Genomic DNA, 55711 nt, shown 5'->3' with positions numbered 1-55711 from the left:
GTGGAACATCAGCCACGTGCTGCGGGCAGGCCACCGGGTCCGCTTGCACATCACCTCGAGTGACTTTCCCCGCTGGGACCGCAATGCCGGCACCGGCGCCCCAACCGGAACCGACACGGCCACCCACCCTGCGGACCAGACTGTGCTGCACGACCGCGCGCACCCGTCACACGTTTTGCTCCCCGTCATCCCGCGATGACCAACCAATGACGAATGGAGAAAGCATGAATTCAGATCCCAGATCACTGTCTTTCGAACCCTTAAGCCCACTCGCGTTCCTCGACCGCTCGGCAGCAGTCCATGGGTCCCGCATCGCGGTGGTCGATGGCGATCGCCGCTGGACCTATGCCGAGTTTCGTGACCGGTGCCGCCGGCTGGCGGGCGCGCTCGCCCCGCTGGCCGAGGGACGCCCGGTCGCGATCCTCGCCTCCAATACACACGTCATGCTCGAAGCGGCCTATGGCGTGCCGTGGGCGGGTGCCCCACTGGTGACGATCAACACCCGCCTGTCCACAGACGAGGTCATCTACATCCTCGAGCACTCCGAAAGCGCGGTGCTGTTGCACGATCCGCAGTTCGACGAATTGGTCACCACCGTGGTCGACCGCATGGCACAACCACCCCGGATCGTGCGGGCGGGGCCCGGCGACGGTGGTTCTTACGAGAACCTGCTCGCCGAAGCGACACCGATGGGCATCGCACCAGCCGACGAATGCTCGCTCCTATCCATCAACTACACCTCCGGGACGACCGGACGCCCCAAAGGCGTCATGTACCACCATCGCGGCGCCTACCTTCAGGCGCTGGCCATGGTCGCCCACACCGGCTTGACGGCGTCCTCGGCCTACCTGTGGACGCTTCCGATGTTTCACTGCAACGGCTGGTGCTTCCCATGGGCGGTGACCGCTGCGGGCGCAAAGCACGTCTGCTTGCCCAAGGTTGACGCCGCGCAGGCCTGGCGACTCATCGGAGAAGATGCCGTGACACACCTGTGCGGCGCCCCCGCGGTGTTGTCCATGCTTGTGCACGCGCCTGAGGCGCCCGACCGTCACGCGGGTAGTGACGTCATCCGGTTCGTGATCGGCGGAGCGCCCGCGAGCCCATCCCTACTGGCAGCCGCAGACAACCTGGGCATCGACGTCACCCAGGTCTACGGACTTACCGAAAGCTACGGGCCGGCCATGCTCTGCGACTGGCATCCAGAGTGGAGCAAACTGACTGCTGAGGACCGATCCCGGCTTCGAGCCCGGCAGGGCGTCGCGAACTTTGTCGGGCTGACAGCCCGGGTGGTAGGGCCCGACGGGCGAGACGTCCCGGCGGATGGCGCGACAATTGGCGAGATCCTGCTACGCGGGAACAATCTGATGCTGGGCTACCTCAAGGATGAAGCGGCCACCATCGCCGCCGCGCCGGACGGGTGGTTCCGTTCCGGCGACCTCGGAGTTCTGCACCACGACGGCTACCTTGAGCTGCGCGACCGGAGCAAGGACGTGATCATCTCTGGTGGCGAGAACATCACGTCAATCGAGGTGGAACAGGCCATCGCGAGTCACCCCGCCGTTCTGGAAGTCGCGGTGGTGGGAGCCCCTGATGATCGCTGGGGCGAAGTGCCGGTGGCGTTCATCGCCCTGCGCCCAGCCGCAAGGGCCAGTGAGCAGGACATCATCGACCACGTCAGGTCGCGGCTCGCGCGGTTTAAGGTGCCCAAGCGAGTGGTGTTCGGAGAACTACCGCGGACGTCCACAGGGAAGATCCAGAAATACGTCCTACGTGAGCGCGAGTGGGCCGGACGTGCCCGCCGGATCGCTTGACACCCCGTCCCTGACGGCAGCCATTTTAATCCGTATCTCTCGCAGTTCGAGCAGTCCAGCGCCGCTGCGCTGACTGGTTCCGCGAGTCACCTTGCCTGACCCGTGCTTTCTTTCAGATCGCGCGGCTCGCGAGCCTGCGCGCCGACACCTTGCGCGCTCACCGATAGGGCCCGACTCGCCCAGCGGCGGGCAAAGCGGCGCACCAGCACGTCGTCGCACGGCAAGGCATAGGGCAGCGCCTGCAAGACGGCCACAGCACGAGCGCGGTCGACTGCGGCCTTGATGCTCGACCCGTTGGGAAGCGGCGCGGCAGCGGGCCTGTGCTGATGACTCGATTTCATCATTTCACAACCAACCAAGGAAACTTCCATGTCACGCAAACTCGAAGGGAAGATCGCAATCGTTACCGGTGGATCCACGGGAATCGGGCTCGCCACCGCCAAGCGGTTCGCTAACGAAGGAGCGCATGTCATTGTCACCGGCCTTCGACAGGCCGAACTCGACGCCGCGGTGTCCGAGATCGGTAACGCCACCGGCATCCGGGTCGACTCATCGAACATGGCCGAACTGGACACGCTGTTTGATTGGGTGAAATCGGAAAAGGGCCGAATCGACGTGCTGTTCGTCAACGCCGGGGTCGGCTCGAAGCTGCCGCTCAGTAAGATTACTGAGGAACACTATGACGACACCTTTGGCATTAACGTCAAGGGCGTACTGTTTACGGTACAGAAGGCGCTGCCCTTGCTGGCGGACGGCGCATCAGTCATCTTGAATGGATCCACCGCTGCCAGCGGCGGCACCGAGGCATTCAGTGTCTATGCCGCCTCAAAGGCCGCCGTACGCTCATTCGCCCGCAATTGGATTCTCGATCTGAAGGGCCGCGGCATCCGGGTCAACACGCTCAGCCCCGGACCCACCAAGACGCCAGGACTCTTGGGCCTGGCCGGCCCCGACGCCCCACGGCAGCAGGAAATGCTCGATGCCCTGGCCTCGCGGATCCCAATGGGCCGCGTCGGCGATCCGGACGAAATTGCCAAGGCGGCTGTCTTTCTTGCCTCCGACGATTCGAGCTTCGTCAACGGCAGCGAATTGTTCGTCGACGGCGGCAAAGCCCAGATCTGAGTCCGCGGCTGCGCACACATCGAAACGCACTTCATCGCCTCATTTAACCTGAACAACACAACCGAGGAAACACTCATGCCAATATTTCACGCCCACATTCCGGCTCAAAAGTTCTCTAGCGAAGAGAAGCGGGCTCTGGCGGATGCCTTAAATCTCGCTCTTCATGAAGCCATGAATACGCCTATGGATGACCGTTTCGTCATCATCAGTGAGCACAAGGACGATGAATTCTTCATCCATCCGACTTTTCCTGACATGAAGAGATCCGACAAGCGCATGAGCGTAACGGTGACGTTCGGTACGAGCAGGACGGTGGAGCAGAAACGCAAGCTCGCGGAGTTGGTCACCCGATACGCAGTAGAAAAGGTTGGCGTCAGCCAGGACGATGTCACCCTGATGATGTATGCCATTCCCTTGGAGAACATGAGCTTCGGCGGCGGAAAGCTGGTCTCTGACATGGATCTCTCTATGCCTTGGGTAAACAAGTAAGAAGGACGAAGCTGCCCTGTTCTTTGGATCGGGGCAGCAAAAATGACTTGAAACGGACGTCCCGCTCGTTTCTCATGTGTGGGGCTCATGAGCGGAAAAGGATTCAGGCCCCGTTCGCGACGGAGCAGCTCAAGGGCGACGATCTGTGCGATGTCACGCGCGTCGATTATCGTGAGCCCCTTGTCGCGGTCTGGCATCGAACACACGTCGTAGCCGGTACTCGGCGCTATTTAATGCCAGCAGCGGTCATTACGCCCTTCTGTTCATTATCGCGACATGACCCTGATTGAAATCAAAATCATGTAATCAATGTTGGCAACGCGCAACGATCTCGGCATATGCATTTGCAGCCACACCTATTTTTCAAACCTATTGTCACGCCGCAGTATTTGAAGCTCACACTTACTTAACAGAAGGAATTCACATGCCTCATCCATTCCCCGATTTTCGCCTTACTGGCCAGGTCACCGTCGTTACTGGTGGCGGTAGCGGTATCGGCCGGGCCCTGGCACACACGTTTGCCGGCGCAGGTGCCAGGGTCGTTGTGCTAGATACAAATGGCGCGGCGGCAGAACAGGTGGCCAACGAGATAGGCTCGATGGCACAACATGCGGTTGCGGACGTGTCCAATGAGGACGCGATCGAAAGCGTCATGAAAGACGTCGCCCGCCAACACGGTCGAATCGACGTGCTATTCAACAACGCAGGTGTCAATCGGCGCAACACCTCGTTTGATTTGACGAGCGCGGATTGGAATGCGGTTGTAGCGGTAAACATGACCGGCATGTTCCTTTGCGCCAGGGCCGCCGCGCGGCACATGCGCGACGGCGGCGGCGGGCGAATCGTCAACACTGCATCGATACTCGGTATTTCCGGCGGTTGGTATCCCAATATTGTCTACCAGGCTACCAAGGGCGCCGTGGTCAACATGACCCGTTCGTGGGCTGTCGAATGGGCGCCCTATAACATCCGCGTCAACGCTGTAGCGCCGAGCATTATTCGCACTCCAATGACCGATGCGCTCACAAGTCAACCGGATGTGGTTGCGAAATTCGAAGCGCTGACACCGCTAGGAAGACTGTGCGAACCTGCGGACATGACCGGGCCAGTGTTGTTTCTTGCTACTGCCGCATCAAGCATGGTTACCGGCCATATCCTTCCCGTCGATGGCGGCGTGTTGGCGCAATAATTTAACCCGTACTCGGCGCGATTCGCGCTGCACTCACATAATAAAATACGGAGACAACTATGTCGGAGAATCAAAAAATTAATGTCCGTTCGTTCATCGATGAGCGGCCGGTTGGACGCTACCAAATTTTTATTATTATCTTGGTTTTTCTGGTCGTTGCATTTGATGGCATGGATGTCGCGATCATGGGTTTCGCTGCGCCGGAAATCATTCGGACCTGGGGCATTACAAAGCCGCAAATGGGCTCGATTTTGGGGGCAGTTTTTTTCGGCGTAACAGTCGGCGCCCTCATTGCAGGCCCCATCGGCGACCGCTACGGTCGCAAGCTCATTCTGACGGCGAGCGTGTTCTGGTTCGGCGTGCTGACCTTGTTTGCCTCTCAGGCGGCAGACGTCTATACACTGCTCACGCTGCGGATCTTGACCGGCCTCGGCCTCGGCGCGGCATTGCCGAACGCTGTTACGCTGATTTCCGAGTATGCGCCAATGAGAAAACGCTCGCTGATCGTCACGATCGTCTACAGCGGCTTTACTGGCGGGGGTGCCGTTGCCGGCCTGGTTGCGGCATGGCTACTTCCGGCATTTGGATGGCGAGTCATGATCGCAATCGGGGGGCTGCTCCCGATCGCATTGGCCCTCGTCCTAGCCATGTGGCTGCCTGAATCGGTCGCGTTTCTCACGCTGAAAGGAAAACGCCTTGCGGCCATCCCTAAAATTCTCCGCAAAATCGACAAAGGCTCCAGCGTCCTCTCGGATGCCACGTTTTGGATTCCGACGCCCGTTGATCAATCAAAGGGATCTGTCGCCATCTTGTTCACAAAAGCCTATGCCATGGGGACTTTTTTGTTGTGCCTGGCGTATTTCATGGGCGTGTGCGCCACGTACGTCATGGTCAACTGGCTGCCAGTCATTGCCAAGGAGGCCGGCTTCACCCTCGGGCAGGGCGTGGTCATTACGTCCCTGATCACGCTCGGCGGTCCGGTCGGATCGATCTGTATCGGTGCGATCATGGATCGGGTACGTCCGCACTGGGTACTGGTACCGACGTTTCTGATCGCTGGCGCATTCCTCGCCTCCCTCAGCGTCGCACCAAAAAATTTTGGCACCTTGTGCATATTAATGTTTGCCTTGGGGTGCTTCTTCCACGGATCAATGACTGGCTTGCAGGCGCTCTCGGCCACGTCATTCCCAACTGCGGCCCGCTCGACAGGGATCAGCTGGATGCATGGCTTCGGCCGCTTGGGCGCTATTGCCAGCGGCTTTATCGGCGCAACCATGATGAGCTGGGGATGGGGACTCGGACAGATTTTCCTGGCGCTGGCGGTGCCGATGGTCGTCGCAGCCTGCGCCGTCGCCCTTTTGGGCATGCGCAATGAGCGCACGCGTATTGAGCGTATTGAAATAGGTAACTCACAGGCACTCAGTTTGCGAAGCTGACCCAGCCACCGGAGCATTGGCGCTGCGGTGGGCGAACGCCACAGCGCCAGCATTGCAGGTCGCCTCCAGGGGTAATAGCTGAGGCTGCGGGCCCGGCAGCTCAGCCCAGAAGTGCTGAAAATTTGCAGGCAATGCAGGCTCAATTGGACGCCTTTATGACCGTGGCGAACTTTCCACATAGCGGACACCGGTAGCTTTGCACTACATGATGTATGTCAGGACGCAAAGATTAGTACTAATTAGTGATTGCCTTCTCGTCGTCGGCCCGGAGTTCGTCCAATGCCGAGCTCGCCGGCCGCGGAGCACCGAGATGCAGGTGACGTAGTTCGTCCATAAGGGCACTCCAAAGTGAAGGGCCGCCCCTTTCCAGCAGCTCCGCGCGTAAAGACGCTTCCTTGCTCGCTTGCGTATGCCGAAGGCCCCAGGCAGCCATATGTGCAAGCAGAGGTACAAGCTGTATGGCCGCTTCCGTAAGGCTATAGATTCCTTTCTGCTGATGAGTCGGATCCGGAGATCGTGTCAGCAGGCCAGACGCGGTCAAGTGCTTCAGTCGGCTTGCGAGGATGTTCGACGCGATGCCTTCCTCGTTTCGTTCCAGCAGGGCGCCATAGCTGCGCCGGTTCGCGAACATGACATCGCGGATAACGATCAGGCTCCAGCGGTCGCCAATCTGCTCAAGCGTCAAGTTGATCGGGCAGCCCGATCGTCCTGTTTGTTGCACAGCCAATCCCCCTCAAATTTCTACTTGCATTATGCAATTGGTCAGAATATTATTCAACCACTTGCACTGTGCAATTGGTTCAAGGTCTTGCCGCATCGACGGAGGAATCGAACACGCATGCGGCTTTCATCACGGGTCACGGCGGCAATTCGGTAGTGCGGGTGGCCGGGAAGGTGGCAGCAACGACAAGGCGCGATGAGTTGGCGTTTCGCTAAAGATCATTACGTACATACGTATCCCACTACACACGCTGGTTAGGAAAACACTATGAAATTCTCCCCCCTCATTTCGCGTACCGTGCTCGCGGTATCGTTAGCATTCGCCAGCACCTTCGTTGCTGTAGCCCCGGCCGAAGCTGCAGCGCCGATGCAGCACAAGCAGGTTCCGGGCTTCTATCGCACGATGATTGGCGAATATGAGGTCACCGCGCTGCATGACGGCAGCGCCGGCATTGACTCCAGCCTCCTGCATGGCGATCCGGCCCTCATCCAGTCCCTCCTGGCGCGCTCCTTTCAAAACGATCCCAAGAATGTCTCGGCCACCGTCCAAGGCTACCTCGTCAATACAGGTTCCAAGCTCGTTCTCATCGATACGGGTGCAGGTGGCCACTGGGGTCCAATCGCGCTGGGCAAGCTCGTGCAAAACTTGAAAGCCTCCGGCTACAAGCCGGAGCAAGTTGACCTGGTGCTGCTGACCCATCTTCACGCCGATCATGTTGGCGGAATCTACAAGGAAGGGAAACGTGTCTTCCCGAACGCGACCGTGATGATGAAGAAGGCCGACTCCGACTTCTGGCTGTCGAAGGAAATCATGGCCAAGGCCCCGGAAGACGCAAAGATCTTCTTCAAGGTGGCACAGGATGCAGCCGCGCCTTACATCGCTGCCGGCAAATGGAAGCCGTACGAAGGCATGGACGAAATCGTCTCCGGCATCGCACCGTATGCCATTCCCGGCCATACGCCCGGTCACACCGGCTACATGATTTCCTCAAAGGGTCAGTCGTTGCTGGTCTGGGGTGACACCGCTCACGTCCTCGCCGTCCAGATGCCGCACCCGGAAATCGGCATCGCCTTCGACTCGGACGGCGCGACGGCCATCAAAACCCGTGAAGACCTTCTGGTGAAACTCGCCGCGGACAAGACGATGATTGCCGCAGCCCACATGCCGTTCCCCGGCCTCGGCCGTATTCGAAAGGCCGACACCGGCACTGGCTACGACTGGGTACCCGCAACTTTCCTCAACCTAAAGTGAGGTGAACCATGGCCTACGATTCCTCTTCCGCCCGCAAGCTCCGCGAAGCGATGTTCGCCTTCAACATTGCGCATCCCGTAAGCACGATCGAGACGCTCCGCGTCGGCATGGAGGCAATTTCACAAGCAAACCCGCCGGCGGCTGACCTAACCGTCGAGCCGACCCAACTCGGTGGCATAGCCGCGGTGGCGATTACGGCTCCCGATGCGTCCAAAGACCGTGTCATTTTCCATTTCCACGGTGGCGGCTGGGTGGCTGGCTCTCCTGCCTCGCATCTGGGCATGCTCGGAGAGTTGTCTCGAGCGGCTAAGTCCCAGGTTATCGTCCTGGACCACTCCTGGGCGCCCGAGCACCCATTCCCTGCTTCCTACGACGAGTCCATCCGCGGCTACGAAGCAGTGCGTGCGCTTGGCAAGCCGTTTGCCGTGACCGGAGATTCCAGTGGCGGCGGCATGGCTCTCAACGTCCTTGCCTACGCATCCTCGAAGGGCCACAAGGACGCACGAGCAGCGCTACTCATTAGCCCATGGGCAGACTTAACGCTGACGCTGCCCTCGCTAACGCAGTTGGCCGACCGCGACCCAATGGTCAACGCGAGCGCGATGCGGGCGATGGTCGAGGCTTACGCTGGCAACCACGATTTGAAGGATCCGCGCATCTCACCGATGTTCGCCGACATGCGCGGCTTTCCTCCACTGCTCATCCATGTCGGAAGCGACGAAGTACTTCTCGACGACGCCCTTGAAATTGACCGGAAGGTGCGCGCGGCCGGCGGCAAGTCGTACCTCGAGGTCTGGCCGGAGATGCTGCACGTCTGGCACATTCAGACATCCTCATTGCCTCAGGCCCACGACGCGCTGCAGAGAGCCGGCGAGTTTCTCATTGGGCACCTCGAGAAGTAGCACGCACGCCCTCAACGAAGACTTAGACACCAGATTGGAGATGCAATGACTACTGACACCAAGACACCGGCAACGGCATGGATGGAAATCGTCAAGAAGAAAGGAACCAGCGAATTCGCGGCGTCGTTCACCGCTGACGCCAGCCTTCAGACCTCTGCCCTCAGCAAGGCTGTGGTCGGCCCGACACTCATCGGGGCGTTCTTTGCCGCGACGAGCACGATGTACGAACACTTCGTGTTCACTGCGGAGACGGTTGACGGTGCGAAGACTTACCTTGAGTGGAATGCACTCCACGGTGGCAAGCCGATCGCTGGCGCCACCATCATCACTCGGAATGAGTCTGGCCTCATCGACAACATCAAGCTTTTCCAGAGCCCGTTTCCCGTCGTTCGTGAATTCTCTTCAGGCCTCAAGGAGCGGCTCGCGGGAACGCTCGGTCAGGACTTCTTTAGCTAACCCTGAACAACACAACCGAGGAAACACTCATGCCAATGTTTCACGCCCACATTCCGGCTCAACGATTCTCTAGCGAACAGAAGCGGGCTCTGGCGGATGCCCTAAATCTCGCTCTTCATGAAGCCATGGATACCCCGATGGATGACCGTTTCGTCATCATCAGTGAGCACAAGGACGATGAATTCTTCATCCATCCGACTTTCCCTAACGTGGAAAGATCCGACAAGCGCATGATCGTAACGGTGACGACCGGTACGAGCAGGACGGTGGAGCAGAAACGCAAGCTCGCGGAGTTGGTCACCCGATACGCAGTAGAAAAGGTTGGCGTCAGCCAGGACGATATCACCCTGATGATGTATGCCATTCCCTTGGAGAGCATGAGCTTCGGCGGCGGAAAGCTGGTCTCTGACATCGACCTTTCTATGCCTTGGGTAAACAAGTAAGAAAGACGAAGCTGCCCTGTTCTTTGGAAACGGGGCAGCGAAATTGACTTGAAACGGATGCCTCGTTCGTTTCTCAGGCGTGGGGCTCATGCGGCTCCGATCCGAAACCATTCTCTGGACGGGTATCGGGATGAATACAGCCACCACTCCGGCCCTGGTGCTGCGGACGGGCACCGAGCCGGAGGCGTTGGAGGCTGCATTCCTTGCGCCCGTCCCAAAAGAGGTAAAGCTATGACCGACTGGCATTTCTACGAGCCGGCGCAGGGGCATTCCCTGCGTCACGATCCGCTCAACGCCATCGTCGCTCCGCGCCCGATCGGCTGGATCAGCACAGTCTCTAACGACGGCGTGCGCAACCTTGCGCCCTACAGCTTCTTCAACCTGTTCAGCTACAAGCCGCCGATCGTCGGCTTTTGCTCGCTTGGTGCGAAGGACTCGCTTGCCAACGCGCGTGACACCGGCGAGTTCGTATGGAATCTGGCGACGCGAGAGCTCGCCGAGGCGATGAACGCCTCCGCGGCGATGGTGCCAGCGCACGTCGATGAGTTCGAGTTGGCCAAGCTGGAGACGCTGCGCTCTGCCAAGGTGCGGCCATCGCGCGTTGCAGCTAGCCCGGTGCAGTTCGAGTGCGCGGTCACCCAGATCGTGCAGCTTGAGGCGCAGGGCGGCGCGGCGCTCCCGGCGTGGCTGGTGTTGGGCGAAGCAGTAGCGATCCACATTGACCGGCAGCTGATCAAGGACGGCGTGTATCAGACCGCGCAGGCGCGCCCGATCCTGCGCGGCGGTGGGCCGGCCGACTACTTCGAAATCGGCGCGGGGCAGCTCTTCACGCTTGAGCGACCGGGTGATTGACTTGGCGTCGAGCGACCGGAGCAAAAGGGTGGAAGGTAGCTTTCGCTACGCATGGGGGTTCCTTATGGGGCTTCTTCTATGCATACGACACAGGCTACGCCTGTCGGCACCAATGGAAGGTTCAAAGATCCATGGCCATACCAGGTCCCAGCCAGCTCGCCTTCACCCGCGATGCCAGCCATGGCGACCGCCATTTTCTCGAGTGGGAGGCAACGGCATTCGAGGACACGGTCCTGCGCGGCGTCACGATCCTCACCAAGAATGACGACGGCAAGATCGTGCACGCAGCGATTCATCACCGGCCGCTCGATGGCGTCCGGAAATTTTCCGCGGAACTCGGTCGCCGCCTGCAAGGCAAGGTCGATGCCAGTCACTTTTACGGCGCCGCCTGACATCTTTCTACAAGGAGAACTCCCATGTTTCAACGTACCGATATCGCATTCGAAGCCGAGGGCGGCGTCACGCTGCGCGGCTGGCTCTATGTGCCCACCGGTGGCACCGGCCCCTATCCCGCCATCACCATGGCGCATGGCTATGCCGGCGTGAAGGAGCACGGCCTGGAGCGATTCGCCGAGAAATTCGCCTCCAACGGCTTTGTCGTCCTCCTGCACGATCACCGCAACTTCGGCGCCAGCGACGGCACGCCGCGCCAGGATATCGACCCATGGCGTCAGATCGCCGATTGGCGGCGCGCGATCAGCTTCCTCGAACACCAGGACGTCGTCGACGCGAAGCGCATCGGCTTGTGGGGCACGAGCTATTCCGGTGGCCACGCGCTCGTGCTCGGCGCAACCGAACGCCGCTTGCGCGCGGTCGTCGCGCAGGTGCCGACGATCAGCGGCTTCGAGCAAGGACTGCGCCGCATTCCGCCCGACGCCGTCGCCGCCGTCGAGGATGCCTTCGCGGCGGACGAGCGCGCGCAAGCACGCGGCGCGCCGCCGCGAAGGCAGACGATCGTCAGCGCCGATCCGGCCATCCCTGCTTCGTACCGCGCCAAGGATGCCATCGAGTTCTATCTGCAGCCCGTGCCCGACGGCGCCTGGGAGAACAGCGTCACGGTGCGCTCGACGCGCGCCGCGCGCATGTACGAACCGGGCACGTGGATTGCACGCGTGTCTCCCACGCCGCTGCTGATGATCGTCGCGCTGCAGGACACGATCACGCTGACCGATCTCGAGCTGGCCGCCTACGAGCGCGCCCTTGAGCCGAAGCGCCTCGTGACGATCCCCGGCGGCCACTTCGATCCGTACATCACCAGATTCGATCAATCCAGTGCCGCCGCGCTGGACTGGTTCAAGGAACACCTCGCGTAACCTCAACTTGCGACAATACAGGAGCCCGACATGTCTCATCTCACCCATACCATCGAGCATGGCATTGCCACGATCATTCTCGATCGCTCGCCGCAAAACCGCATCGGCGACCAGATGGTTGACGAACTGGCCACAGCAATCAACGCGATCGAACGCAGTGACGCGCGCGTCGTGCTGGTGCGCGCCGAAGGCGAGAACTTCAGCTTTGGCGGCGACATCATGCCCTGGCCCGACGACACCCCCCGCCAGTTGCGTGCGCGCTTCGAGGGTTACATGGACGTCTTCAATTGCTTCGAACGCCTACCCTTGCCTGTCATCGCGGTGGTGCACGGCTTGTGCGCCGGCGGTGGTTTCGAACTGGCGTTGCGCGCCGATGTAATCTTTGCCGCCGAAAGCGCAATGTTCTGCCATCCGGAACAGTCGCTTGCCATCGTGACCCTGCTGGGTGGCATCTACCGCGTCGCCGAACGCGCAGGACTCGCACGTGCCATGGAATGGGCGCTGACTTCCGAGCGCGTCCCCGCCGCGACGATGGAGCGCTTCGGCGTGATCAACCGCGTCGTCGCCGATGCCGAGCTGCTTGCAGAGGCGCATGCCTTCGCCGCGAAGTTCGTGCACGGCCCGACACGCGCCCACGCCGCCCACAAGGCCTTGCTGCGCGCCTGGGCCAACGGCGGTGTCCAGGCGGCCGACGATGTGATGTTCAACATTGCCATGCCCTTGTTCGAGACAGAAGACGTGAAGGACGGGCTTGCTTCGGCCATCAAGGCCCTGAAGGCAGGCACGCCGCGCCCGGTGCTCGAATTCAAGGGCCGTTGATCCGCCACGCCAGCCCTGTCAAGGAGCGGAACATGCACGAATTGCTGGCGCGGGTGGTCGAGGCGCATAGGGGATTGGCGCGCTGGAAGCGGCATGAAACGCTCAGCGCCACTATCGTGACGGGTGACTTCCGAAACTCGTGCCGGTCGCATCCTGGGTGCTCCTTAACGTAGGCTAAACAACGTCGCCGGTACTCCGCAGCATGTTGCGGCGGGCTCAGCATGTGCGTGCCTATGCTTTCTCGGGTTGCAGGAGAATCGAGCGTGCAATCAACCGCACTGAAACGTGACCATTCGTTCGAGAGGTGCCTCGCGCGAAAAGCCGCGCAAGGCACCTCAACGCGACGGTGAACGTCCGCTTTTCGAGTAGCGAGCGGCAGCTAAGGGCTCGGACCGGGCGTAGCGATCAACGAGCCGAATTTCCGCTTCTGTTTAGGTTTGTTTGATGCCTGCCCGTGTCTAGGCGCATGAGGGCAGGCGTTGAACAAACCTCAAGGGAGGAAACCGCGGAGCCCAGCGATGTCGTGATGCGGGCTATGGCGATTGATGGGGTCGGGCGGTCAGTAGCGCCTGGGCTTATGGAGTAAGCCGGGCGTCGATCGGCGCCCGTCATGGGGGGAAGGTCCGGACAGGTCGGGACCGTCAGGGCGCCGTGCGCATGCAACGTGGTCGCGCGAGACGGCGAGCGCGACTTCCGCTTGCGGCTCCGGATTCCGGAGAGCCGTCGGGCGGGTCGATGACGGAGGGCGCGCGGGCTCATGGCATAACCCACGGTGTTGGCGGTCCGCGGATGCAGACACTGCGAGGGATGGCCTCGACGATGAGCATCGGTGCGCCACAGCCGGCAAAGGAAGGAGGGGACGTATAGCGAGATCGGTGTCGTCAGGGGGAGCGGTGACTGTCGGCACGACGTTCAACAGCTCGCGTGCCTTGACCAGATTCGTGCGGCGCACGGGGTTGGCAAGGAGACCGTAGTGGCGGATGCGATGGAAGCCGCCAGGCAGCACGTGCAACAGGAAGGTATCCCTTTGATTTCGATGCAATTTACCGGGATAGTTGCCCCAAGCATTCATGCGGGTTTCCGGGCGGCGCTCACAAGAAATTCCCGTAAGATCAATAACTTGCTGACTGGGTCATTCCCTGCATCCTCTGATGTATCGATCGCGACACGGGCATGGCGGCAGGGGAGGGATGGTAAGCCTCCAAGAAGCCTAATCGCGGCCGACGGACGGACCGACGCCGAGCCGGGGATGTAGGTCGTGATCCGTAAGTCTTTGCCACCGTTCTATGAGCCGCTTTCAAAGCAGAACGGTTATGCCGTGCGCCACTGCGAAGGTGAGTCGGGCTGGAACGCCGAGGTGGGCATGAGCCGATGCGCATAGCGCTCGATGGGAAACTCAAAAGTGCCCCGCAGATTGATCCCCTCGAGATGGGTGGGACCGATATGCCGAAGGTCATCAGATCGAGTCGTCTCGCTGCTGATCCTCTCGAGGATGTCCCAGCTGCGTTGCATGTGCATCGTATTCCAAGCCATGACTGAATTGGATAGCAAGGTCAAGGCCGATGACATTGCCGCCAGCGACGCGTCATGGCGCGCCAACTCGATCGGTATCTTGCCGGAATGGATCGCCCGCTGGAGAATGTGCACCGCTTCACCGCGGTTCAGCGCATGCTGCATCTCATGGCGAAATGCGGTATTCGTGAAATAGTCGATCAGGAAGATCGTACGAAACAACCGTCCGAGATGCATGCCAGCCTCATAGACGAGCTGTCCACGCGCCGCCACTCCAAAGCGCGTGAGTGCCTGGACTGCAGTGCATTGCCCGCTTTGCACGGATGCTGCAATTCGCACCAGCTCGTCCCAGGCGCACTCAATGAGGCTTAGTCGAACATCTGCATCCGTGACAGCAGCCAGTTCGCTGGGCACATCATGATGTCTGGGAACATGCAGACGTCTGTCGCGCAGGTGGGACAGTCGCGGACAGAGATCGAAGCCCAACAGCCGTGACAGACTCATTGCGAAATCTGTAAAGCCGTGCGTATCCACTGCAAGTTGCGCTACGTCTTCCGAACCGCCTTGTCGGATCACGCCCTCGATCGCTGCACCGGCTTGGCGCTCATTGAGCAAAATTGGCTGGTCATAGAAGATGCCCCACCGATCGCGAACGTGAGTGTACATGCCGATTGATGCAGTCCGCCGGCGCGGGTCGGCCCGCGCTTTCCAGACTGAGCGTGTCGTTTCCAACGACATCATGTCTGACGAGGCCAGATCGGAGCGCCCCCAATGCTGGGCAATAGGGTGCTGATGCATGAAGGTGAGCACGGCTTCAGCCGCGTGGCGCAGCTTCCGTTCGTCCGCAACGCGATGCATCATCTGCCGGATCGCGGGAGGCGACAACTCCGGCACCATTCGGGAGAGATCGGCAGCTGACATCGATGTGCCGTGCGCGAGTATCGCTGCGTAGACCAATAGCAATTCGCTACGGGAATGAGGCTCTCTTCCCAGCAAGAGCCAACTAAAGTGCGTGGCGCTGTCGATCTCGAGCAGGATCTCAGGCAACTGACCGCCTGGGCGCCTCTCGAACAGTGCGCCGCGCAATGTCTCCACATTCGCGGGCATGGCGCTCGCGACCAAGGGGTCGATGTGGATCGCATCGTCAATCTTGAGTTTCCCACACACCACAGCGTCCCGCAGCTTGGCGAGGCTTTCGTCCAGATGCGCGATCACAGGCTTCAGAAATGCCTGAGCATCCTGTGGCAGCTTAAGATGGCCATAGAAGTGGTTGCGTTTGGCCTTCCATTCGTTGGCGCTGATCAAGAGGGTCGCTTGGCTTCGGAAGGCAAAGCTGTGCTCAAGGAAGACTGAGCCATTCCGCAATCCCACCCGCAGGGCGAAAAGCGTGCCCCACTCGAATGCGGCCAGGGCCCGCTGTCGGTCCTCTCCGTCCAGGGCGGGTTGCCAGGCGCGGCCAAGTCGAATCGTGATTGGGTTGGGAAGATGATCGGACCTCCGCGTGTAGATTTCCTGGAGTACTGCCAACGCTTCAATCACCGGGTGTGCTGACAGGGCGGAGAATGGCAGCAGAACCAACCTGCCAAGCAACGCTCGAGCTTGGCGGTGTCGCGACAGGAGTTGCGCGCGAATTAGGCTGGCACGGCTGCGCGCACGCCGGCTGAGCGCCGCGTCGGCCAGCGCCGACAACTGCTGGCAGAGTGCTTCACGGGTTAGCATCTCATCCGCGGCCAGCGCTTTGACCGCGGTCGCGAACTCTCGCATCTGGGTGCCAGGGTCCGGTCGGCCAGCCTCAATCAGGCGCCGAACGTCGTTGACGGATTTCTGAATCCAGTGTCGCAACATGGTCGCCAGATGATCCGTGGCGGCACATAAAGCGTAACGCAGAAAGCAAGCGGCTTCCAATCGGCGGGGTTGCTGCGCGACTCGTTTGCTCACTGAAGGCGGCCGATTGGCGCAGCGCCGGGCATAGTAGCGTATCAGCGCTTCGTTACACGCCGCTGGCCAGCTTCGGTGGATGCCCATCTTGTAAAGGAGTTCGACCTTGTCGAACAATTCCCCGATCTGGTGGGTCGAGGTTCGCAACGGGACGGCCCAAAGCCATTGCTGCAGGCTCGTGTGATCGCCATGCGGGCGCGCAAGTGATATGCCCCACGTGTCCACGGAGGCGCCGTAGGCGCGCACCAGAGCGACGGCAAGCGCCGCCTCGGCCGTGGCGACGGCCTGGCTGATCAGTCTTTTTAGTGCGCGATCACGGGGTATCAGTATCCGATGTTCATACAGCCAGCGCTTCAGCTCGTGAAACAGCTCGGTGCGGCTCGGCTGTCCCGTCAAACGTTCCTTGAGCCAGCGCGTGACATAGCGGCGCTGGTGCTCAGCCATCGGACTGAAGCCGAGGACTTGGTAAGCCAGCATCTGGTGATTTGACAATGTATCGGTGCGCCCATCGTAGAGTGCGTTGAGCGTGCCCATATCCGGTGGCGTCACACCAACCTGGACACCGACATGCGCTCAGAGAAATCTGGGCACTTGCTTGCAGGCATCAAGCGTGCGTCCCGTCATGCGGATAAAGCCGATGTGTACGGCAACGGCCAAGCGATACAGGGGACTACGCCTAGTACCGCTGCACAGAGGTTATGACAGTTTGGCTGGGTTGTAGGACAGGCAAGCAGTTGTGCTCAACGAGCAGTTCGATGGTGCGAGCGATGCCTGCTTGGCGGCGGATCAAGCCATTGCGTTCGAGGTTGAGCACCATCTGATGGACGGAAGGAGCCGTGACGGCGAAGAAGCGCTGCATGTCGCGCTCGGCCGGAGAGCGGCCGTTTATCAAGCTGTAGGCCCATATGAAGGCGAGATACTGACCTTGCTTGTCGGTGAAGCTCGGGCAGGCTGAGCGCTCGCCAGACAATGGAAGCGATTTCTGATTCATTCGGAACCCCCGCAGTCGAAGGAGGCCCCCCAGAAGGAGGCCATCCGAATGAATTTACGCTATCGAGTCGAGCTCGACCAATCCGAGCGTGAGGCGCTCGCTGCCATGCTAAGCGGCGGCAAGCATGCGGCACGCAAGCTCAAGCGAGCGCAAATCCTGCTTGCAGCGCACGCTGGCCAGGATGACGCGAGCATCGCAGCCACCGTGGCGGTTGGCGAATCCACGGTGTACCGCACCAAGCGCCGCTTCGTGGAGACGGGTCTGGAAGCGGCGCTGAACGAACAGGCTCGACCCGGGGCGCAGCGCAAGCTCAGCGGCAAGGAAGAGGCCCTGCTGATTGCCACCGCCTGCACCAACCCGCCACCGGGACGTGCGCGCTGGACGCTGGAATTGCTCGCCGACACGCTCGTCAAACTGACCGAGCATGAAGAGCTATCGCGCGAGACGGTACGCCGGCGCCTGGCCGAGAACGATCTGAAGCCCTGGCGCAAGAACATGTGGTGCATTCCCAAGATCGACGCGGAGTACGTTGCACGCATGGAAGACGTGCTCGACCTGTATGCCGAAACCCCGGGCCCGCAACACCCGGTGGTGTGCTTCGATGAAAGCCCGACCCAGCTCATCGGCGAGGTACGCCAACCGATTCCGGCCGAGCCGGGTAAGCCTTTGCGCTACGACTGCGAATACAAGCGCAACGGCACCGCTAATCTGTTCGTCTTCCTCGATGCGCACCGTAGCTGGCGCAAGGTGAAAGTCACCGAACGGAGAACGGCAGATGACTTCGCCCAGTGCATGCGCGACCTGGTCGATATCCACTACCCCCAGGCACCGCGCATCCGGGTCGTGCTGGACAATCTGTCGACCCACACGCCGGCTGCCCTCTACCAAGCCCTGCCACCAGCAGAGGCACGCCGCATCCTGCAGCGGATCGAATTCCACTACACCCCCAAGCACGCCAGTTGGCTCAACATGGTCGAGATCGAAATCGGCGTGCTGCGAAGCCAGTGCCTGGATCGCCGCATCGACTGCCGCGATCGGCTGATCACCGAGGTCGCGGCTTGGGAGCAACTGCGAAACGCCAGCGGCGCTCGCATCAACTGGATGTTCTCTACCGAAACGGCACGGGAGAAATTGGCCAAAGCCTACCCAGTACCGACCTCTGACAAACCGTCATAACCTCTGTGCAGTGGTACTAGCATCAATCAGTGCCCGCTCCTTGGGGGAGTAGGTGAAGAACGTGGCAAGCTCGAACTCGCTGAGTTCCTGTGGGATCTGTCGCATCCCCAGGTAGGCCAACCGCCAGTGATCCATCGCGCTTCTCCCAAGCGTGAGACGGACTGCGGAGGGTAGCGGCAATGAGAGGTGGCCGCAACATTCAGCACGACAATATGCCGCTTACGACACCCCAAAAAAATTGAAAGGGGTAGACAGCAACCTATTGATTTACTGGCGTTTTTTCTACGTGGCGGCCCGGAAACCCGCATGGCTACTTGGGGTGGCTAGCCCGGTAAATTGCAGCGAAAACAAAGGGAGACCATCTAGCGCGCATCGAGGCCTGCAATTCGAGGTGGTTCCGTTTGATACCGAGGACGCTCGGCACGCCGGAGAGATTCGCGCGCAGCTGGCGGCGGCCGGTGCGCCGATTGGCCCCTATGACGTCCTGATCGCGGGGCAGGCGAGGCGCGCAACCTGGTTCTCGTGACGCACAATGTGCGGGAGTTCGCCCGCGTGGCGCAACTGACGGTCGAGGATTGGCATGCTGGCGGCCACTGAAAGTGGCGTGCTTGCCGCGAACCAGCATCGCTTTGACCGGCTTCGCAACCCTTATGTTGTTGGTCTATGTTGCCGGCAATTCGCGTTTTGTAGGTCGCAGCCAGACGCTCTGTGGGGCTTGACCGGGACTCGACTACCGGGCTGACGCTGGAGCAACTGGAAGCGGCGAGGCGCCCCGATCGCGAACTGGACGAGGTTTCCCGTCAAGCATCCTTTCGCCACTTGCTGTTGGGGCGCTACGGACGGTCTGCATTCACTCTCACAGAGAGTCGATTGGAGGTATAATTGCATGCAATATTGCATATTAACTTCAATACTAAAGCAAAACCGTGGCAACTGCAGAACTAGAGGGCATCGACATTCCCGCCCAGATCGCGCAGGAAATTCGCAAACTGATCAATCGCGGGCAGTTACCGCCAGGCCTGCAATTGCGGCAATCGGATTTGGCCGATCGCTTTGGCATCAGCCGCGTGCCCGTGCGCGAAGCGTTGAAGCTCCTGGCGGCCGAGAGCATCATCGAACACGATCCCAACCGCGGTTTTTTCGTCGCGCCGCTTTCGACCGACGAGGCACGCCAGCTTTACCGGCTGCGGCACTTGCTGGAAGCAGAGTTGCTGTCTACCGTCGAGTGGCCGACGCCTGCTCAGCTCAAGCAGCTCAAGGGGATGCTAGCCGAACTGGACGAATTGCTTGCGGCCGGCGAGCGAGGCGAGTGGATCGAGCACCATCGCGCGTTCCATGACGCCGTGTTCGATCTGTCGCCGAACAAGGTGCTCAAGCGCGAGGCGCTGCGCCTGATGCGACTGACCGACCGCTATCGCGCGCTGGCCGCCGACATCACGCGGCGCGACCAGCATTTGAAGGCAAACGTGGAGCAGAAGCTCGTGAAGGCGCTGAGCACCAAAAACCGGGAAATGCTGCTGGATGCCTTCGAGGAAGGCCGGCAAATGGTGGCGGAAGGCCTGATGCAGATCCTGGCGGCGCGCGGCGTGTGAGGCTCGGCGCCCGAGCGCTCTGCCTTCGACGTCAGAAGCGGTGCATCATGCCGACCTGGGCCACCGACTGGATCTTCCCGTTGGCGAGAATATTGCCGATCTCCGCGGCGTAGGCGCCATTGGTACGCTGATAGACCCCGACCAGATAGACTGCGGTACGCTTCGAGAAGGTGTACGTCAACTGCAGCGCGCCCTGATGGATCATCACGTTCTTCAGTTGCGCATTGCCATTCTCGTAGGTGTATGCACCTCCGAGGAACAGGTCCGGCGTTAGCTCGTAGCCCACGCCCGCAGCAAGTGCGTAGATCCTGGCGCCGGTGAAGGTGTTGCGCGCCTGGCTGTACATGCCTGACAGGTCGAAGCCGTAGACTTTGGTGCGAGCACCGGCGAGCAAGTTGGCGATGCCACTGCGCCCACCTTGTACCGCGCCGTAGTTCTGCTCCGTATAGACCACCGCCGCGCGCGTTTCGCCCTTGTGATAGCCGATTGCCGCACTCTTGCCCGAGCTGTTCGGGAAGTCTCCTGTCACTTCGCCGAAGCTGTACATCAGCCCCGCGGAGAACCCCGCGATCTCGTCGCTGGTCAGCTTGATCGCGTTGGACATCCGCTTGCCGCCGGCACGATCCCAATTGATCGCCGACATGCCTGTCGGCACGCCATTGGTGACGATCGGCGCATACGGCGACCCGGAAATGGCGGCGCCGATCTGCGCCGGCCCCTTGAGTCCAAGCAGGTCCGCCCCGAAACTGCCCGTGCGGAAGTTCAACATGCCACCGGCGATGCCGGTGGCAGGGTCGATGCCTCCGATCAGGAAATAGTCAAACGCGAAGTCGTTCTGCTGGCCGAGTCGGAAGCCGCCGATGCCGACTTTGCGCAAGCCAACCCAAGCCGAGTTCTCGAACAGCGCCCCACGCGATTGCGGATCGAGCGATCCCGTACTGAGGGCGATCATAGAGTCCAGGCTGAACGACGCCAGCAGCCTCGCGCCGAGATCCTCGGTGCCGCGGAAGTAGAACTTCGAGGGATAGATGGCCGAATCCTGCATGCGGACCTGGGAATGTCCGCCGTTGTCGCGATACAGCGCAACCCCTTCGTCGAGCAGGCCGCCAATGGTGACGCTGCCCTGCGCGTGCGTCGATATCGTGGCGGCTGTTAATGCGATGCCTAATATCAGATGGCGACATGCCATTGCCAGCGTGTTCCTCCGAAACGCCATACGGTGTCTCCGTAGTTGAAATTTTTGTTAGAGCGCCGCCCGGCAGGGATGCGGGCGGGGTGGTGTCTCGGCCGGTGGGTGTCAGCCGGCCGGCTCGGAATCCCATGAAGGAACCCACAGCAAGTGCCGCGCCGCAGCAGCGTCGGTCGACGAGAACTCGCCGTAGCTGCCATGCGCGTACAGCAGCGGCCGGGTGCGGTCGATGCGCGGCGTTGCGGCTTCTATGGCGCCGAACAGGATGCCGTGCGTGCCGACATCCACGGCGCTCGCCACACGGCAGTCGAAGCTGACCAGCGCGTCTTGTAACACCGGTGCGCCGGTGCTCGACCGGCCCCACACGCTGTCAGCAAATTTCTGTTCCGCCGGCATCGGGCTCGCAAAACGATCCGCCAGATGACGACTTTCCAGCGCCAGCACATTCACCGCGAAGATGCGCGACGCCTGGATAGCGTGGAAAGAGGCGCTGTTGCGGTTGATGCAGACAAGCAGCGTGGGGGGATCGGCTGATACCGAGCAGACGGCCGTGGCCGTCAGCCCCGCCCGCGAGCCGTCGACCGACAGCGTGGTAATCAGGCAGACGTGCCCCGCGAGGCACCGCATGGCGGTCTTGAACTGGATGGCGTCGATGCTCATGGCGAATTCTCCGGCGTGCGGGTGGGGAGCTATGCAATCGTGCCGGCGGTGAGATGCCGGGCGAAGTGCAGCACGGTCCGGCCGTGCGCTTGCATGGCGGCGAGCGGCTGGTAGCTGGCGCGTTCCCAGCAGTTGAAGCCGTGGCTCGCGCCCGGGTAGACGAAGAACCTTCCCGAGTCCCGCTCGGCAAACGCGGCCTTGACGCGCTCGACCGCCGCGAGCGGGATCATGGGGTCGGTTTCGCCATAGTGGAACAGTATCGGGCAACGCACGGTCGCCGCTTTCTGCAACTGGTCCTGAATGCCGCCGCCGTAGTAGCAGGCCGCAGCGTCCACCAGTCCCGCTGCGGCTGCCAGATAGGCCAGCCGGCCGCCGATGCAGAAGCCAAGCGCGCCGACGCCGCCCGTCACTTCGGGGCGTTCGCGCAGGATGCGCACGGAGCCGTCGAGGTCTCCGACGATCTCGGCCATGTCGGCGTGGATGAGCATGTCTCGTGCACGGGCCGCCTCGTCGCCCACGTAGGCGAAAGATTCGCGCGGTGCCTGGCGCCAGAAGACGTCCGGCGCCAGCACGACAAAGCCAAGCTGCGCGTATTGCTCGGCCACGGCCCGGATATGGCGATTGACGCCAAAGATTTCCTGGAAGAGGACCAGCCCCGGGCCGGTGCCCGCCGGGGGAAGGGCGAGATAGCCCTCGTATGCGCGGCCGTCGGGTGCCGGAATGCTGATCCAACGGGTTTCGTCAATGCGTTCGTTCATGTCGTTCGATCTCCCCGCTCAGTTCCACCCGAAGATGTCGAGGGTGGTCTCGCCGGCTCGCAGTCGCCGGCATTGGTCGGCCTCGACGGCTTCGCGCGCGAGGCCGGCGTCCACCACCTTGCCGGCGCGGTCGCGCGGAATGCAGACCACGCCGTCGCCGTCGCCGACGATCAGGTCGCCGGCATGCACCGTGACATTGCCGAACACGGTCGGCGCATTGATCCATCCGCGCGCACCGAAGTCCTTGCCGGTGCCGCGAATGCACAGGCCGCGCGCGAACACCGGGAAGCCGATCTCCTCCAGCAGCACGCCGTCGCGCACGCAGCCGTCGATGACGAGGCCGGCGAGCCCGCGCACCTGGCTGGCGGTGGACATCACTTCGCCCCAGTAGCCGTGCTCGAAGGCGTCGCTGACCGACACCACGAGCACGTCGCCCGGCTGCGCGGCATAGATGGCGCGGTGCAGCCACAGGTTGTCGCCGCCCGGCGCGTGCACCGTGACGGCGGGGCCGCACAGCCGGAAGCCGGGCGCCACCGGCTTGATGGCGGAGGGCAGGGCACCGATCTTGCCGCCGGCCTCATGCAGGGTGGCCGTCGGGATGGCGTGGGCGGCGTCGATGATCTCCGGGGCGGTACGCGCGAAGTCCAGTTGCGTGGTCTCGCGCGGATCGATGCGGTCGATGGGCAGGCTCATGCTTTGGCTCCTTCGGCGCGCGTCTGCAGTTGGTGGTAGCGGAACTGCTTGCGCGCTTCATCCAGGCGCATGCCGCCGGCGACTGCCGCGCGAATAGCGTTCTCGGCGCTCTCGATCTCTTCCGCCACGGCGAGGATGCGTTCCTCGTGCTCGCGCGGGATCGACACCAGCCCGTCTGCATCGCCGCGCAGGATGTCACCGGGCGCTACGCGCACGTCGCCGATGCTCACCGGCACGTTGGTGGCTTCCACCTGCACGCGGTCCTTGCCGGTGCGCATCCAGTTGTCGCGCGAGAACACGGGGTAGCCGAGCGACAGGCACAGGTGCACGTCGCGATTGATGCCGTCGATCACGGTACCGGCAATGCCGCGGCGGTGAGCGATCTCGGTCATGATGTCGCCCCAGACCGTGGCATCAGTGCGGCCGCCGTTGTCCAGCACGATGACGTGGCCGGGCGGCACGTCGTCGATGAAGTCGCCGACGGTGCCCGGCGGGCTCGCGGCCGGGCCGTAGAGAATGGTGAAGGCACGGCCGGCCATGCGAAAGCCGGCATCGCGCGGCTTGATGGCGCGGCACTGGCCGACGATGCCGAGGCGGTCCATGGCGTCGCTAAGCGTCGCGGTGTCGAGCTTGCCGGCGCGGGTGACGTTACGGTCTTCGAGGTGTTCTGACATGGCTTATTCCTTCAGCATGAATTCGTAGTTGCCGCCCATAACCTGACTCATCGGCGTACCGGCCAGCACGGCCTTGGCCATGCGGGCCTCGCGGGCGACGATGCCTTCCGCGGCTTCCAGCACGCGCACGATGTCGGCCGCGGCGATGAAGATGACCGCGCTGCGATCGGCCAGCACGTAGTCGCCGGCGTCGACGTCCACGTCCCATACCCGGATCGGCACGTTGGTGCCTTTCTCGACGATGCGGCCGCGCGCGGTGCGGGCGGTGAGCGCGGCGGCGAAGACGGGGAAGTCCATCGCGCGTGCCTCATCGATGTCGCGCACAGGACCGTCGGCCACCACGCCCGCGATGCCTTTCACCTTCGCGCCAAGCGACAGCAGGCCGCCCCAGCTTCCGGCCTCAACGCCGGTACGCTGCTCGACCACGATCACGTCGTCCGGGCCGCCGGCCTCGATGGCGGTGGTGCCCAGGTGGCGGGGCTCGCCGGGAGGCGGCGCGCCCGTCCCGAGCTTCACGGTAATCACGCGGCCGGCGATGCGGCCTTCACCGGCCTCCTGACGCACGCCACTCACCACGCCCGGCAGGCCAAGCTTGTCTAGCGTGTCGGACACCGCGCAACAATCCAGCCGGCGCAGGCGGCGCACATATTCCTGGGGGGTGCTCATCGGATGACTTCCTTGTTGTTGTCGGGCCGCCAGCAGGCGAACCCCATGGCATTGCCCGTGCCCGCTTCGCTGCGGTAGCAGGGCACATAGTCAATCACTTCCATCCCGAAGCCGAGTTCGTCCATCGCGCCGGCCACGGGGATCCAGTTCTTGACCTCGGAGGTGCCGGCCTGGAATATCGCCTCGCCCAGGCCTTCCACCGGCGCGAAGTCATGCGCGCGCATGCTGTCGAGGATCAGTTGATCAACGCTCTCGTCGATGACAAAGTGCGTCAAGCCGCCCGAGGCGATGATCGCCACGCGCGCGTCGCTGTCCCACGACTGGATGGCGCGTGCCAGCGAACGTCCGAATGCATGGCAGCGGCCGGCGGTCGGCTGGTTGGGCGGATAGAACGTGTTGATCAGCACCGGCACGGTGGGGATCACCTGGTCCTTCATCAACTGCCGGAACACGAAGCCGAAGGCGTGCGGCGTCTCGGTGGCGGACAGATGCTTCAGGGCCGTGACGTCGAAGCCGTCGGCCACGGCGCCTTCGATCAGGTGGCGACCGAGTGCCGGCACGCCGGCGTAGGTGGCTTCCGGCGGCATGTAGCCGGGCATGGCGTGCGCCACGCCGGGCGGCAGCCGCGACAGCTTCTCGTCGCTGATCATGTTGTTGACGATGGTTTCGCCCCACATCACGCTGAACGCGGGCACCAGCATGTCGTCGAAGATCTCCATCTGATCGTTGCCGACGATCACGGCGACGTCGGGGCGGGCTTCGACCAGGACCTGTGCCATGCGGTCGATGGCCCGCATGCAGCGCGCATGCCGGGCTTCCCATACTTCCGGCGTGATTTGCGCGGCCAGGTTCTCGGATGCACGATGCCGGACCAGTTCGTCGAACGTCCAGGTACTGCCCTGGTAGTGATGCACGCTGCGGCGGTCATCGGGCAGGCGCGAGCCCCATGTATGCGGCGGCGTGACCAGCATGGGGCCGTGCGAGGTGCCCATGCCGAGTACGATTTGTGCCATCGTTGGTCTCCTACGTGGGTCTTCGCCCGCTTAGCGGTACGCAGCCAGGTCGAGATTGAAGAGCTTCTGCGCGTTGCCGTAGAAGATCATGTCCTTGTCTTCCGGCGACAGCCAGTCGAAGCCCTGGATGAAGGGCTTGATGTCGTCGAAGGTGCGGCCGGTGGCTGGGTTGACCTGCGACCCCACGCCGGGGCACTCGGCGCCGAACAGGCAGCGATCCGCGCCGACGGTCTTGATCAGCAGGCGCAGCGACTCCTCCGAATACAGCACGGTGTCGTAGTACAGGTTGCGCATGCCGGCGAGGAAGTCGCGGCCCGCGCGCGCGGCGCCGGACTGGAAGCGGCCGATCTGATAGGGAATCGAGCCGCCGCCGTGCGAGACCAGGATCTTCAGCGAAGGGAAGTCCTTGAACACGTCGGAGTTCACGAGGCCGAACACCGCGATGGTCTCTTCATTGATGAAGTGGACCGTGTACGGTGAGCGCGCGGAATGCGAGCCGGTGGCGTGGATGTGTGCGGGGATGTCGAGCTCACACAGTTTTTCGTAAAGCGGGTACCAGTAGCGGTCGCCCAGCGGCGGCGCTTCGGAGCCGTTGTTCTCGAACGGGTCCGGATTGAGCAGTACGCCGCGGAAGCCCAACTCCTTCACGCAGCGCTCCAGTTCCGGCAGCACCACTTCGATGGGATCGCCGGCCACCTGCGGCAGGCCGCCGACACCGATGAATCGCTTGGGCAGCAGCTTCACCGTGCGCGCAATGATGTTGTTGGTTTCCTCGGTGAACCAGTGCACCAGCTTGCCCGGCTTGGTGCTGTGCATCATCTGGAAAGGGCGCGGCGACAGCAACTGGACGGTGGTGCCGGCGCGGTCGAGCAGGTCGATGTGTCCGGCTGGACCCATTTCCTTGCGGTTGGCGTAGTGCAGGATCTCTTCGTCCGTCACTTCGGGCATCTTGCGCCCATGCTCGCCGCGGTGAGACAGGATGTGAGCCTTGTAAACCCAGAGTTCGGCGGGGGGGCTGACGTGGCCGTGGCAGTCAATGATCATGGATGTCTCCGGTTTGGATGGGATGACTTACAGGTCGAGGACCAGCCGCTCGCCCTTGCAGCCCGAGCAGCAGATCATCATGGTGTTGTTGGCCGCCTTCTCCGGGTCGGAGAGGATGGCGTCGCGGTGGTCGGGAATGCCGGACAGCACGCGCGTTTCGCAGGCGCCGCACACGCCTTCTTCACAGGAGTGCGCCACTTCGACGCCGGCCTCCTTGAGCACCTGCAGGATGGTCTTGCCGCCGGGCACCTGGAGCGACTTGCCGCTGCGGCTCAACTCCACCGTGTAGCCGCCGTCCAGAGCGGCCTCCTGCTTCGCGGTGAAGTACTCGACATGGATCTGTGCCGGCGGCAGTTGCACCGTGGCCGCCTCGAACGCCGCGAGCATCGGGCCCGGGCCGCAGCAATAGAAGTGCGCATCGGCCGGTTGCGTGGCGACCAGCGCCGTGATGTCGAGTACGCCACCCGCTTCCGTATCGATGTGCAGGTGAAGGTTCTCGTAGCTCCCCAGTTCTTCCAGGAAGGCGACGTCGACGCGGTCGCGGCAGGAATACACCAGCGTCATCGAGCGGCCAAGCGCCTTCAGGCGCCTTGCCATGCACAGGATCGGCGTGATGCCGATGCCGCCGCCGATCAGCACGGAATGGGTGGCTTCCTCGTTCAGCGGGAAATTGTTGCGCGGCGGCTCGACCTTGATCACCGCGCCGGGGCGCAACTGCTCGTGCATGAAGCTGGAACCGCCCCGGCTCTTCGGGTCGCGCTTCACGCCCACCTGGTAGCGCCTCGGTTCCCGGCCGCCTTCGAGCAGCGAGTACTGACGCACCAGGCCATTGGGCAGGTGCAGGCCGATATGGGAACCCGGCTCGGAGGGCGGGAGCGTGGCGCCGACCGGGGACGCAAAGGCATAGAGCAGCGTGTCGCGGGCCAGGAATTGAATCGACTCCAGGCGCAGCTCCAGCAGGGCGCCCGTGGAGGGGGGCAGGTCGTTCATGTGTGTCTCCAGTGACGACATTCAGGGATGTGGCGGGGCGTGTGCCTGCCGGCGCTTGGCGTCCGAGGCGGGCGGGGTGGCAGTAGAGCCGGTATCCGGTCGCTTCGTCGTTGACGTGAAATTCTTTTTTGCATATTATTTCGACTAACAAGAAAAAAGTCAAAGCCTCTCGATGAGAGGACTTTCCCGGCATCGGCACAACGGGTCACATCACTGGCGGAAACAGGCGACGGCATCGTGCAGCGCAGCAGCACGGTCCGCGTCACATGGAATGGAGAACAAATTGATCGCAGTCCTCTCTTGCAACGGCGGCACGGTCACACATGGCAGCGGCCCCGCCACCCAGCTCTTCGTCGCCACCTTGCGTGGCATGCATGTATTCGAGCGCGCGGGGCAGGGCGCCCCATGGAAGCGGACCCGCTCGGCCTTGGAAGATCGCCACGTGAGCGCCTTGCTGTACGAACCGCAGTCGGGGCTGCTGTTCGCCGGGGCGCACGGCAAGGGCGGCATGTGGGTCAGCCGCGACCAAGGCCTCACCTGGGAGCCGCGCGGCAACGGCCTGAAGAGCGAGCATGTCTACACGCTGGCGGCGCAGTCGCGTGACGGACGCGTGGTGCTGTACCTCGGCACCGAGCCTTCGGCGCTGTACCGCAGCGACGATCTGGGCGAGAGCTGGGTGGAAATCACGGCCATGCTTTCCGTGCCGGATCAGGACAAGTGGACGTTCCCGCCGCCGCCGCATGTGGCGCACGTCAAGAACGTGGCTTTCCACCCGGCGCAACCGGAAACGCTGTACGTTTGCATCGAGCAGGGCGCGCTGCTGAAGACGACGGACGATGGCGCCACCTGGAGCGAGCCGCGCAGCTATGAATCGGAGCAGGACAAGTTCTATCACGACAACCATCGCGTACTGATCCGCCAGTCGAACCCGGACCAGCTCTTCATGTGCGGCGGCGAAGGCCTGCACTATAGCGCCGACGCCGGGGCGACTTGGACCCACCTGATGACGCGCTCGGACCGCATCGGCTATCCCGACGCCATGTTCATCGACCCGCGCGACGAGAACGTGCTGTACCTCGGCGGCCCTGGCAACGCGCCGCGCGAGTGGGGTGCCAAGCGCAGCGCCGACGCCACGGTGCTGCGCAGCCGCGATGGCGGCCTCACGTGGGAAGAGATCCGCAACGGCCTGCCGGCCGAAGTCATCGGCAACATCGAAGGCATGGGCCTCTATCACTGGGGCGACCAGGTCATGCTGCTGGCCGGTACCGCGACCGGCGAGGCTTACGCCAGCGAAGACGGCGGCGAGCATTGGCAGACCATCGCCGACGACCTGCCGCCGATCTCGAAGGGCAGTCACTACCGCTGGTTCCTGCAGGTGGACGAGCGAGAGAAGGTGGAGGACCGCATGCGCACTGGCACCTGACGGCCGCCCCCGGCTGAACCATTCAGAAACGACGAGCCTTGCCTCGCCGCGGCGTCACCGGCGCGCGGTGCGGCGGCATGCGTCCTCACACAGGAGACAAGACGTGAGCACATTCCCCCTGGAAGTTTCCCCCGGCAGCGTGTCCGTGCTGCCTAGCCACGACGCCGCCGTGGCGGCAGCGCGCGCGCTGCATGATCGCATCCGCTCGCGCGCCGACCGGACCGAAGGCGAGCGCATCGTATCCACGGAGACCATCCAGGACCTGATGGACGCCGGCCTATTCGGCGTGATCACGCCGAAGATGTTCGGCGGCTCGGAGCTCGGCTTCGCGACGCTGGTCGACGTGACCGCCGAGATCGCTTCGGCGTGCGGCTCGACCGGCTGGGTGTACGGCGTCCTCGCCGGCCATAGTTGGATGCTGAACCTGTTCCCGCTGGAAGCGCAGCGTGAAGTGATGAGCGCCGAGCGCGTGCTGACCGCCACCGTCTTCCGCCTCGGCGGCACCGTGACGGAAGTCGAGGGCGGCTACCGGCTGGTCAACGGCGACGGCCGCTTCTGCTCGGGCATCGACCACGTGCAATGGGTCATCGTCGGCAATGCGGTGCAGCGCGAGGGCCAGCCGCCGGAGCCGCGCTTCTTCGTGGTGCCGCGCGAAGACATCGAGATCGTCGACGACTGGTTCACCGCAGGCATGCGAGGCACTGGCAGCCGCTCCATCCGCATCGCCGAGACCTTCATTCCTGCGCATCGCTCGGTGTCCGTGAAGGACATGATGTCGGGCATGGCCGACGAAACCGGCTCGGTGCGCGCGCCGATCTACCGGATGCCGTTCCAGAACGTGACGCCGTTCTCGCTGGTGGGTGCACCGTTGGGCATGGCGCGTGCCGCGGTGCGGTCGTTTTCGGAAGGGTTGGCGGCGCGCCTTGCCACGTTCAGCAGCGAGCAGGCGGCCGAGCAGTCCGCGACGTTCTCTCGGGTGGCGGAATCGGTGGCCGAGATCGACGCGGCGCTGGCCGTCGTGCGCGAGGATGCGCGCCGGGTGGACAACGCGGAAGATCCGCGCTCGATCAGTGATCTCGACTGGGCACGCATTCCGCGCGACTGGGCCTATGCCGCGCAGAAGGCGCGCTACGCAGTGAACGCGCTGTTCGAGGCCGCCGGCGGCTCCGGCATCTACAACAGCTCCGAACTGCAGCGGATCTGGCGGGACGTGAACTCGGCCGCCCAGCACTTCGCCTTTACCTGGGACAGCGCCATGACCAGCTACGGCCGTGCGGTCATCGGCCTGCAGCCTTCGAAGTTTGGCCCCAAGGGCCGGTAACGGCGCGCAGAGTGGAGAGCCCCATGCATGCCGACGACCTGACTTCCATCGACGACTACTCGGCGGCCACGCTGTCGTTGCTCTGCGAGCGAATGGCGGTTTCCCGCGAGGTAGAGCACATGATCTACCGGGAATCCGAACTGGACGAAGTCTGGCGCCTGCTCGACGCCGACGTCGCCCATGCCGCGCGCGACGGCCGCAGCGCGCAGCAGTTGCAGCGCCTGGAGGCCATGCGCTCCCTGGTGATCGAAGCACACGACCTGGTCGGTAACGACGGAGACACCGTTGCCGCCCGGGAACGCCTCAGCCGTGCCATCGCGCTTCTGGACTGAAACGACTGAAGCCGGCGCACAGCGATATTTCCCCACAAAGACGATACACAGATTTAAGGATAGGAGGACCTATGCTCACTCGCGAAGACAACAATGTGCTGACCCAGGTTGGCCGCGGCACCCCGACGGGCGACCTGATCCGGCGCTTCTGGATTCCCGCGCTGCTGGCGTCGGAGATCGCCGAGCCCGGCGGCAAGCCGGTGCGTGTGCGGCTGCTTGGCGAAGACCTCGTGGCGTTCCGCGATACCGACGGCAAGGTGGGCCTGCTCGACGAGCAATGCCCGCACCGCCGCGCGTCGCTGGCGCTGGGCGACAACTCCGACGGCGGCCTGCGCTGCCTCTACCACGGCTGGAAGTTCGCCACCGACGGCACCTGCCTGGATACGCCGACCGAGCCGTCCGGCTCCGCCTTCTGCTCGCGCATTCGCGCGCAGGCCTACCCCACCCGCGAAGCGGGCGGTGTGATCTGGACCTACATGGGCCCCGCCGGCGAGCAGCCGCAGTTCCCGGAATTCGAGTGGCTGTCGTACCCCGCCGCCAACGCCGTGCCGTTCAAGGTGCTGGAGGACTGCAACTACGCGCAGGCGGTCGAAGGCACCATCGACTCGGCGCATGCCGGCGTGCTGCATCGCGAGCAGCCGTGGAGCGCGCCCGCGAAGTACGACCATGAGCGCGACCTGCAGCCGAAGATTGAGGTCGAATACACCAAGTACGGCCTGCGCTACGCCGGCGTGCGCAACTTCCGCGAGGAAGGCAAGCTACACGCGCGCGTGACCGAAGTGGTGCTGCCGTTCTTCACGCTGATCCCGCCCGACGGCTTCGGCGTGCGCAAGAACCGCCGCATGGCCAACGCCTTCGTGCCGCGCGACGACGAGTCGACCTGGCATATCCAGTGGTTCTTCGACGATAGCCAGCCGGTGGATATCGCGTACCGGATCGAGGAAGGCGGCCACTGGGTCGACGAGAATTTCCGCAAGGTGCTCAATATCGACAACTGGTACCAGCAGGACCGCGAGCTGATGAAGACTGGGTCGATGTCGGGCATCAAGGGCATCCTGACGCAGGACCACGCGGTCAGCGAAACGCAGGGCCGCATCCTCGACCGCACCAAGGAGCACCTCGGCACGTCCGACGTCGCGGTGGTGGCCTGGCGCCGGCAGATGATTCGCACCGCGCGCGCGCTGGCCGAGCGGGGCGAGGTGCCGAGCGTGCTGACCGCGCCGATCCCGTTCCCGCAGATCCGCGCGGCCACGGTGATCTTCAGCAACGAGCGCACCTGGAAGCAGGAAGTCCCGCTCAATCCCGACGTGGCCCTGACGGCCTGACGCGGCGATGCTGATCGACAGCCACGCGCACGTCTCGCCGGTGTGGTACGAGCCGGTGGAAACGCTGCTCGGCCAGATGGCGCGCCACGGCGTGGCGCGCGCGGTGCTGACGCAGATGATCGGGCAGGTGGACAACCGCTACCAGGCAGACTGCGTCCGCGCGCACCCCGGCCGGTTCGCCAGCGTGGTGTGGATCGACCCAGCCGCGCCGGACGCCCCGCAAGTGCTCGCGAGGCTGGCGGACGAAGGCGCCGCCGGCGTGCGCCTGCGTCCCAATGCCCGCTCACCCGGCGACGATCCGCTGGCAATCTGGAAGGCCGCGGAAGCTTGCGGCCTGGCGGTCAGTTGCGTCGGCAATGCCGAGGCATTTACCGCGCCCGCCTTTGCTGATCTGCTGCAAGCGGTGCCGAGGCTGACCGTTGTACTCGAGCACCTGGGCGATACCAGCAAGCCGATGGAGACCGAGGCGGACGGCGAACTGCGCTACACCGTGTTGCGGCTGGCCCGCTTTGACAATGTGAGTCTCAAGGTGCCGGGCCTAGGCGAACTGATGCCGCGTGCCGCCACCGCGCTGCGCGCCGGGCCCACATTCGGCGCCGCCGCGGCCGCGTTGCTTGAGGCCGCCATCGCCGCGTTCGGCGCCCCGCGCCTGATGTGGGGCAGCGATTTCCCGGTGGTGAGCAGTCGCGAGGGGTATGGCAACGCGCTGGCGCTGGTCCGCGAATGCCTGCTCGACCATCCCGCCGCGGTTCGTGATGCCGTCCTAGGCGGCACCGCGCGCCGCGTGTTCTGGAAGGAAACCTGACATGACTAGGAAAGTACTGGCGGCCGTCAAGACCGATGTCGAGACGACCGAGTTGAGGGAGTTCGAGTACCCGCAGGTGCAGCCGGACTCCGGCATCCTCAAGGTAGAGGCGAGCGGGGTGGGCGGCAGCGACCCGGAGACGTACCGCAAGCCCGGCCATGCCCCCGTCATCATGGGGCACGAGAATGTCGGCACCATCGTCGAGCTGGGCCCGATCGCGCAGCAGCGCTGGGGCGTGAAAGCAGGAGACCGGGTGGCGCTGCATGAGTATCTGCCGTGCTGGCACTGCGAATGGTGCATGAAGGGCGACTTCCGCCTGTGCATGGAGGTGGACTTTTTCAATGTGAAGGACCGGCTCAATACGCTGCGTTTCGGCATGTCCACCTGCACCATCGCCCCGCACCTGTGGGGCGGTTACGCGCAGTACATGCACCTGCCCCTGAATACCGTGATGCACGTGATACCGCCGGACATGCCGGCTGCCCACGCCACGCTGGCGGTGCCGTTCGGCAACGGGGTGCAGTGGGCCTGCAACGACGGCGGCGCCGGGCCCGGCAAGACGGTACTGGTGTTTGGTCCCGGACAGCAGGGGCTGGGCTGCGTGCTCGCGGCGAAGGCCGCGGGGTCCCTGACGGTGATCCTGGCCGGCATGACGCGCGACCGCAGCCGGCTCGATCTGTCGCTGCGGCTGGGCGCCGACCATGCCATCGACGTGCAGAACCAGGATCTCCATGCGGAGGTGATGCGCCTGACGAAGGGACGAGGCGTCGACGTGGTGGTCGATACCACCGGCGATCCGACTGGCGAGGTGGCGCAGTTGGCTGTCGGACTGGCAGCCAAGGGCGCATATCTTAGCCTCAATGGCCTGGAACAAAGCGTGCCAATCGGGGAGATCAAAAAGCGCTACTTGACCGTACGCGCCCCGCGCGGACGCAGCTACGCGGCTGTGGAACTCGCCCTGCGCTACATCGCCTCGGGCAGGTATCCGCTCGACGAGGTGTGTTCGCACACCTTCGGGCTGGCGCAGACCCACGAGGCAATCCTGGCTACGGCCGGGAAGGGCGTGGAGGGCGCTATCCACGTGACCGTGGACCCATGGAAATGAGCGGTCTCGTGTACCTACTGGCGAGGCCGAACCAACAGCATTTAGAGGAGATATAGCCGATGATAGACAGTCATGCACACCTGATTTCCGCCGACGTGGAACGGTATCCGCCGTCGCCGCTGAGCGGCGAGCTGGAACCCGGCGCGCTGGACAATCCCGTGACGGTGGAGCGCCTGCTCGCGCTGATGGACGAGCAGGGCATCGAACGTGCGCTGGCCGTCCAGCGCGCGCATATCTACGGCTTCAACAATGCCTATGTGTGCGATGCCGCGGCGCGCTACCCGGAACGCTTGCGCGCGCTGGGAATGGTGGACGCGCTCGATCCCGACATCCGCAAGCAGGTGAGGCACTGGGTCGGCGAGCGGGGCGCAGTCGGCATCCGTCTGACCGAGCCGTTCAAAGGCGCCGACCCGTCATGGTTTGCTTCGCCCGAGGCAATGGCGGCATGGGAGGCCGTGTCGGAGCTGGGCGGATCAGTGCGCCTGCACTTCTACCGCTGGAACCGCGAGGTATGCCTGAAGGCGCTGAAGCCGGTGCTTGCGAGATTTCCCCAGACCAGCGTGGTACTGGATCACTTCTCCAATATCGCCGGTGAGAGCGGCGCGCCGGATCACGGGGTCGACGCACCCCTGCTGGAGATGGTTGAACATCCCAATGTGTATCTGCTTTACTCCATGATCAACTTGGGTAAGCTCGCCGCGGCGCAGATGTCGGCGTCGCCAATGGTCGAGCGCGTGGTGCGTGAGTTCGGAGCGGATCGCGTGATGTGGGGGTCGGACGTCGCGCAATCGAAGGGCAGCTACGCGCAGATGGTCGCCCTGGCGAAGGAGTCGGTGTCGCTGCTCTCGGCGGCCGACCAGGGCAAGGTGCTGCACGACACCGCGCGCGCGGTGTACTGGGGAGGCCGCTGAAGTGGGCCGGCGCGAGGTGTTTGCCCCGCCCACGGCGCCAGCCCCTCGTGCGACGGCCCCCGACATCCCTTCGCGGCTCGCGGCCGAAATCCGCGAGCTGATCAACGAAGGCAAACTGTCGCCCGGACAGCAATTGCGGCAGCAGGACCTGGCCCGGCGCTTCGGCATCAGTCGCGTGCCTGTCAGGGAAACGCTCAGCCTGCTCGTGGCCGAGGCGGCTGTCCGGCATGACCCCAATCGCGGATTCCATGTCGCGCCGCTGTCCAGTTGCGAGGCACGCCAGCTCTATCGCATCCGCCACCTGCTCGAAACCGAGCTATTGTCGACGGTACGATGGCCGGATGTCCAAGAACTTGCCGACCTGCGCGCCAGGCTGGCCTTGCTCGACCACTATCTCACAGGGGGTGCCCGCGCTGCCTGGGTGCGCGCGCACCGCGCGTTCCATGGGGCCATCTTCGCCTTGTCGCCGAATTCTGTGCTCAGGCGCGAAGTGATGCGCTTGATGCGGCAGACGGACCGCTACCGGGCGCTGGCTTCGCCAGATATCGCGGGCTATCGCTTTCCGGCTGACCCGGAGCACCACCTCGTCGAGACGCTGGCCGCGCAAGACCGCGCCGCGCTGCTGCAAGCCTACGGACGCGATCGCAGTGCGGTGGAGGAGCGCCTGCTGGCGTCGCTGACCGCGAGAGGTCTCTGAAGTCACGTTTTCGCGCCGCAGGTCTCCCGTCCGCCGCCGCACGGACGGGGCCCGCGCTCGCCCGGACTCCAGCGTTGCGCGGCGGGAAACGGGGTTTACCCCGTGACCCCAAAGAAAAGATTGATGGCGGCGAATTCGCTGTATAAGATTCGCAATACTAAATTGAATATTATTTCGGCTGACGGGAGCGGGGAGCCGCATCCTCTCAGGACGAAAGCACCTTCAGACGCAGCGGCCTATGTCGCCGCTGGCAAGAGTTGTAGCCACCCTGCCAGCCGGTACGCCGCTGGCAAGAACATAACGACTAGAAGGAGACGATGTGGACAAAAGACTCGCCGGGATAGCGGTAGCCGGTTTCCTCCCCCTTGCGGCTTCGGCCAGCAGCGTCACGATGTACGGGGTTGCCGACAGCTTCGTTGGCTACTTCCGCAATTCCGAGAAAAGCGTGACGAGCCTGAACTCCGGCGGCCTGGCCGGGTCCCGGTGGGGGATGCGCGGTGAGGAGGATTTGAATGCGGACCTGAAGGCGGCTTTCGTGTTGGAAGGCGGCTACAACATGGATACGGGGACCAATGCCCAGGGCGGCCGGTTGTTCGGTCGCCGCGCCACGGTCGGCATGCGTAGCAAGACCTATGGCGAGATTTCCGCGGGCCGGCAACCGACACCGGGTTATGACTTTTCCGCGATCTTCGATCCGGTGCTGATGGCTCCAGGGTCTGTGGCGGCATCACTCACGGGCGAGACAAGTAACCCGTGGATGTTCAATCCGCTCAACGATCCGGCGCGGGCCGACAACGCCCTCCGATACAACTCGCCGTCATTCGGTGGCGTGACCGTTTCCGCGGCGCACGTATTCAGTGAGAACGCGGGCACGCCTGTCAATCGCAATTACGACATCGTCACGCTGCTGTATTCGGGCAACAAGCTGCAAGCGGGCTACGGCTTCGCGCGGGCGGCTGGCACTACAAACCTGACGCCCGACACCAGCCGGGCGCTCGAGCACGCCTTTGCAGCTTCGTATGAGACCCCATGGGCGACGCTGTATGCCACCTATCAACTGCGTTACCGGCTCGGTGCCGCCCACGATTCGGCCTGGCAGGTGGGTACGACCATCCCGGTTGGCGCGGCGGGCAATCTGAAGCTCGGCTACGGCGCGCGCGATAGCGGTGTGCCGGATGGCCTCCCTTCTACGACGGCGACGGCGGACGTCCGCGCTTGGGCGATCGGCTACACGTACGAAACGTCGAAGCGTACGACGCTGTATGCCTTCTTCAAGCGACTGGATAACCGGGGATCGTCAAAACAAACGATCTTTCCTCCCGGGGGGCTTGGCGCGCCGACGCAATTGCACGAGAGCGTCAACGCATTAGGCGCGGGCATCTATCATCGCTTTTGACCGCTTTCCTGGGGTCGGCCATGATCGGCGGCCGCTTCCGAATAATTTTCTCGCAGAGTTTGCATATGAAATCGAAGTCTAAGTTGACCAATGTCATCTCCATCTGCGTGGGGATACTGATCACGCTGTCGTTCACGTACAGCCTTCATTTCAATCCGCGCTGGTACGGAGACGACGGCCCTGGTGTCGGCAAGCTGCCACGCGTTATCGTCCTGAACTACATGAAACAGGCCTACGATGACGGTAAGGGAGTAGAAGCCGCACGCGGCTATTTCTCGCCAAAGATGGTCGACCACAACCCGGGCTCCATCGAGTTGCGCGATGGTCCGCCCATCCGCCATGAAATCAAGCAGGTCATCGCCGAAGGCCTCGTGGTCGCCGTCTATCACCGCGTGGAAGCGGCGCGTGGAGAGCCAGCCATCGAAGTGCTCGACGTGTTCAAGACGGGCGCCTACACCGGCCGGATTGCCGAAAGGAAACGATTCATCCTGTCCGCGGCAAGCGGCGCTGCCGTCGCGAAGTCGGCAGCTCTTGCCGAGCCGGTAGCGGCGCAAATCGCCATGAACGGAGGACGCGCGAGCGGCCAATGAGGCTTCGAGCATACACCAACAGGGATATTCCGTTGGAAGTTGCAACTTGGGGAAAGACAAATGAATGTGCTGGGTAATGTGAAAATTGCAAAGATCGACGCCGCCTTGATCGGCCGGATGATGCTCACCCTGATGAGACTGACGCTGGGGGCCTGGATGATCAACAGCGGGCTGAGCCACTGGCTGACGAACTGGGGATTTCCGCCAATCTTTCCGCAACCGCTTGGAACCTTGCCGGCATCGAATGCAATGCTTGTCACCCTGCTCGAGACCGGGGTATTCGATATCGTCAAGGCATGCGAATTGCTGGCCGGACTGCTGCTCCTGCTTGATCTCTTCGTGCCGTTCGCACTGGCGATGACGCTGCCGATCTCCTTCATGGTGTTCTTCAACGCCATCGTCCTGAATCTCCGGTACGGATTGATTTTCAGCATGTCGATGAGCGTGTGGTGCCTTTACCTGAACCTGATCCTGATCCTGGCCTACCTGCGCTATTACCTGCCGATGCTGACGTGCAGGGCATCGTTGGGAAGTCTCGAAGACTTTAAGCGGCTACCGACAGTCTTTGCTTCTTGCCAGGAAGAACGCCATAGCACGTGATCGTTGCGCGCGGCGGATATCCATTCCCAAACACAATCTGGAGTAAAAAATGTTCCTTCGCAATTGCTGGTACATGGTCGGATGGTCCACGGACTTCAACGCGGACGCCATCGTTCCCTTTACCGTGATGGATGAGCCGCTGGCCATCTATCGCAAGACCGACGGAAGCCTGGCCGCGCTGGAAGACCGCTGCTGCCACCGCCTGGCACCGTTGTCGGTCGGGCGCAAGGAAGGCGATGAGCTGCGCTGCATGTATCACGGCCTCAAGTTCGCGCCGGACGGGCGCTGCACGGAAGTGCCGGGCCAGGAGCGCATCTCGCCGCGCGTTTGCGTGCGTGCCTATCCGATCGTCGAAATGCACGGCGCGGCGTGGGTCTGGATGGGCGAGCCCGAGAAGGCTGATGTGTCACTGGTGCCTCCGATCATCGGCCCGGACAATGCCGAATGGGCGATGGAGTGCTCCACCTTTGACATGGACGTCAACGCCGAGCTGATCTCCGACAATCTGCTCGACCTCTCCCACGCGCCATTCGTCCACGAGGCGACGTTCGGCGCCAGCGACCCGGTCGCGCTCAAGATGATGAAGGAGAGCGAGACCAAGCGCGGCGTGACACAACTGGAGCGCGGCGTGCTCGCCGACCGCTGGCAACTCGGCCGCCAGTCCAATCCGTACTTCGGCGCGCGCCCGTCGGACGATCGCGTCGTCAGCCTCTTCCTGGTGCCGGGCGTGTTCGTCCTGACCATCACCTCCTACGAGCCGGGCGTGCTCCAGCGCAACGAGGGCGGCGAAGTGACCGAGACGCCCATCTTCAAGCGCTGCACGAGCCAGATGATTACGCCGATCAGCAAGAACAAGTCACGCTTCTTCTTCAACTTCGGGCCGTGGGCCGCCGCCGCCGACCTCAAGCAGCACTGCTTCGGCATTGCCGACGCGGCGTTCCAGGAGGACAAGGCCATGATCGAGGCCCAGCAGGACATGATCCACCGCTCGCCGGACCGCAAGTACGTGCTCCTGCCGATGGACCAGCCGATCGTCCGCTACAACGAAATCTACGCCCGCTTGCTGGCCGACGAGCAACCGGTCGCCGAGCCGGCCTGACTGTTCCCACCCCACGGATTCAGAGACGAGAAGATGGAACAGAAAGAGCATGCAGTGAACTGGTCGCCGCCGGTGTGGGACGATGAAGCCGACATGGTGGTGGTCGGATACGGCGGCGCGGGCGCGACGTTCGCCTTCGCGGCGGCCGAGGCCGGCGCCGACGTGCTGGTCCTGGAGAAGGGCGACCGCGGCGGCGGCAACTCGGTCTGCGTCGCAGGCGGGCTCATCATGACCTCGACCGACGAGGCCGGCACGTTCGACTACATGAACTGGCTGTGCGCGGGCCAGACCGATGAGTCGGTGCTGCGCACGTTCGTTGCCGGCCTGAAGGACATCCCCGCCTTCCAGCACAAGCTGGAGCTGCCGCTGAAGGACAACCCGAAGCCCTTCAGCGCGCCGGGCTTCTTCCCCGAGTTTCCGGGCGCGCCGGGCGCCGCCAGCATCCACGGCATGAGCGTGGTGGCGGCGCCCGGCGGCGCGGGGCTGTATAACGCCATCGCCGCCGTGGCCGAGAAGCATGGCGCGCGCGTGCAATGCAATACGGCGGCCACGCAACTCGTGCAGGACCCCATCTCGCGCGCCATTCTCGGCGTGACCGCGCGCACTGCCGACGGCCGCACCATCGCCGTCAAGGCGCGCAAGGCGACGGTGCTCGCCAGCGGCGGCTTCGAGTTCGACGAGCAGATGTGCCGGCAATACCTGACACCATGCCCGATCCATTTCCTCGGCAGCCCGAACCTGACGGGCGACGGCATCCGCATGGCGCAGGAGGTCGGCGCCCAGCTCTGGCACATGAACGCCGTGGCCGGGCCGCTCAACTGGGGCATCAAGGTGGACGGCGGGCGGGTCTACGTGACGTATGACCTCAACAAGGTCGCGGGCTTTGGCTACAACTCGGGGGCGTTCAAGGACGGCGGCAGCCTGATCTGGGTGAACCGCCAAGCGCGCCGCTTCCACAACGAGACCACCGACACCGCCGACGTGCGCCACGGGCTCGGCAATCGCGCCACGTGGCTCGCCACCAATCCCGATGTGCCTGAGTTCGTCAACGTGCCCGCCTTCCATATCTTCGACGAGAAGGTCCGCGCGGGCGGCGCCGCCATGACGACGCTGAATTCGCGCACACCGCCGTGGAGCCAGGATAACCTCGCCGAGCTGGAGAAGGGCTGGGTCATCCAGGCCGACACGCTGGAGGAACTGGCGCTGAAGTGCCGCTGGGAGGCCGAGCCGGGCGCGTGGCCTGCCGGCCATCTCGACCCCCAGGCGCTGAAGGCCACCGTGGCGCGCTACAACGCGCAATGCGGGGCCGGCGAAGACACCGACTTCGGCCGCAAGAATTTTCTGGTTCCGCTGGACAAGGGGCCGTACTACGCCATCGGCCCGATGCTGCCCACCTTCCTCAACACGCACGGTGGCCCCCGTCACGATGCACGCCAGCGCGTGCTGGACCAGCGCGGCGCTCCCATTCCGCGCCTGTACGCCATCGGCGAGTGCGGCTCGCTGTGGGGGCCTTACTACAACTCGATGGGCGATATCGCGGAGTTCATCGTTTCGGGTCGCACCGCCGCGCGCGCCGCGCTGGATGAAGCCGCCTGGGACCGCTGAAGCCTGAACAACGAGAGCTCGGAAGAGCCGCAACCGGAGACAACTATGTTGGAAAGCCCCACCACAATCCAGTCGCCGCCCCGCAGGTCGGCGGTAGCCGCGCCAGCGCCCGCCAAGTCGGCGGTGGCCCCGGGCGGCTGGGTCGTGCTGTTCGTGCTCACCCTTGTCTATATCGTGTCGTTCATCGACCGTGGCGCCATTTCGCTGGTGGTCGGGCCCATTAAGCAGGATCTGGACGCCACCGACCTCGAAATCAGTTGGCTGCTCGGGCTGTCGTTCATGCTGCTGTACAGCGTGCTCGGCATCCCTGCCGGCTACCTGGTCGACCTGTACCGACGCAAGTACCTGCTGAGCGGCGCCATCCTGATGTGGTCCGGCGTGCAGATGCTGTGCGGGCTAAGTAATACGTACTGGCACTTGTTCCTCGCGCGTATCGGCCTGGGCGTAGGGGAGGCGATGCTACCGCCGGCGGCTTCGTCGATGATCCGCGACGCCTTTCCGCCCGAGCGGCGCGGGCTGGCGTTCGGCATCTACAACATCGGGCCGCTGCTAGGCAGCGGGCTGGCGCTGGTGCTCGGCAGCTTCCTGCTGACGTTCGCGGCCAGCGGCAAGCTGGCGGGAGTGCCGCTGCTGGGTACCCTGAAGCCCTGGCAATTCGTGCTGATCGTGCCAGGACTGCTGGGCCTGCCGCTGGCGGCTGTGATGTTGCTGTTGCGCGAGCCGCCGCGACGCGACGCGGTAGCGCAGGCGGAGGGTGTCACCTATCCGGCCGCGCTGCGCTTTGCGTGGCAGAACCGGGCCGTCTATGGGCCGCTGTGGATCGCCATCTGCCTCTATGGCATCGCCATCGGCAGCCAACTGGCGTGGCTGCCCGAGATCATCCACCGCGCGATGGGTACCAGCCGTCCCGTGATCGGCCAGACGCTGGGCGCGATCAGCGTGGTGGCCTCGCCGCTGGGCCTGTTGTTCTTTGGCAGCGTGGCGGACAAGCTGCAGAAGCGCGGCTGGATCGACGCACCGGTTCGCGTCGCGATCGGTTCGACCGCAGTGGCCGCGCTCATCACCGCCTGCTTCCCGCTGATCCATAGTGCCCAGCTCGGCGCCATCGCCTACGGCGCGCAGACCTTCTTCTTTGTGATCTTCGCCGTCGCCGGCGGGGCCACCATGGCCAATTTCACCCCGGGCAACATGATGGGCAAGCTGACGGCGCTGTACTACCTCCTCACCAACTTGCTTGGGCTCGCGCTCGGGCCCACCGTGATCGCTCTGGTGGCGAAACTATGCTTCGAGGGCCCCAATGCACTAGGCCATTCCTTCGTGACGTGCTACGTGGTAGCCGTAGCACTGGCAGTTTTTCTGCTGTTGCGCGTTTCGAAGGCGCTGCGCAGCCAAGGGCGCCAAGCCGCTCAATGACCCTAGTTTCTGATTTCTTTGCCCCTCGATAAACCCTCATCTTCGACTTCGTGCCGGACTTCAGCAAAGCCGGAAAAGTGGGGCCTTACCTTGCGGCGATGGCAGATGTGGGCTTCTACCAGGTCATCAAATACCTCGAGGTCGTGCTCGGGATGATGCTACTTTTCAACGTGGGGGTACCGCTGGCCTTGATCGTCATGGCGGGCATCAGCGTCACCATCGTCTACCTCAACCTCTTCATCTCGCCACATCCGCGCCAATTGTTCACCGGTATTCAGGAACTGTTGCTTAACGGCGGCTTGTTGCTGGCGTACGGTGGCCACTACGCAAGTCTTTGCCGCATCAAGAGTAAACCTTATTGGTTCTGGGACGGACTAGCGGGGCGTAAAGATCCCAACCTCAGGAGCGAAGCGTGATCAACGGAACTACTAAGAAGGATTTTCTTATTGTGCTCGCAGCGGTTGCTGTGGTGCTGGTCATCGTCATTCTGTCATCCACTACATTCTTTGCGCGGCCGCTGCGGCTATATGACTACGGCCCACCACTGGCGGCCGGCATCGTGACGCTGGCCGTCATGATCCGGGACTCGTTAAAGAGAGGCTAGCTGCCCGTGGCTGGCCAGCGGAAGCCCCAGCGCACGCAAAAGATCTACGTTGCTCCAATAACTCTTACCGCCATCGCAGAATTATGAAGATCACACGTGTCGAGTGCATCCCGGTGTCGATGCCGCTAAAGAAGCCGCTGCGGCTGCCGAACGTCACCATCACCAAGCTGGATACGCTGCTGCTGCGCCTGCATGCCGACACCGGCCTGATTGGCATCGCGGAGTCCGGCGACACGTCGTCGTGGTATCGCGGCGAGAGCCAGGCCTCGATGGTCAGCATGATCTGCGACATCTTCGCGCGGCGGATCCTGCTAGGCGAAGACCCGCGCAACATCGAGAAGATCGTTGGCGCCATGGATACGCTGGCGCGCGACAACAACCAGGCCAAGGCGCTGGTCGACTGCGCGCTGCATGACCTCAAGGGCAAGGCGTTCGGCGTGCCGGTCTACCAACTGCTGGGGGGCCGCACGCGCGAGTCCGCGCCGTTGGGCTGGGTGCTGTCCGCCGGCGAGCCGCAGCAGGTTGCCGAGGCTGCCCTGCTGGCGCGGGAAGCGGGATTCGAGGCGTTCAAGCTAAAGGTCGGCCGCGGTACGTTCGACAACGACGTGGCAACGGCGGCCGCTGTACGCGAGGCGCTGGGCGAGCGGGCGCGCATCTGCCTGGACGCAAACGGCTCGTGGAACTACGAGCAGGCGCTGCGCACGATCCGGCGCATGGACCCGTACCAGCTCGACTTCATCGAGCAACCGCTACCGCATTGGGACTTCGAGGGGCTGGCACGCCTGCGCCAATGCGTTGGGACGCCGCTTTACGCCGACGAAGCCGCGCAGGAACTGCATCACCTGAAAGAGATCGCCGAGCGCCGTGCCGCCGATGGCGTGGTGCTGAAGGTGCAGAAGGTGGGTGGGCTGCTGAAGGCCCAGCGCTTTCTTGCCGTCGCACAGATGCTCGATCTGCCGGTGATATGCAGCACGCTGATCGGCTCTGGCGTGGAAGCTTGCCCGACGGCCCACTTGTGGGTATCGAACCAGTGGGCCTGCCAGTTCATCAGCGAGAGCACCGGCCCGCTCGCGGTGCACGGCGTCTGGAACAGTGAGGACATTCCGAATGGGGCGGACCTCGGCCTGCAAGGCGCGCGCTTCCATCGCGGCCATGTATCCCCCGGCGACGGCCCGGGCCTCGGCGTGGATCTGAACGAAGCGCTGCTGGCGCAGATCCGCACCGAGGGCCGGCCGGCTCGGGTGGTTGACCTGTAGGGCACTCGATCCCGCAAGGATTATTTTTCTTGAACAAGGAGACATCACATGAGCACGGCCAATCAATCCCCGTGGAAGTACGCGATCTTGTGGCTACGGATCTATTTTGGCGCCCATCTGTTCTATTCGGGCGCCCGTTACATCCTGACCTCGTACGTTCCGGAGATTCCGGGCCCCGGCGGTGCCTATGTCGATGCGGCGAAGAACATCTACATCTTCCAGATAATCAAGTACATGGAGTGCGTATTCGGCATCATGCTGCTGACCAATCGCGGCGTGTTGCTGGCACTGATGCTGGAAATGCCGGCCACCATGAATATCTTCTGGCTGAACACCTTTATCGTGGCCACGCCGCGCCAGCTCTTCACGGGACCACAGGAGCTGTTTATGAACGGCGTATTGCTGCTGGCCTATGGCGGCTATTTCGCATCTGTGCTGCAGGCGAAGGTCGAGCCAATGTGGCTATGGGACGGATGGAAGAAGCTGGTCGGCGCGCGCAGCAACGGTAGCGCGACACCTGCCGGTGTTCAACGGGCGGATGCCTGAATCAGGAGCTTGCAATGAAAAAAGACATGTGGATTGGCGTGTGGATGTGTGTGTTTCTTTCCGTGGCGGCGTGCATCGGATCCACGGGGCTTGGCTATGCGGAATATCGCCCGTTGCGGAACTTTGACTATTTCGCGCTCGGCGTTTCGTGGCTTTACCTGATCGTGACAATCATCCGGGACAACCGCCGCAACAAACCATAAGTCCCATTAAGGTATTGCCGAAAGCATCATCGAGCACAATCCGAATCGCCGGGTTCTTCGTGGCGCCGTTGTCCGCCGACGAGGCCCGGCAACTCCGCTGCTATCGTTATTTGCTGGAGCGCGCGGAATGGATAGACCAGTACCTGGAGTTCTGGCCAACACCTGCAGGCAAATCTTGAGCACGCTTTGCTCAAGGCCCTCCGCAAGCGGAGTAGGGAACAGTTGCTGGATGCCTACGAGCGCGAACGCAAGGCGATCATGGCATCGATGCTGTTGGTGATCGAAGCGCGGGGACTGCAGACGATCTATATACACGGCGCAACGCGAAGCGGACAACAACGTGTTTTAGGGAATTACCTTTTGCGGCTGCCGATATGCCATGCGCTCGCTCCAGCGAGGGCAACGGAGGAGACATGAACAAGACAAGACGTCCGGCGGCACGCCGCTTGGCAGGGGGTGTTGCCCTCGTTCTGGCAATTGCCAGTGCGGTGTGTGTGCTGGTGGCTGGGATGGTGGATCGGGCGCAAGCCGCCGACGGGGCCGGGCCACGCATCATCCGTATTGGCGACTATCGTGCCGATGGCGACAGCGGCGATCCGGTGCATGCCGGAATGCACGAATTCGCAAGGCTGGTGGCAGCAGGTAGCCAAGGCCGGATGGTGGTACGGGTGGTGCCGGCGATGTCGGCACCACCCTCGGCGCAGATCGCCGCATTGCGCGCCGCGGATACAGCCGCTCCGGAGTTAATGCTGCAGGCAACGATCGGTCTTGCCGACATCGAGCCGGCCTTCGGCTTGATCGACCTTCCCTTTTCGATTCGCCACGAGCGGCAGGCCGACGCGCTTTTGCTCGGCAGGTTCGGCTCCACGCTGCTCGACCGTCTGGGTCAGCATGGACTCGTCGGGCTGGCGTGGTGGGAGAACGGGTTCCGGCACTTCACGACCTCGAACGTTCCGCTGCGCAAGGCCGAAGATTTCATTGGCTTGACGGTACGCACGCTGCCTGCTTCGATTTTCGTGGACAGCTATCTGGCCATTGGCACCCATCCTGTGCCGATGCCGTTCGCACAGCTGGCCGCGGCATTGCGATCGGGACGTGTCCAGGCCCAGGACAATTTTTGCTCACAGATCATGCTCGGCAAGCTGTATGACGTTCAGCACCATCTCACCCTTACACGGCATTCCTACAGTGCGATGGTATTGCTCGCCAACGCCCGCTTCTGGGCAAGCCTGCCAGAGGCCGATCGTGCGCTGTTGCGGGACTCCGCCATGGAAGCGGGCGTTTTCCAACGCGAGCAGGCGCGCTTGGCCGAAACGAAGCTGCTGTCGGAACTGCAAATAAAGGGGATGCGGATTCATAAGCTGGAGGGTGGCCAGTGGGAGGTACTGAGCCAACGCTCTAGTATGGTCCGACATAGCGTGCTACGTCGCCATGACATCGCGCTACAGGAGCTTTACGCAGGCGAACATCGTGCATCGCAGTGAAGGACTTCGGCTCAAGCTAAAGCTAGTGGTCCGACGAACCAAGCTGCTTCGCTGAAGTGCGCCCCGGTGGGTTGGAAGCGGTTCCTTACCGGGCAGCCCGGATGTCATGGTCGGTGTGAACATTTTTAGCCTTGATGCAGCCATTCCGGGTTGTTCCCGGGATGGGTCCCAAAAGAGCAATCCTGTGCTGCTTGCAATAAGAGTAACCAACCCATAGGAGGAGAGCATGAGCACTACGCGTAGAAGGTTCTTGCAGGTTTCCGCTCTGGCTGGCACGGTGTCAGCCGCACCGGCGCGCGCATTGGCAGCATCCCCCGATCGTCCTGCTACCTCGGCACTGGTCGGCGCTCAAAATGGCGGACAGGATGCAATCGTCGACTTGGTGAATTTCGCCCTGTCCACTCGTTACGAAGACTTGTCACAGGAAGTCATCAATTTCACTAAGATGCAGATTCTTGACACGATCGGCGTTTCGTATGCTGCGATCAATGCACCGGGCGTGGAACAGTTGAGGGCACACGTGAGGGAAATGGCCGGCAAGGCGGAGAGCACGGTCTGGGGTACGAACCGCAAAGTGCCGGCGCAGAACGCAGCACTGGTGAATGGGACGATGAGCCATGCGCTCGATTACGATGACATCTATGAGCCCGCTTACCTGCATGCGGCAGTCATTACGGTGCCTGCGGCTTTGACCCTGTCCGAAATCGCGCCTTCCGTTACTGGCAAAGAACTGATTGCTGGGATTGCGGCTGCCGTGGATGTTGGCTGCCGTCTGGCGCTCGCCGCGCAGCCAGGTAAGGATGGACTTGCCATTGGTTGGCACAATACCACCCTGTATGGTTATTTCACAACCGCGATCCTTGCCAGCCGCATGCTCGGGCTGACCCCGGAACAGACAGTGTATGCGACCGGAATCTCCTTTCACCAGGCCGCAGGAAACGCGCAGACTCACCTCGATGGCGCACTGACCAAGCGCATGGGCCCGGGATTCGCCTCATCCACCGGGATCAATGCCGCGCGCCTGGCACGTCTGGGCATTACCGGCCCTCGGCACATCCTGGAAGGGAAAAAGGGCTTCTTTGTGCAGTACCATCATGGGGATTACTCGCGAGACATTCTGCTCGACGGTTTGGGAAAAAAATTTTCCATTACGGACACGGCATTCAAGCCCTGGCCGTCCTGCCGCGGCAGCCACACTGCCGTCGAAGGTGCACTCGGACTGCGCGCTGAGCACAAGTTTGCGGCGCAGGATGTGGCGAATGTGACGGTGTATAACGGTCCCGGCGAGTATTCCCTGCTTGCCTCCCCCATCGAGAAGAAGCGCAATCCTCAGACCGTCGTGGATGCCCAGTTCAGCAACCCTTGGGTAATCGCAACCGCATTTGTCGACGGGGAAGTCTCACTGCGACACTTCACTGACCGGGGCATCCAGCGTGCAGATATCCGGGAGATGGCACAGCGCATCAACTCGCGGGAAGATACTTCCCTGGTACGGAAAGGGGGCGGACCGGGCGCCACGCGTATCGAAGTAGAGCTGAGGAACGGTAAAAAGATTTCGCGCACAGTGGCCGTAGCAAAGGGGGAGCCACGAAATCCTCTGAGCAGCGCAGAGTTCGGGCAGAAGTTCCTCGACTGCATGTCGTATGGCGGAATGAAAGTTGACGCCGCCAGGCAACTGATGGCCATGATTAATGGCCTGGAGTCGCTCGGCTCTGCTGCTGACATTCCGCGTCGTCTTGTTAGCCCAGGCAAAAGCCTCTGATTTTTCCTTGCATTGAAAATGCTCCTGAAGGCTTTGCCTTCAGGAGCAACTGCCGAAACCGGACGAGCAGCGCGCGGAGGAAAGAGAAAGACGTGGTGGTGTACCGGCCCAAGCGTCCGCTGCGGAACTTCGACTATTTCGCTCTGGGCGTGTCGTGGCTTTTCCTGATCGTGACGATTGTCCGGGATAGCCGCGGCTGCAATACGTAATCCCGGTACGCCATAACAAGCTACGACTTCTGATGCTCGGTTGAGTGGCGGCGGCCCGGATGGCCCACTGCCGCTCTCTTTTTTGAGCGATGCTCGATTTTTCGCAAGCTTCCTATGCAGCTACCTCACGGCCTTCGCGCCTTGTCCTATCCTAGCTTCAGGCTGTTCATGGTCGGGCAGGGCGCAGCGCAAGTCGGAAACTGGCAGCAGTTGATCGCCACTTCCTGGCTCGCCTATGCGTTATCCGGTTCGACGCTGGTCCTCGGCCTCGCGGCATTCGCGCTGCAGATTCCCTTCCTGCTGATGGCGCCGGTGACGGGACCGCTGCTCGACCGCCTGGATACCCGGCGCGTGCTGATTGCAGCGAACGCCGTTGCGTGCGCGCAGTCGGTGGTGATGCTGGCCCTCGTGGCCACCGGCCTGCTGCGGCCGTGGCATATCGTGCTGGCCAATCTCGTACTCGGTATCGTCAACGCATTCGATTCGCCGGCACGGCAATCCTTGCTGTCGCAGATGGTCGACCGGAAGGAAGACCTCGCCAACGCCATCGCACTTAATTCCAGCGTGATGGCGGGGGCCCGCTTCGTGGGGCCGACGCTAGCCGGCGCCCTCATCGCGACCTTCGGCCAGGTGTGGGCCTTCGCGGCCAACGCGATCCTGCGCTTCGCGATCATTGCCGCGCTGCGGGCCATGCGGCTAGCCCCCGCGCCGAGCAAAGCGGCGCCCGAGCCGTGGCTCAGGCAGTTCGCGGGCGGACTCCGCTACGCGCACCGTTTCACGCCGTGCCGGAACAGCCTGTGGCTGCTCGCGACAATGAGCTTTACCATCCAGACCCATGCCGCCATGATGCCGTGGTTCGTGCGGGAGCGCTTCCACGGCGACTCCCGCACCCTGGGCATGCTGCTCGGGGCGGCGGGTCTGGGTGCGCTGGCAGGCATGCTTTACCTGGCAACGCGTCGCGGCGTGAACTGGCTGCTGGCGCTGATCGGCATCGCCTCGGTCATGGCCGCGCTTGCCACTATCGGCTTCGCCATGGCGCCGATGGTATGGATGGCCTTTTTCATGCTGTTCCTCGTCGGCATGGGAACCATGCTAGTGGCGGCATCGGTCAATACCCTGATCCAGCTTGCCGCGCCCGACGGCCTTCGCGGAAGGGTGGCGTCCCTGTATGTGGTGGCGTTCCTGGGTGTATCGCCCGTGGGTGCCTTGTTCTGGGGCTGGGCGGCGGAGCATGTCGGCACGCCGGCGGCGCTGACGGCTTGCGGCGTGGCGCTGCTGCTTGCTTCGGTGATGTACATGGCGAACGTCGCGACCATGCGCGAGCAGGTCCGGCCGGTGTACAGTCGCATGAACCTGTCCTGAGCACAGGCATCTTCGTCCAACCGATGCTGAACATGAACCCTCTCGAAGTCAAAGGTGTCGATCTGCCGGCCCAGATCGCCGGGCAGATCCGCAAGCTGATCAATCGCGGCGCCCTGGCGCCCGGCCTGCAATTACGTCAATCGGACCTGGCCGACCGGTTCGGCATCAGCCGCGTACCGGTGCGCGAGGCGCTCAAGCTGTTGGCGGCTGAAGGGATCATCGAACACGATCCCAACCGCGGCTTCTTTGTCGCGCCGTTGTCCACCGACGAAGCCCGACAACTCTACCGCTACCGGTTTCTGCTGGAGCGAGAACTGCTGCAGACGGTCGTCTGGCCGGACAGTGCGCAGATGAAGGCGCTGAAGGCGATGCTGGAGCGGCTCGACACCTATCTGGACGCGGGCCAGCGTGCGGAGTGGATCGACGAGTACCAGAACTTCTATGCGTTGCTCTTCGACCTGTCGCCGGACAAAATCCTGCGGCGCGAGGCGATTCGCCTGATCAGGCTGACCGACCGGTATCGGGCCCTGGCCTCGGAGGTGAGGATGCCGGGCGAGCACCTAAGCGCACACCTGGAGCACACGCTGGTGTCGGCCATGTCCAAAAGGGACCGCGGGCAATTGATCCACGGCTTCGAACGCGAGCGCGAAAAGATCCTGACGTCCATGCTGGCGACGATCGGAGCGCGCGGGCTGTAGCCGGCTTCAGAACAGCGTGGTGATGCCAAGCCGATAGACGTCCTGCCGGTTGTCGGAGGAGGGCGCAAGGGTATTGATCGTGGCGCGGGCGCAGGAATTGGTGCGCTGCAGGACAGCCATCAGGTAGACGTAGGTGCGCGTGCTCAGGAAGTACGAGCCTTGCAAGTTCAACTGATTCGCCCACGCATGGTCGACGCCGCCATTCCCCTGCATCCGCTCGATGCTGAAGCCGAACACCTACGGCGAATAGAAACCGGCCGCCCCGAGTTCCACCGCATGGACGGCAGCGCTCGTGAACGTATTGCGGACAGAAGAGTAGAGGCCGTTCAGGCGCCAGTTGCCGAATTGATAGCGCGCCCCCGCGGCCGCAATGGCGGCGCCGTCCCGTCCGGCATTGACCGTGGGAATCCGGATCCGCGTATAGCCAACGCCCGCGGCGAACGACCCATTGGCATAACGCAGAAAAGCGGATTCGCCGGCTTCGCGTCTGCCCGCGCCTGGCTGCTCGCCGAAGGCATGCATCGCCCCGGCCGAGAGCCCGTTCCAGTCGGGCGTGACGTACTTGACCACGTTGGACACGGCGATGCCGTTGAAGCGGTCCCAGTTGGCCCATTCGGCTCAACGGAAGGCCGAGCTTGCCGTATGGCCCGCCTCGCAGCGCGTAGATGCCGCCGCAACCCTCTACAATTCCGCTGCAAGCCCAAAATCCGCGCACAGAGCTAACCCGATGCCGGCGCCTCCCACCGGACCATTGACTGCCGCAACCACCGGTAGCGGCGCCGTCGCCAACGGGTACAACGCCCGGTGTCCAGTCTAATTCCGGATTTCCAGTTCAGCAAAAGCGCGCGTAGTCCGGCTAATTCTGGTTTTCTGCACGAAGCTCCAGTTGAACCGTCCAGGAAAAAAGGCGCTCCCCTGCCACGATATTTGACATAGCACCACTTATGTATCAATTTTTCGATAGCGTTGCGTGCGTACGGGCTTTGCGGAAGGGACAGCTTCAACGATGACAGTCGTCGTAGGAGCAGCGCTCGGCTTTATGTTCAGATCGCCTGCCGGAGTCAAGCCTGACGCACGCGTCCTGGCCACGGCTTGCTCGATACCGCGTCCGACAACGTCTTGAAAGCGTTGACTCATGATGTAGTGGATCAGTTTTGAAGCCATTGCGCCTTCCCTCTGTGGTTCGTGAGTTCATCATAGCGGACCAAGCAGCCTGGTGCGCAAGGGCAGGATGGGCACGCCCGACGAGGTGGTTGCAGGCGTTCTGGCAGGAACTGCGCGGGCGCACGCGCGTTACCATCGACCATCCCGACTTGCCGGATGCGCTGAAGGACATCGCGTCGGGGGCGGTGCAGATCATCTGGCAGGCGGCCAACGCCGCCGGCCCCAGCGTCACCGCCAGTGGTCTGCTACCGCAACGCCGCGGGGCAGAGTCGGGAGGGGCAGGGCGACATGCCCGACTCGCTGCGGCGGGCGGTCAATGCGGGGCAGTCGGTGGAGTTTTTCCGGGGCGCATAGTCGCCGGGTTCGCCGCTTGCCGCTGCCGACACCTCCCTTGCGCTATCATCCGGCCCATCTGGTCCACAGCAAACGACAGGAGCAGCCAATCATGCGACACATCGGTCAGACCGTCTCGTTCATCCGTCCCGACGGCCAGTCGGTCAACGGCTACCTTGCGAAGCCGGATCGCACCGACGGCGCCCCGGCAATCATCGTTGTCCAGGAGTGGTGGGGCCTGAACAACCAGATTCGCGGCGTGGCCGACCGCCTTGGGCGTGCCGGCTACTACGCGCTAGTGCCGGACCTCTACCGCGGCGCCAGCACGGTCGAGCAGGAAGAGGCCCACCACCTGATGTCCAAGCTGAACTTCGGCGACGCCGTGGCGCATGACATCCGCGGCGCTGTGCAGTACCTCGGCACCCTGAGCAGCCGCATCGGTATCACTGGCTTTTGCATGGGTGGCGCGCTGACGCTGCTGTCGCTGAACGCCATCCCCGAGTTGAAGGCAGGTGTGCCGTTCTACGGCATGCCGCCGCTGGAAGCCATCGACCCTGCCAATATTAAGGCGCCGGTGCTCGTCCACTCGGCCACGCAGGACGCGTTCTTTGCGGCCGAAAACTTCGACAAGCTCGAGGAGAAGCTGCGCGCCGGCGGCGTCGACTCGACGTTCCACCGTTACCTCGCGCACCATGCCTTTGCCAACGAGGAAGCCATCGGCGACGGCCGCATCGCCGGTACCCAGTACGACGCCGCTTGGGCGCAGGTCGCCTGGGACCGCACGCTGACGTTCTTCGCGCGCCACCTTTGGCGCTGAGGCGGGAAGCATCCCGTCTGCGGCCAGGCCGCCCTGAACCCGGACGACGGCAGCGACGGCAACGTGACAGTGAAAACTGAGCGGGCGGGGCAATCCGCTGAATTTAGGCGGAGATGGCCGACTATGGGCTGACCATGGAGGAGCTGACAGCGGCGGGGTGCCTCGATCCGCCGCCGCCTCCGCCCCCGCCGCCACCCGCACCCGCGCCACCGCCAGTGGTCTGCTACCGCAACGCCGCGGGGCAGAGTTGGGACGGGCAGGGCGGGATGCCCGACTGGCTGCGGCGGGCGGTCAATGCGGGGCAGTCGGTGGAGTTTTTCCGGGTTGGATAGCACCGTAGACTATCTGGCTTCAATAGCGAGGCGTGCAATGCCCCTTGTGATAGCCGATTTACCGTATCTTAGCTTGCCCGTGTATTGAAGGCCCCTGGAGGATTGTTTGAACCTGTCAAGTCCGTCCCGCATATGGTCGCGCGAAGAAGTGCTTTCGAAACCATGTCCCGTCCCGCGAGAGCCGGGGCTGTATGCATGGTATTTCAAGCAGGTTCCGGCCGGAGTTCCAACCAGTGACTGCATTCGCGTTGGTGACCTGACGCTTCTATACATCGGGATATCGCCTCGCGCGGCTCCGCTGAATGGCAAGCCGGCCAGCCGACAGCGCCTGCGGCACCGGGTGCAGTATCACTATCGGGGCAATGCGGAAGGCTCCACATTGCGCTTGACCTTGGGTTGCTTGCTCTCAAAGCAACTTGGAATTGAACTGCGCCGGGTAGGTAGTGGAACGCGACTCACGTTTGCCGATGGGGAGCAGGTGCTCTCGCGCTGGATGTGGGAGAACGCATTCGTTGCGTGGCATGCAATCGAAGATCCGTGGATTCTCGAGCGCAAACTAATCGGTGATGTGGCTCTCCCTCTCAATCTCGAAATGAACAAGACCCATGCGTTTCACGTCGTGCTGTCGGAACTCAGGCGAATCGCTAGGGAGAATGCCCGTTCCCTTCCTGTTTGGACAGCCTGAGGCGGGGTGATCGTCCTCTTGCTGTAAATTGACACGGTCGCGCTCCCAAATTTCTTGTGAATCAACGACTTGCGAAAGAGTTGAAATTTTCGATATAAAGGGAAGTCGGAGAGCCTTGCTGCAAGCGGCTTTCCGGACGGTCGCCGTATCAATCTACAGCAAAAGGACGATTACCCCCTCAAGCAGATCGCCGCCGAGGCGGTGCAGACCATCTGGCAGTCGGCCAACGAGGCCGCGACGGCGGAACTGGCCACGCTGCGCGCGGAGGCCCGGCTCGAGGCGGGGCGGACGGAACTCGAGGCGGGTCGGCGCCAGCTGGACGCCTTGCGCACCCAATTCTCGACGGAGCTCGAGCGGGCGCGCGAGGCGGTGACGCTCGCGCAGGAACGCGCCGAAGCCAGCGAGCGTCGCAGCTTGCGCGAACTGGACGCGGAGCGCACCGCGCGCCAGAAGAGCGAGCGCACGGCCGAAGACCTGCGCGCCGAACTGGCGGTGGCACGCAGCGAGGCGCGTGATGCCGCGGTGGCGCAGGCGGAGGGCCGTGCCAAGCTGGAAGCGCAGGCCGTGGCGCTGGCCGAGCGGCTCGCAGTGGCCGAGCAGGCGCAACGCAAGGCGGCGGGCGACCTGGACACCGTGCAGGCGGAACTCGCGGCGGCGCAGCGCCGGGCCGAGCGCAGCGAAGCGGAAGCGGCGCTCGCGCGTCAGCTGCTGGCCACCCTGCGCGTCGCGCCGCGCGAACGCGACGGCGGTGGCGCTGGTGGAAGGCGGCGCAAGGGCGGCAGTTCGGCGGCGACCGCGCCGGAAGAGCAGGGCGACGGTCAGGGGGACGCTCCGCAGGATGAGCTGGGCGAAGAACAGGGCGACGAGCCGGGGGCGGCGCTACCCAACAATCAGGACGAAGGCAAGGACGGCAGCGATGACAGCAAAGACTGAGCGGGGGACGCGATCCGCTGAAGCGAACGACACGCAAGAGACAAGGTCTCACCGTCCATGGGATAAGGAAGCGTCTGCACGTGCAGTGACTTCAATGAAGGAGAACGAATTGGCCCCAGAGCAAGTGGTTGAACCCCTTGTCGTGAGCAATGCGACGGACGGACTTGGTCAGATGGAGCTTCCCATCGCTGAGGCGATGCGCGACGCGGATCCCGTCAGTGGTGAAGCCAGTGGTGCTGGCGTCGGTAGTGGCAGCGTTGACACTCAGGCCCAACGCTTGGACTTCTGGTCGACAAGCCGGGATAGCGGCCCGACGGCGACCGTGTCATATCGGCGCCGGCGGCCTTACGCAGCCCCGGACGCTTCAACGGAAGACGTGGCACCGGAAGCATCGAGGGAAGCTGCCGCCTCGGAAACGTTGACTGGATCTGACGCGCCGGAAGCACTTATTGAAGCCATGCCCTCGGAAGCGACCACTGAAGCCGTGGCCGAAGCTCCGGTTGAAGTCCTGGCCACGGACGAACCGACGGAATCTGCCGCCCAGGACGAACTGACCGAAACGGCCGCCCCGGTCGCACCGCTTTACGCCCCAGCTCCGGAAGCTGCGCCGGAAGAGACGCGGGCCCCGAAGCGCGGTCGGAAGCCGAAAGCGCTCACCGAAACTGCCGCCCCGGAAGCTGCGCCGGAAGAGACGCGGGCCCCGAAGCGCGGTCGGAAGCCGAAAGCGCTCACCGAAACTGCCGCTCCGGAAGTTGCGCCTGAAGAGACGCGGGCCCCGAAGCGCGGTCGGAAGCCGAAAGCGCTCACCGAAACTGCCGCTCCGGAAGCTGCGCCGGAAGAGACGCGGGGCCCGAAGCGCGGTCGAAAGCCGAAAGCGCTCACCGAAACTGCCGCTCCGGAAGTTGCGCCGGAAGAGACGCGGACCCCGAAGCGCGGTCGGAAGCCGAAAATGCTAGCTGAAGTTGCCGCTCCGGAAGTCATGACTCACGAAACCCCAACCC

At 63.1% G+C, this 55711-nt stretch carries 58 protein-coding genes and 7 pseudogenes (1 of these 65 cut by a window edge); 48 read left to right on the top strand and 17 right to left on the bottom strand.

What is annotated here, in order from left to right; translation table 11 throughout:
• Both AC1Q7H_RS28175 and AC1Q7H_RS28170 read left to right on the top strand, forming a co-directional pair.
• Positions 1-199, top strand: partial view of a CocE/NonD family hydrolase gene (locus AC1Q7H_RS28175; protein ID WP_492381992.1) — the end only. The gene continues 1565 nt to the left of window position 1, outside the view; the window shows 199 of its 1764 coding nt (coding positions 1566-1764); the start codon falls outside the window, past its left edge; its stop codon occupies positions 197-199.
• A 25-nt stretch (positions 200-224) separates the two neighbouring features.
• Positions 225-1811, top strand: coding sequence for an AMP-binding protein (locus tag AC1Q7H_RS28170; protein WP_492381991.1), 1587 nt, complete (start codon positions 225-227; stop codon positions 1809-1811).
• Between the two features lie 86 nt (positions 1812-1897).
• Here AC1Q7H_RS28170 and AC1Q7H_RS28165 read toward each other — a convergent pair whose 3' ends face one another.
• Complete coding sequence (locus AC1Q7H_RS28165; protein WP_492381990.1) at positions 1898-2182, bottom strand: hypothetical protein; 285 nt, start codon at positions 2180-2182, stop codon at positions 1898-1900.
• Between AC1Q7H_RS28165 and AC1Q7H_RS28160 the strand changes: the two genes are divergently transcribed.
• The 4 genes from AC1Q7H_RS28160 to AC1Q7H_RS28145 all read left to right on the top strand — a co-directional run bounded on the left by AC1Q7H_RS28160 (position 2181) and on the right by AC1Q7H_RS28145 (position 6047).
• Positions 2181-2933 (top strand): SDR family oxidoreductase, encoded by a 753-nt coding sequence (locus tag AC1Q7H_RS28160; RefSeq protein ID WP_492381989.1) that lies wholly within the window; start codon positions 2181-2183, stop codon positions 2931-2933. The two genes, AC1Q7H_RS28165 and AC1Q7H_RS28160, sit on opposite strands and share 2 nt — an antisense overlap.
• Positions 2934-3008: 75 nt before the next feature.
• Positions 3009-3422, top strand: coding sequence for a tautomerase family protein (locus AC1Q7H_RS28155; RefSeq protein WP_492381988.1), 414 nt, complete (start codon positions 3009-3011; stop codon positions 3420-3422).
• A 424-nt stretch (positions 3423-3846) separates the two neighbouring features.
• Positions 3847-4611: an SDR family NAD(P)-dependent oxidoreductase gene (locus tag AC1Q7H_RS28150; protein WP_492381987.1), complete on the top strand. Its 765-nt coding sequence runs from the start codon at positions 3847-3849 to the stop codon at positions 4609-4611.
• A gap of 59 nt (positions 4612-4670) precedes the next feature.
• Positions 4671-6047 carry an MFS transporter gene (locus AC1Q7H_RS28145; protein WP_492381986.1) on the top strand — a complete coding sequence of 459 codons (1377 nt, stop codon included), beginning with the start codon at positions 4671-4673 and terminating at the stop codon, positions 6045-6047.
• Between the two features lie 235 nt (positions 6048-6282).
• Here the strand turns inward: AC1Q7H_RS28145 and AC1Q7H_RS28140 are convergent, their stop codons facing one another.
• Positions 6283-6768 carry a winged helix-turn-helix transcriptional regulator gene (locus tag AC1Q7H_RS28140; RefSeq protein WP_492382017.1) on the bottom strand — a complete coding sequence of 162 codons (486 nt, stop codon included), beginning with the start codon at positions 6766-6768 and terminating at the stop codon, positions 6283-6285.
• A 267-nt stretch (positions 6769-7035) separates the two neighbouring features.
• Between AC1Q7H_RS28140 and AC1Q7H_RS28135 the strand changes: the two genes are divergently transcribed.
• From AC1Q7H_RS28135 to AC1Q7H_RS28100, 8 genes are all read left to right on the top strand, one after another.
• On the top strand, positions 7036-8019 hold the full coding sequence (locus AC1Q7H_RS28135; RefSeq protein WP_492381985.1) for an MBL fold metallo-hydrolase: 984 nt from the start codon (positions 7036-7038) through the stop codon (positions 8017-8019).
• 8 nt (positions 8020-8027) lie between these two features.
• Positions 8028-8921 (top strand): alpha/beta hydrolase, encoded by an 894-nt coding sequence (locus AC1Q7H_RS28130; protein ID WP_492381984.1) that lies wholly within the window; start codon positions 8028-8030, stop codon positions 8919-8921.
• A 45-nt stretch (positions 8922-8966) separates the two neighbouring features.
• Positions 8967-9377 carry a hypothetical protein gene (locus tag AC1Q7H_RS28125; RefSeq protein ID WP_492381983.1) on the top strand — a complete coding sequence of 137 codons (411 nt, stop codon included), beginning with the start codon at positions 8967-8969 and terminating at the stop codon, positions 9375-9377.
• Positions 9378-9406: 29 nt separating this feature from the next.
• Entirely contained in the window at positions 9407-9820 is a 414-nt protein-coding gene (locus AC1Q7H_RS28120; RefSeq protein WP_492381982.1) for a tautomerase family protein, read from the top strand.
• Positions 9821-10051: 231 nt separating this feature from the next.
• Positions 10052-10672, top strand: a complete 621-nt coding sequence (locus AC1Q7H_RS28115) for a flavin reductase family protein (RefSeq protein WP_492381981.1) — start codon at positions 10052-10054, stop codon at positions 10670-10672.
• Between the two features lie 131 nt (positions 10673-10803).
• The gene (locus AC1Q7H_RS28110) at positions 10804-11064 is read left to right on the top strand and encodes a hypothetical protein (RefSeq protein ID WP_492381980.1); all 261 of its coding nucleotides are present in this window, start codon (positions 10804-10806) and stop codon (positions 11062-11064) included.
• A 24-nt stretch (positions 11065-11088) separates the two neighbouring features.
• Positions 11089-11985 (top strand): alpha/beta hydrolase, encoded by an 897-nt coding sequence (locus tag AC1Q7H_RS28105; RefSeq protein ID WP_492381979.1) that lies wholly within the window; start codon positions 11089-11091, stop codon positions 11983-11985.
• Positions 11986-12015: 30 nt separating this feature from the next.
• A complete protein-coding gene (locus tag AC1Q7H_RS28100; RefSeq protein ID WP_492381978.1) occupies positions 12016-12804 on the top strand; it encodes an enoyl-CoA hydratase/isomerase family protein in 789 nt (262 codons plus the stop codon).
• Positions 12805-13684: 880 nt separating this feature from the next.
• On the opposite strand, the pseudogene AC1Q7H_RS28095 reads toward AC1Q7H_RS28100, so the two are convergent.
• The 3 genes and pseudogenes from AC1Q7H_RS28095 to AC1Q7H_RS28085 form a co-directional block, all read right to left on the bottom strand.
• Positions 13685-13822: pseudogene (locus AC1Q7H_RS28095) on the bottom strand (transposase); the annotation flags it as partial.
• Positions 13823-14115: 293 nt separating this feature from the next.
• Positions 14116-16935, bottom strand: a pseudogene (locus tag AC1Q7H_RS28090) (Tn3 family transposase); the annotation flags it as partial.
• On the bottom strand, positions 16931-17245 hold the full coding sequence (locus AC1Q7H_RS28085; protein ID WP_492381977.1) for a LexA family protein: 315 nt from the start codon (positions 17243-17245) through the stop codon (positions 16931-16933). The gene AC1Q7H_RS28085 and the pseudogene AC1Q7H_RS28090, both read right to left, overlap by 5 nt.
• A 48-nt stretch (positions 17246-17293) precedes the next feature.
• On the opposite strand from AC1Q7H_RS28085, the gene AC1Q7H_RS28080 reads away from it, so the two are divergent.
• The 3 genes from AC1Q7H_RS28080 to AC1Q7H_RS28070 all read left to right on the top strand — a co-directional run bounded on the left by AC1Q7H_RS28080 (position 17294) and on the right by AC1Q7H_RS28070 (position 20013).
• Positions 17294-18421 carry an IS630 family transposase gene (locus tag AC1Q7H_RS28080; RefSeq protein WP_153954478.1) on the top strand — a complete coding sequence of 376 codons (1128 nt, stop codon included), beginning with the start codon at positions 17294-17296 and terminating at the stop codon, positions 18419-18421.
• 151 nt (positions 18422-18572) lie between these two features.
• Positions 18573-18947, top strand: a complete 375-nt coding sequence (locus AC1Q7H_RS28075) for a PIN domain-containing protein (protein WP_492381976.1) — start codon at positions 18573-18575, stop codon at positions 18945-18947.
• Positions 18948-19347: 400 nt separating this feature from the next.
• Positions 19348-20013, top strand: coding sequence for a GntR family transcriptional regulator (locus AC1Q7H_RS28070; protein WP_349606135.1), 666 nt, complete (start codon positions 19348-19350; stop codon positions 20011-20013).
• A gap of 31 nt (positions 20014-20044) precedes the next feature.
• Here the strand turns inward: AC1Q7H_RS28070 and AC1Q7H_RS28065 are convergent, their stop codons facing one another.
• The 9 genes from AC1Q7H_RS28065 to AC1Q7H_RS28025 all read right to left on the bottom strand — a co-directional run bounded on the left by AC1Q7H_RS28065 (position 20045) and on the right by AC1Q7H_RS28025 (position 27700).
• Positions 20045-21202: a porin gene (locus tag AC1Q7H_RS28065; protein ID WP_492381975.1), complete on the bottom strand. Its 1158-nt coding sequence runs from the start codon at positions 21200-21202 to the stop codon at positions 20045-20047.
• A gap of 108 nt (positions 21203-21310) precedes the next feature.
• On the bottom strand, positions 21311-21862 hold the full coding sequence (locus AC1Q7H_RS28060; protein ID WP_492381974.1) for a flavin reductase family protein: 552 nt from the start codon (positions 21860-21862) through the stop codon (positions 21311-21313).
• 29 nt (positions 21863-21891) lie between these two features.
• Entirely contained in the window at positions 21892-22620 is a 729-nt protein-coding gene (locus tag AC1Q7H_RS28055) for a dienelactone hydrolase family protein (RefSeq protein ID WP_492381973.1), read from the bottom strand.
• Between the two features lie 18 nt (positions 22621-22638).
• Complete coding sequence (locus AC1Q7H_RS28050) at positions 22639-23313, bottom strand: 4-carboxy-4-hydroxy-2-oxoadipate aldolase/oxaloacetate decarboxylase (protein ID WP_492381972.1); 675 nt, start codon at positions 23311-23313, stop codon at positions 22639-22641.
• Positions 23310-23987: an RraA family protein gene (locus AC1Q7H_RS28045; RefSeq protein WP_492381971.1), complete on the bottom strand. Its 678-nt coding sequence runs from the start codon at positions 23985-23987 to the stop codon at positions 23310-23312. The genes AC1Q7H_RS28050 and AC1Q7H_RS28045 overlap by 4 nt, the downstream gene beginning before the upstream one ends.
• Before the next feature lie 3 nt (positions 23988-23990).
• On the bottom strand, positions 23991-24653 hold the full coding sequence (locus tag AC1Q7H_RS28040; protein ID WP_349606144.1) for an RraA family protein: 663 nt from the start codon (positions 24651-24653) through the stop codon (positions 23991-23993).
• Positions 24650-25666, bottom strand: coding sequence for a DODA-type extradiol aromatic ring-opening family dioxygenase (locus tag AC1Q7H_RS28035; protein ID WP_492381970.1), 1017 nt, complete (start codon positions 25664-25666; stop codon positions 24650-24652). Before AC1Q7H_RS28035 ends, AC1Q7H_RS28040 begins: the two co-directional genes overlap by 4 nt.
• Positions 25667-25696: 30 nt before the next feature.
• Positions 25697-26710: an amidohydrolase family protein gene (locus AC1Q7H_RS28030; RefSeq protein WP_349606146.1), complete on the bottom strand. Its 1014-nt coding sequence runs from the start codon at positions 26708-26710 to the stop codon at positions 25697-25699.
• A 27-nt stretch (positions 26711-26737) separates the two neighbouring features.
• Positions 26738-27700: a PDR/VanB family oxidoreductase gene (locus tag AC1Q7H_RS28025; protein ID WP_492381969.1), complete on the bottom strand. Its 963-nt coding sequence runs from the start codon at positions 27698-27700 to the stop codon at positions 26738-26740.
• Between the two features lie 283 nt (positions 27701-27983).
• Here AC1Q7H_RS28025 and AC1Q7H_RS28020 point away from each other — a divergent pair, with 283 nt between their 5' ends.
• The 24 genes from AC1Q7H_RS28020 (at position 27984) to AC1Q7H_RS27905 (ending at position 50446) form a co-directional block, all read left to right on the top strand.
• Positions 27984-29123, top strand: coding sequence for a WD40/YVTN/BNR-like repeat-containing protein (locus AC1Q7H_RS28020; RefSeq protein WP_492381968.1), 1140 nt, complete (start codon positions 27984-27986; stop codon positions 29121-29123).
• A 103-nt stretch (positions 29124-29226) separates the two neighbouring features.
• Complete coding sequence (locus tag AC1Q7H_RS28015) at positions 29227-30444, top strand: acyl-CoA dehydrogenase family protein (RefSeq protein WP_492381967.1); 1218 nt, start codon at positions 29227-29229, stop codon at positions 30442-30444.
• Positions 30445-30467: 23 nt separating this feature from the next.
• A complete protein-coding gene (locus tag AC1Q7H_RS28010) occupies positions 30468-30776 on the top strand; it encodes a hypothetical protein (protein ID WP_492381966.1) in 309 nt (102 codons plus the stop codon).
• A gap of 71 nt (positions 30777-30847) precedes the next feature.
• The gene (locus AC1Q7H_RS28005) at positions 30848-32101 is read left to right on the top strand and encodes a Rieske 2Fe-2S domain-containing protein (RefSeq protein ID WP_492381965.1); all 1254 of its coding nucleotides are present in this window, start codon (positions 30848-30850) and stop codon (positions 32099-32101) included.
• A 7-nt stretch (positions 32102-32108) separates the two neighbouring features.
• On the top strand, positions 32109-32906 hold the full coding sequence (locus tag AC1Q7H_RS28000; RefSeq protein WP_492381964.1) for an amidohydrolase family protein: 798 nt from the start codon (positions 32109-32111) through the stop codon (positions 32904-32906).
• Position 32907: 1 nt separating this feature from the next.
• Positions 32908-34011 (top strand): zinc-dependent alcohol dehydrogenase, encoded by a 1104-nt coding sequence (locus AC1Q7H_RS27995; RefSeq protein ID WP_492381963.1) that lies wholly within the window; start codon positions 32908-32910, stop codon positions 34009-34011.
• A 59-nt stretch (positions 34012-34070) separates the two neighbouring features.
• Positions 34071-34922 (top strand): amidohydrolase family protein, encoded by an 852-nt coding sequence (locus AC1Q7H_RS27990; RefSeq protein ID WP_492381962.1) that lies wholly within the window; start codon positions 34071-34073, stop codon positions 34920-34922.
• Position 34923: 1 nt separating this feature from the next.
• Positions 34924-35619: a GntR family transcriptional regulator gene (locus AC1Q7H_RS27985; RefSeq protein ID WP_492381961.1), complete on the top strand. Its 696-nt coding sequence runs from the start codon at positions 34924-34926 to the stop codon at positions 35617-35619.
• Between the two features lie 319 nt (positions 35620-35938).
• On the top strand, positions 35939-37015 hold the full coding sequence (locus tag AC1Q7H_RS27980; protein WP_492381960.1) for a porin: 1077 nt from the start codon (positions 35939-35941) through the stop codon (positions 37013-37015).
• Positions 37016-37080: 65 nt separating this feature from the next.
• Positions 37081-37605 carry a hypothetical protein gene (locus AC1Q7H_RS27975; protein WP_349606159.1) on the top strand — a complete coding sequence of 175 codons (525 nt, stop codon included), beginning with the start codon at positions 37081-37083 and terminating at the stop codon, positions 37603-37605.
• 60 nt (positions 37606-37665) lie between these two features.
• Entirely contained in the window at positions 37666-38205 is a 540-nt protein-coding gene (locus AC1Q7H_RS27970; protein WP_492381959.1) for a DoxX family protein, read from the top strand.
• Between the two features lie 49 nt (positions 38206-38254).
• Positions 38255-39304 carry a Rieske 2Fe-2S domain-containing protein gene (locus AC1Q7H_RS27965; RefSeq protein WP_492381958.1) on the top strand — a complete coding sequence of 350 codons (1050 nt, stop codon included), beginning with the start codon at positions 38255-38257 and terminating at the stop codon, positions 39302-39304.
• A 33-nt stretch (positions 39305-39337) separates the two neighbouring features.
• Positions 39338-40909 carry an FAD-dependent oxidoreductase gene (locus AC1Q7H_RS27960; RefSeq protein ID WP_492381957.1) on the top strand — a complete coding sequence of 524 codons (1572 nt, stop codon included), beginning with the start codon at positions 39338-39340 and terminating at the stop codon, positions 40907-40909.
• Positions 40910-40954: 45 nt separating this feature from the next.
• On the top strand, positions 40955-42322 hold the full coding sequence (locus AC1Q7H_RS27955) for an MFS transporter (protein ID WP_492381956.1): 1368 nt from the start codon (positions 40955-40957) through the stop codon (positions 42320-42322).
• 50 nt (positions 42323-42372) lie between these two features.
• A complete protein-coding gene (locus AC1Q7H_RS27950; RefSeq protein ID WP_492381955.1) occupies positions 42373-42738 on the top strand; it encodes a hypothetical protein in 366 nt (121 codons plus the stop codon).
• The gene (locus tag AC1Q7H_RS27945; protein WP_492381954.1) at positions 42735-42926 is read left to right on the top strand and encodes a hypothetical protein; all 192 of its coding nucleotides are present in this window, start codon (positions 42735-42737) and stop codon (positions 42924-42926) included. Before AC1Q7H_RS27950 ends, AC1Q7H_RS27945 begins: the two co-directional genes overlap by 4 nt.
• Before the next feature lie 83 nt (positions 42927-43009).
• Positions 43010-44182 (top strand): mandelate racemase/muconate lactonizing enzyme family protein, encoded by a 1173-nt coding sequence (locus tag AC1Q7H_RS27940; RefSeq protein WP_492381953.1) that lies wholly within the window; start codon positions 43010-43012, stop codon positions 44180-44182.
• 48 nt (positions 44183-44230) lie between these two features.
• A complete protein-coding gene (locus tag AC1Q7H_RS27935) occupies positions 44231-44728 on the top strand; it encodes a hypothetical protein (RefSeq protein WP_349606169.1) in 498 nt (165 codons plus the stop codon).
• A 14-nt stretch (positions 44729-44742) separates the two neighbouring features.
• A complete protein-coding gene (locus AC1Q7H_RS27930) occupies positions 44743-44931 on the top strand; it encodes a hypothetical protein (RefSeq protein ID WP_492381952.1) in 189 nt (62 codons plus the stop codon).
• A gap of 222 nt (positions 44932-45153) precedes the next feature.
• The gene (locus AC1Q7H_RS27925; RefSeq protein WP_492381951.1) at positions 45154-45348 is read left to right on the top strand and encodes a hypothetical protein; all 195 of its coding nucleotides are present in this window, start codon (positions 45154-45156) and stop codon (positions 45346-45348) included.
• Positions 45345-46415, top strand: coding sequence for a TRAP transporter substrate-binding protein DctP (gene dctP, locus AC1Q7H_RS27920; protein ID WP_492381950.1), 1071 nt, complete (start codon positions 45345-45347; stop codon positions 46413-46415). Before AC1Q7H_RS27925 ends, dctP begins: the two co-directional genes overlap by 4 nt.
• Before the next feature lie 226 nt (positions 46416-46641).
• Positions 46642-48177 carry an MmgE/PrpD family protein gene (locus AC1Q7H_RS27915; RefSeq protein WP_492381949.1) on the top strand — a complete coding sequence of 512 codons (1536 nt, stop codon included), beginning with the start codon at positions 46642-46644 and terminating at the stop codon, positions 48175-48177.
• Positions 48178-48500: 323 nt separating this feature from the next.
• Complete coding sequence (locus AC1Q7H_RS27910; protein WP_492381948.1) at positions 48501-49748, top strand: MFS transporter; 1248 nt, start codon at positions 48501-48503, stop codon at positions 49746-49748.
• Between the two features lie 32 nt (positions 49749-49780).
• Entirely contained in the window at positions 49781-50446 is a 666-nt protein-coding gene (locus AC1Q7H_RS27905) for a GntR family transcriptional regulator (RefSeq protein ID WP_349606202.1), read from the top strand.
• A gap of 6 nt (positions 50447-50452) precedes the next feature.
• On the opposite strand, the gene AC1Q7H_RS27900 is transcribed toward AC1Q7H_RS27905, so the two are convergent.
• From AC1Q7H_RS27900 to AC1Q7H_RS27890, 3 genes are all read right to left on the bottom strand, one after another.
• On the bottom strand, positions 50453-50617 hold the full coding sequence (locus AC1Q7H_RS27900) for a hypothetical protein (RefSeq protein WP_492381947.1): 165 nt from the start codon (positions 50615-50617) through the stop codon (positions 50453-50455).
• A 66-nt stretch (positions 50618-50683) separates the two neighbouring features.
• On the bottom strand, positions 50684-51025 hold the full coding sequence (locus tag AC1Q7H_RS27895) for a porin (protein ID WP_492381946.1): 342 nt from the start codon (positions 51023-51025) through the stop codon (positions 50684-50686).
• 102 nt (positions 51026-51127) lie between these two features.
• Entirely contained in the window at positions 51128-51235 is a 108-nt protein-coding gene (locus AC1Q7H_RS27890; protein WP_492382016.1) for an enoyl-CoA hydratase-related protein, read from the bottom strand.
• 421 nt (positions 51236-51656) lie between these two features.
• On the opposite strand from AC1Q7H_RS27890, the pseudogene AC1Q7H_RS27885 reads away from it, so the two are divergent.
• From AC1Q7H_RS27885 to AC1Q7H_RS27855, 7 genes and pseudogenes are all read left to right on the top strand, one after another.
• Positions 51657-51829 (top strand): annotated as a pseudogene (locus tag AC1Q7H_RS27885) (DNA-binding protein); the annotation flags it as partial.
• Positions 51818-51964 (top strand): annotated as a pseudogene (locus tag AC1Q7H_RS27880) (H-NS family nucleoid-associated regulatory protein); the annotation flags it as partial. The pseudogenes AC1Q7H_RS27885 and AC1Q7H_RS27880, both read left to right, overlap by 12 nt.
• 91 nt (positions 51965-52055) lie before the next feature.
• Positions 52056-52760 carry a dienelactone hydrolase family protein gene (locus AC1Q7H_RS27875; protein WP_492381945.1) on the top strand — a complete coding sequence of 235 codons (705 nt, stop codon included), beginning with the start codon at positions 52056-52058 and terminating at the stop codon, positions 52758-52760.
• 63 nt (positions 52761-52823) lie between these two features.
• Positions 52824-53092 (top strand): annotated as a pseudogene (locus AC1Q7H_RS27870) (H-NS histone family protein).
• A 106-nt stretch (positions 53093-53198) separates the two neighbouring features.
• Positions 53199-53777: a GIY-YIG nuclease family protein gene (locus AC1Q7H_RS27865; protein WP_492381944.1), complete on the top strand. Its 579-nt coding sequence runs from the start codon at positions 53199-53201 to the stop codon at positions 53775-53777.
• Between the two features lie 177 nt (positions 53778-53954).
• Positions 53955-54710: pseudogene (locus tag AC1Q7H_RS27860) on the top strand (DNA-binding protein); the annotation flags it as partial.
• A gap of 94 nt (positions 54711-54804) precedes the next feature.
• Positions 54805-55711: pseudogene (locus AC1Q7H_RS27855) on the top strand (H-NS family nucleoid-associated regulatory protein); the annotation flags it as partial.

The organism is Cupriavidus sp. GW823-FHT06D04 (genome assembly GCF_058795055.1).
Note: the sequence above shows the minus strand (reverse complement) of the source record. Positions and strands in the feature narration are given on the sequence as shown.

Bases quoted from the DNA above. Each gene is read 5' to 3' on its own strand.
- AC1Q7H_RS28170 (WP_492381991.1), top strand. From the start codon at position 225: ATGAATTCAGATCCCAGATCACTGTCTTTCGAACCCTTAAGCCCACTC.
- AC1Q7H_RS28160 (WP_492381989.1), top strand. From the start codon at position 2,181: ATGTCACGCAAACTCGAAGGGAAGATCGCAATCGTTACCGGTGGATCC.
- AC1Q7H_RS28165 (WP_492381990.1), bottom strand. From the start codon at position 2,182: ATGGAAGTTTCCTTGGTTGGTTGTGAAATGATGAAATCGAGTCATCAG.
- AC1Q7H_RS28155 (WP_492381988.1), top strand. From the start codon at position 3,009: ATGCCAATATTTCACGCCCACATTCCGGCTCAAAAGTTCTCTAGCGAA.
- AC1Q7H_RS28150 (WP_492381987.1), top strand. From the start codon at position 3,847: ATGCCTCATCCATTCCCCGATTTTCGCCTTACTGGCCAGGTCACCGTC.
- AC1Q7H_RS28145 (WP_492381986.1), top strand. From the start codon at position 4,671: ATGTCGGAGAATCAAAAAATTAATGTCCGTTCGTTCATCGATGAGCGG.
- AC1Q7H_RS28135 (WP_492381985.1), top strand. From the start codon at position 7,036: ATGAAATTCTCCCCCCTCATTTCGCGTACCGTGCTCGCGGTATCGTTA.
- AC1Q7H_RS28130 (WP_492381984.1), top strand. From the start codon at position 8,028: ATGGCCTACGATTCCTCTTCCGCCCGCAAGCTCCGCGAAGCGATGTTC.
- AC1Q7H_RS28125 (WP_492381983.1), top strand. From the start codon at position 8,967: ATGACTACTGACACCAAGACACCGGCAACGGCATGGATGGAAATCGTC.
- AC1Q7H_RS28120 (WP_492381982.1), top strand. From the start codon at position 9,407: ATGCCAATGTTTCACGCCCACATTCCGGCTCAACGATTCTCTAGCGAA.
- AC1Q7H_RS28115 (WP_492381981.1), top strand. From the start codon at position 10,052: ATGACCGACTGGCATTTCTACGAGCCGGCGCAGGGGCATTCCCTGCGT.
- AC1Q7H_RS28110 (WP_492381980.1), top strand. From the start codon at position 10,804: ATGGCCATACCAGGTCCCAGCCAGCTCGCCTTCACCCGCGATGCCAGC.
- AC1Q7H_RS28105 (WP_492381979.1), top strand. From the start codon at position 11,089: ATGTTTCAACGTACCGATATCGCATTCGAAGCCGAGGGCGGCGTCACG.
- AC1Q7H_RS28100 (WP_492381978.1), top strand. From the start codon at position 12,016: ATGTCTCATCTCACCCATACCATCGAGCATGGCATTGCCACGATCATT.
- AC1Q7H_RS28085 (WP_492381977.1), bottom strand. From the start codon at position 17,245: ATGAATCAGAAATCGCTTCCATTGTCTGGCGAGCGCTCAGCCTGCCCG.
- AC1Q7H_RS28080 (WP_153954478.1), top strand. From the start codon at position 17,294: ATGAATTTACGCTATCGAGTCGAGCTCGACCAATCCGAGCGTGAGGCG.
- AC1Q7H_RS28065 (WP_492381975.1), bottom strand. From the start codon at position 21,202: ATGGCATGTCGCCATCTGATATTAGGCATCGCATTAACAGCCGCCACG.
- AC1Q7H_RS28060 (WP_492381974.1), bottom strand. From the start codon at position 21,862: ATGAGCATCGACGCCATCCAGTTCAAGACCGCCATGCGGTGCCTCGCG.
- AC1Q7H_RS28055 (WP_492381973.1), bottom strand. From the start codon at position 22,620: ATGAACGAACGCATTGACGAAACCCGTTGGATCAGCATTCCGGCACCC.
- AC1Q7H_RS28050 (WP_492381972.1), bottom strand. From the start codon at position 23,313: ATGAGCCTGCCCATCGACCGCATCGATCCGCGCGAGACCACGCAACTG.
- AC1Q7H_RS28045 (WP_492381971.1), bottom strand. From the start codon at position 23,987: ATGTCAGAACACCTCGAAGACCGTAACGTCACCCGCGCCGGCAAGCTC.
- AC1Q7H_RS28040 (WP_349606144.1), bottom strand. From the start codon at position 24,653: ATGAGCACCCCCCAGGAATATGTGCGCCGCCTGCGCCGGCTGGATTGT.
- AC1Q7H_RS28035 (WP_492381970.1), bottom strand. From the start codon at position 25,666: ATGGCACAAATCGTACTCGGCATGGGCACCTCGCACGGCCCCATGCTG.
- AC1Q7H_RS28030 (WP_349606146.1), bottom strand. From the start codon at position 26,710: ATGATCATTGACTGCCACGGCCACGTCAGCCCCCCCGCCGAACTCTGG.
- AC1Q7H_RS28025 (WP_492381969.1), bottom strand. From the start codon at position 27,700: ATGAACGACCTGCCCCCCTCCACGGGCGCCCTGCTGGAGCTGCGCCTG.
- AC1Q7H_RS28010 (WP_492381966.1), top strand. From the start codon at position 30,468: ATGCATGCCGACGACCTGACTTCCATCGACGACTACTCGGCGGCCACG.
- AC1Q7H_RS28005 (WP_492381965.1), top strand. From the start codon at position 30,848: ATGCTCACTCGCGAAGACAACAATGTGCTGACCCAGGTTGGCCGCGGC.
- AC1Q7H_RS28000 (WP_492381964.1), top strand. From the start codon at position 32,109: ATGCTGATCGACAGCCACGCGCACGTCTCGCCGGTGTGGTACGAGCCG.
- AC1Q7H_RS27995 (WP_492381963.1), top strand. From the start codon at position 32,908: ATGACTAGGAAAGTACTGGCGGCCGTCAAGACCGATGTCGAGACGACC.
- AC1Q7H_RS27990 (WP_492381962.1), top strand. From the start codon at position 34,071: ATGATAGACAGTCATGCACACCTGATTTCCGCCGACGTGGAACGGTAT.
- AC1Q7H_RS27975 (WP_349606159.1), top strand. From the start codon at position 37,081: ATGAAATCGAAGTCTAAGTTGACCAATGTCATCTCCATCTGCGTGGGG.
- AC1Q7H_RS27970 (WP_492381959.1), top strand. From the start codon at position 37,666: ATGAATGTGCTGGGTAATGTGAAAATTGCAAAGATCGACGCCGCCTTG.
- AC1Q7H_RS27965 (WP_492381958.1), top strand. From the start codon at position 38,255: ATGTTCCTTCGCAATTGCTGGTACATGGTCGGATGGTCCACGGACTTC.
- AC1Q7H_RS27960 (WP_492381957.1), top strand. From the start codon at position 39,338: ATGGAACAGAAAGAGCATGCAGTGAACTGGTCGCCGCCGGTGTGGGAC.
- AC1Q7H_RS27955 (WP_492381956.1), top strand. From the start codon at position 40,955: ATGTTGGAAAGCCCCACCACAATCCAGTCGCCGCCCCGCAGGTCGGCG.
- AC1Q7H_RS27940 (WP_492381953.1), top strand. From the start codon at position 43,010: ATGAAGATCACACGTGTCGAGTGCATCCCGGTGTCGATGCCGCTAAAG.
- AC1Q7H_RS27935 (WP_349606169.1), top strand. From the start codon at position 44,231: ATGAGCACGGCCAATCAATCCCCGTGGAAGTACGCGATCTTGTGGCTA.
- AC1Q7H_RS27930 (WP_492381952.1), top strand. From the start codon at position 44,743: ATGAAAAAAGACATGTGGATTGGCGTGTGGATGTGTGTGTTTCTTTCC.
- dctP (WP_492381950.1), top strand. From the start codon at position 45,345: ATGAACAAGACAAGACGTCCGGCGGCACGCCGCTTGGCAGGGGGTGTT.
- AC1Q7H_RS27915 (WP_492381949.1), top strand. From the start codon at position 46,642: ATGAGCACTACGCGTAGAAGGTTCTTGCAGGTTTCCGCTCTGGCTGGC.
- AC1Q7H_RS27910 (WP_492381948.1), top strand. From the start codon at position 48,501: ATGCAGCTACCTCACGGCCTTCGCGCCTTGTCCTATCCTAGCTTCAGG.
- AC1Q7H_RS27905 (WP_349606202.1), top strand. From the start codon at position 49,781: ATGAACCCTCTCGAAGTCAAAGGTGTCGATCTGCCGGCCCAGATCGCC.
- AC1Q7H_RS27875 (WP_492381945.1), top strand. From the start codon at position 52,056: ATGCGACACATCGGTCAGACCGTCTCGTTCATCCGTCCCGACGGCCAG.